This window comes from Hyunsoonleella flava, assembly GCF_004310325.1.
GTDB classification, from domain to species: Bacteria; Bacteroidota; Bacteroidia; order Flavobacteriales; family Flavobacteriaceae; genus Jejuia; species Jejuia flava.
In genome coordinates this window covers 57,672-115,342 of sequence record NZ_SIRT01000009.1, presented here as the reverse complement: position 1 = coordinate 115,342, position 57,671 = coordinate 57,672, and the positions used below count along the sequence as shown (strand labels likewise).

The window sequence follows — 57,671 nt, the reverse complement described above, 5'->3', positions numbered from 1 at the left end:
AATCGCATCAAAGCGTTTTGCTTCTTCCTCATTTAATTCAATATGTTTTTTATAGCTTTCGTAGTTCAAAGAAAACTCTGTTTCATCAATTTGGTTTTTTACCCATTTGGCATTCTCTTCTATAAGTTTTAACTGATTGTTATTACTCATACGTTCCTTACTTTTACTTATGGCATTGTCATAATCAAAATAGTTGTCCCATATTTTATAATTGGCCGGATCTATTTCATCATAAGGTAAAGGATTGTCTTTTTCTTTCTCGCCTACTTCGATAAAACTAAAACGTCCAGGAACTTGCACATCACTTTTCACACCCTCCAACTGTACCGAACCGCCATTAATTCTGTAATACTTTTGCGTTGTAAAGGCTAAAGCTCCTAAATCTCCACTGGTATTATTTCGAACGGCATTGTTTAAGTTGTAAACGTTTTGTACCGTTCCCTTTCCATAAGTCTGTTTACTACCGATAACAATAGCTCGTTTATAATCCTGCATTGCAGCTGCCATAATCTCTGAAGCAGATGCCGACAATTCATTCACTAAAATCACCAAAGGACCGTCCCATGCAATAGATTCATCTCTATCGCGAAGTACTTCTTTTGGAACTCCTGTAGATCGTACTTGCACAACCGGACCTTCTTTTATGAACAATCCTGCCATATCCACAACGGCTGGTAAAGAACCTCCACCGTTATTTCTTAAATCTAGAATTAAACCTTCCATTCCTTCAGCTTTTAAACGTTCAATTTCTTTTCGAACATCGATAGCTGCATTCAAGTTTTTGTAATCGTTAAAATCTACATAAAACTTTGGCAGGTTAATAATGCCATACTTTTTATCATCTTTCTCAACCAGTGAAGCTTTGGCATAAGTTTCTCCCAATTCCACCACATCTCTTACAATAGTTACGTCTTCTATAGTGCCATCTACTTTCTTAACGGTTAATGTTACCTTGGTCCCTTTCGGACCTTTAATATATTTTATCGCATCACTAATGCGCATACCAACGATATCAATGCCCACCTCTTCATCTTCCTGCTTCACTTTCAGTATCACATCCTCTACCTCAAGCAATTGACTTCTCCACGCTGGACCACCAGAAATAAGCTCTACAATCTTTATGTAATCCATACGCTTTGTTAATCGCGCACCAATACCTTCTAGTTTCCCAGACATTTGCGTATCAAAATCTTCCTTACCTTTTGGAGCAAGATAGTATGTGTGCGGATCAAACTCCTCTACAATAGCATTTACATATGTTGAAAACCAATCTTCACGAGTTAGATCGTCAATATTGTCATTAAAATAGATGTTGATTGATTTTAGAGTGGCTTCTCTTGCCTCTTTCTCGATTTCTGCATCTGTCTTCATGACGTAGGACGGATCTTTTTCCTTTGCCTGTTTCTCCTGCTGCATAATATCGTCGTAATTTGAAAGGGTTGAAAACTTCAATTGCTTTCTCCAACGCTCTTTCATTTCCTTTTTGTTTTTTACAAAATCTATATTGTCATAGTTGGTATCAAACGTCTCATCTATCGTATAATCAAAAGGTTGTGACAACACTGCTTTATAGATAGCCTTAGCTTCATCAATACGGTGCTTCATACGTGTATGAACCACATTAAAAAATGTAATATCAAAGGCCTTTAACTGATCGTCCAATTCAGTCTTGTACTTTTGAAAATCCTTGTAATCAGATTCGTAGAAATAACGCTTTACTGGGTCTATTTGCTCAATGTAGCCGTTAAATAATTCTTCCGAGAAATTGTCATTGAGTTTGATTGGGTCAAAATGCCCATTCTGCAGTATATAAGTGATTACTTGTAATAATAATTTATCTTTATCAGTGTCATCAAATGTTTTTGAAGTAAAACTGCACGAAGCGAATGCCAAAAGCAATACTAGCAACAGAACCTTATAATTCTTTTTCATCATTTTCATCATATCTTAAATAATAGCTATTTCTTTTAGTTATCAATTTACTAAATTACTGAAAAAACCGTGCCATTGAACGGATGAGCAGCTAATTTTTTGTTAAAGCAAACAAAACAAGCGTTTACATAAGAAATTATGTATTTTAGCACTACTTAAAAATTAAGCCTATTTTATATTGGAAAAGCCCTTGATTTTAGTCACAAATGACGATGGCATTACCGCCCCAGGTATTAGAACTTTAGTTGATGTTATGTTGCCTATTGGCGATGTGGTAGTTGTAGCACCAGATAGCCCACAAAGTGCCAAAGGACATGCCATCACAGTAGATTCTACCTTATATGTGGAACAGATTGAAGTTCCTGGAGAAACCCACTTAGAGTACACCTGTTCCGGAACGCCAGCTGATTGTGTAAAATTAGCAGTTAGGGAAATTCTGGATAGGCGTCCTGATATTTGTGTTTCTGGAATTAATCACGGCTCAAACTCTTCAATTAATGTTATTTATTCTGGTACCATGAGTGCTGCCATTGAAGCGGGAATTGAAGGTATACCAGCCGTTGGGTTTTCACTATTAAATTATAAATGGAGTGCGAAGTTTGATGCCTGTAAAACATTTGTGAAAACAATTACTGAAAACGTACTACAACATGGCTTACAGGAGGGCGTTGTGCTAAATGTGAATATTCCTGATATTCCAGAAGCCGACATAAAAGGCATTAAGGTTTGCCGACAAGCTAGAGCAAACTGGGTTGAAGAGTTTGATAAACGTAAGAATCCGCAGGGAAGAGATTATTATTGGCTTACAGGTAAATTTGTAAATTTAGATGGTGGCGAAGATACCGATGAATGGGCATTGGAGCACAATTATGTATCTGTTGTACCCGTACAGTTTGATATGACTGCACATCGGTTTATAAAAAATTTAAATAATTGGAATTTATAAAAACGGAATGAAGAAAGAACTTGGAATAGGCGTTTTAGTTGGTTTAATAGCTAATGCTATAGGTTTATTTATTACAGCACAGATTTTGGGAAATGGGGATGATTTTACCACTGTAATAAAGGCGGCATATACCGAAGGCTTCTTAGGAAAACTTATTAGTTTAGGAGCGGTTTTAAACCTGATAGCCTTTTTTGTTTTTATTAAAAAACGACAAGATTATAGAGCTAGGGGCGTTTTACTCATTACAGTGTTTATTGCTGTTTTTACGTTTGTAATTAAATTATTTTGATTCTCTTTTAAATGAAATATTACATTCTTGCAGGAGAAGCATCAGGAGATTTACACGGTTCCAACCTTATCAAGGCATTGCAAAACGTAGATAGTGATGCTGATATTAGATGTTGGGGCGGTGATTTAATGCAAGACGCTGGAGGCAAACTAGTAAAGCATTATAAGGAACGTGCCTTTATGGGATTTACTGAGGTATTGTTCAACCTTAGAAAAATCTTCAAACTTATCTCTTTCTGTAAAAATGATATCGATAATTTTAAACCTGATGTTATTGTTTTTATCGATAATTCTGGGTTTAATTTACGTATTGCAAAGTGGGCCAAAGCTCAAGGTTACAGAACCAACTATTATATTTCTCCACAAGTATGGGCATCAAGAGCAAGCAGGGTAAAAGTTATTAAGCGTGATATTGACAAAATGTTTGTTATTCTGCCATTTGTAAAATCATTCTATAAAAAATATGATTATGATGTTGAATTTGTAGGACATCCTTTAATTGATGCTATATCCAATAGAACTCCAATTAACGAACATGAATTTAGGGCAGAATACAAGCTCCAAAACAAACCGATAATTGCCTTACTCCCAGGGAGTAGAAAGCAAGAAATAACAAAAATGCTTGCAGTAATGCTAAGCTTAATTGATGATTTTCCAGATTATCAGTTTGTAATTGGTGGTGCGCCGAGTCAGGATTTTGAGTTCTACCAAACCTTTATAAAAAACAAGAATGTTCATTTTATTCCCAATAAAACTTATGATTTACTGAGCATGTCCTACGCTGCTTTAGTCACTTCTGGTACTGCAACCTTAGAAACCGCATTGTTTAAAGTCCCACAAGTGGTTTGTTATAAAGGTAGCGCTATTTCATATCATATCGCAAAACGCATTATTACTTTGAAATTTATTTCTCTGGTAAATTTAGTGATGGACAAAGAGGTGGTTACCGAATTGATTCAAAGTGATTTTAATAAAAAACGATTAAAAACTGAACTTTCTAAAATTCTTGATGCTGACGCACGACACGACATATATCTGAATTATTATGAATTGGAAAAAAAATTAGGCGGAAAAGGTGCTAGCGAGAAAACAGCTAAACTGATTTATAAAGATTTGATTTCCTGATTTTTATGAAAAAATATATCCTTTATATTTTCTTGTTGGTAGGATTAGCCAATTGCAAATCATCAAAACGCACCAAGGTAGTTACCAAAAAATCTCGTGTTGAAACACAAGACGCTAAAGTTGCTTCCAGAACTAAATCAAACACAACAGAGCTTACATCTACCTCGACCCAAATTGTAGATTATTCCAAGCAATTTTTAGGCACACGCTATAAATGGGGAGGCACTACAAAACGAGGAATGGATTGTTCTGGTTTGGTACATGAATCTTTTAAAGCCCATCAAATATATCTTCCAAGAATTTCTAGGGATATGGCAAAAAAAGGCAATAAGATAAAACTTAAGCAAACTTTAAAAGGAGATTTGCTCTTTTTTAAGACAGGTAAAAGCCGAAGAAATGCCATTAATCACGTAGGTTTGGTAGTAGAAATAAAGAACAATAATATCTATTTTATTCATGCCACAACTTCAAAGGGCGTAATTATCTCTTCCATTAACGATGCATATTGGAAATCTGCTTTCGTAGAAGTAAGGCGTGTTTTATAAGTTCTTTATTATCTTGTAACTCATGAAATTACTCAACTTCACCATAATAAAGCTTACCATTTTCTTTATAGTTGGTATTTTAATTGGGTATCATTTCTCTATTGAAACTTATACTGTAATCGTTTTAAATATTGTTTCCGTAATAGTTCTCGCTCTTCTTTATGTAGCCCAAAAACGTCTATTTACTAAAAACATCTGGTTTGGCTTGGTTGCATATTTATGTATGCTGAATGCAGGCATACTAACTGTAAACCTTCACAATCAAAAAAGCTTTTCCAATCATTATTCAAATTATATTGTTGAAGATACAGCATCGCTTCACACCATAAACTTCAGAATAAGAGAAGTTTTAAAACCTGGAAATTATTACGACAAATATGTGATTGATATTCTTCAGGTTGATGAAAATAAAGCTATTGGAAAATCGCTTTTGAATATTGAAAAAGACAGTACTTTAAATCCTTTAAAGGTTGATGATACTTATATCGTTAGAACGGACTTTAAAAACCTGATAAACCCTTTAAATCCAGGTCAATTCAATTATAAGGCATATCTTAAAAAGAAATACATTTATCATCAATTATTTATTGAAGCCAACAGTTTATTAAAGCTTGACAATAGCCAAACTACCATTTTTGGAATGGCGAATACCTTTAGGGCACATGTAAATTCCAAATTAAAACCTTTCAACTTTAAACCGGATGAATTAGCTATTATCAACGCCCTTTTACTTGGACAGCGCCAAGATATTAGCGAGGAAGTTTATACCAGTTATACCAACGCTGGGGCTATACATATTCTAGCCGTTTCTGGATTACATGTTGGCATCATACTTCTTATTCTAAGTTTTGTTTTAAAGCCTATTGAAAGGATTAAACACGGTAAACTAATTAAAATTATTTTACTGGTTTTAATGCTTTGGAGCTTCGTCATTATTGCAGGTTTATCAGCATCGGTTACAAGAGCTGTTACGATGTTTAGCATCGTTGCTATCGGTATGAACCTAAACCGTCCAACAAATATTTACAACACACTTACTATTTCCATACTTTTCATTTTACTTTTTAAACCTTTATTTTTATTCGATGTTGGGTTTCAACTAAGTTACATGGCTGTTTTTGCAATAGTTACAATCGATCCCCTTTTATATAAACTTTGGCAACCAAAAAATTGGGTTTTAGACAAATATTGGCATACGCTTACCATTACCATTGCAGCTCAGTTTGGCATCATTCCGATAAGCCTATATTATTTCCATCAGTTTCCCGCGTTGTTCTTCATTTCTAATTTGGTCATTATTCCATTTTTAGGTGTGGTTTTAGGGCTAGGACTCTTAGTTATTTTAATGGCCGTTTTAAATGTGCTACCTCAACTATTAGCATCAATCTTTGGCACCACCATAAGCCTTATGAACAGTTTTGTGGGTTGGGTATCACATCAGGAAGCATTTTTGTTTAAAAACATTCCTTTTAATTTCCTGTATGTTTTAGTGTTTTATGGACTTATAATTACAAGTTTTAGATGGTTTTTCAGGAACAATTATTCAAACTTAAAATATGCCTTAATTGCTATTGTTTTAGTGCAAAGTGCTTTTATTTATAACAAATACACAAAGCCCAATAACCAATTCATAGTATTTCATAAAAGCAGGAATAGCATTATAGGACAGGTGTTTAACAACCAAATTACCGTAACTCATGATGTTGATAGTATTGCTTCATCAAAATATAAAATTGTACGGGATTTTAAAGTTAAAAAACATATTGCCCATTCTGTTTTTGACACCATTCCCTCATTTTATATCCTGAATTCAAAAAAAGTTTTGGTTGTAGATAGTTTGGGTGCCTACAATACCATCAAGTTACAACCTGATTATGTGTTGTTGAGGCAATCGCCAAAATTAAACTTAGAACGCCTGATAAGTACCTTAAAACCTGAAATCGTAATTGCAGACGGCAGCAATTACAAATCATATGTTGAACGTTGGGAACGCATATGCCAAAAACAAAACATCCCTTTCCACCAAACTAGCAAAAAGGGAGCATTTGTTATTGATTACTAAGTTATTTATCCTTCGAATTCGGCTTTAAAAGCTTTGTAATATTCATTAAAATCTTCTTGAGATTTTATTTTTTTATAATCATCACTTTTAAACAACTTTAGATATAATTCCAGTTGCTTCGGTTGTTGATAACCGCGTATTGGCGCAATGACATCTGCTTTTTCATCAAAAAACACAATAGTAGGATACGCATTTACTTGCAAGTATCTGGCAAAGTCATGAGCACTATTTCTAGTTTTTGCCTTGGCTTCGTTGTAGTTGGGGTTAGAAAAGCTTTTATCTTTGTACTTTACTACTTCATTGCCTTCTCCATTGAATTTTACTGCATAGTAGTTTTCGTTTACATATTCTACGACATCGGCATTGTGAAACGTATTTTTATCCAACATTTTACATGGACCGCACCATACGGTGTACACATCCATCATGATTTTTTTCGGAGTCTTTTTCTGAAGTTTAATCGCCTCTTCTAGCGATACCCAGTTTATCTCCTGCGCTATTCCCGAAACGGAAGTAAGGAGCGCAACTGCTATTATTAAAACTAAATTTTTCATACTCGATTTGTTGCAAATGATGTGCCGAACTTACAAAAAAAGCACCTAAATGGGTGCTTTTTGAATATTTTTTAACGCTTTTTTCGATTAACGTACACCGTGCATTAGTTTTTTAAGAACAGGATTTAAAACAATTGATAAAAGTCCAACACCTATTGGAATTAAAGTAAATATCAAGAAAAATGTTCCTAAAGAATATTGTTCCGAAATCTTATCAATCATTCCTCCCATAGTACCCGCAGCTTTCTGACCAACCGCAATTGCCAAATACCAAACGCCAAACATAAACCCAATCATTCTGGGTGGCACTAGCTTACTTAAATAAGATAGACCAACTGGAGAGAGGCACAATTCTCCCATGGTATGAAACAAATAGGCTAGAATTAAAAATATAATACTCACGGAAGCCGTTTTTGCTCCTGATGGAATATCTGATGCTCCGTAGGAAAGAATAGCAAATCCTAATCCTAATAATATCAACCCAAGTCCATATTTCATAGCCGCACTTGGGTTATACTTGCTTTCCCACCATTTAGAAAATAATGGTGCTAAACTAATAATGAAAAATGAATTTAAGATTCCAAACCAAGTGGCATCGATCTCTAGAGTAGGATTGATAAACTTATCATACAATCTATACATTACCAAGCCCCAAATACCCACGAAAGCTAATGCTAAAATAATGTTAGATAAACCTATCCTTGTGTATGTTTTTTTGAATAATAAAAATAGTACCCAGGTTATAATTATTAAAGGTACTGTTGTTAAAAGTGCATCTACAATTTTAAAAATAGTTGCTGAAGAGCCAATTAATTCTCTATTTGTATAGTCTCTCGCAAATAATGTCATTGAACCTAATGATTGCTCAAAAAACGCAAAGAAAAACACAGTAAACAAACCAAAAATAGAAACAGCAATAATCCTATCCCTAACCACTGGCAAGTATCTCGCAATCCTTGTAACAAGCAATAATAAAAATAGCACTAGTGCAAGTAGTACAATAAAGTTAGTTCCGCTTAAGCCCGCAACTTCAAAAGGCAAAAGGTTTATATCTTTAATTTTTTCTAACGGATCGTTAAACAAATACAGCAAACCTCCTATAGTAGATAAGGCAATTAAGATTTTATCAAAAAGCGTAAAGGGATTTAGCTTGATATCCGTTGCTACTTCTTGTTCTTCAGGACTTTCTTCATTTATATTTTGAGGCAACTCCACCTCGTATACTTTAGACGGTTTGGCTCCAATACTTCCAAAAAGAGAACCAGCCAACCAAAATTGAAGCATTCCTAAAAACATAAAAATACCTGCTAAACCAAACCCCCAAGACCATCCAAAATTTTCAGCCAGATACCCACAAAGCATCATCCCAAAAAATGCACCTGCGTTAACACCCATATAAAATATAGTGTAAGCCCCATCTTTTTTAGATTCTTTTCCTTTATACATTTCAGAAATAACAGATGTGATATTGGGCTTAAAAAAACCAGTACCTATTACTAGTAATGCCAAACCTAAATAAAAGGAAAATGTGGTTTCTAACGCCATAGCTGCATGCCCTAGAGTCATTATTACACAACCAATAACCACTGCCATTCGGTAGCCAGTAATTTTGTCTGCTATCCAACCTCCAATAATTGGAGTTAAGTACAGTAAAGAAGCGTAAGTTCCTATAAGCGATAAAGCATGCTCACGTGGCCAGTCCCAACCTGGGTTATCACTTGCAAATGGTGCCGTTAAAAATAGTACTAGTAAAATACGCATTCCGTAAAACGAGAAACGCTCCCACATTTCGGTAAAGAACAGTACAAAGAGTCCAGCTGGATGGCCAATTACTTTGTCTTTAAAAAGATTTTCAATATCTGTACTCATTATTGGTATGTTTTTAATCGTTGATTTCTGGATCAGCTAGCTCAAAACCTTCTGTTTCGTCATTGTGCATCATGCGCTCATTATCTTCAGCACCATGCGTTAATCGCTTAAGTGGTTTTAAAAGAAGAATAAACAAGCCTCCAATAATTACAGTAAAGATCAGAATACCAAGAAATACAGCATACTCTCCATAATCTGAAGCCGACTCACCAACGATACCAGCCACTTTATTTCCTAAGCCTGTTGAAGCAAAATAAACACCCATCATTAGAGACGCATATTTTATTGGAGCGAGCTTAGTAATAAAAGACAGCGCAACTGGAGATATACATAGCTCACCGATGGTATGAAACAAATAGGCTAACACTAACCAAATCATGCTTGACGTTCCGGATTTCTGAAATTCCATGGCAGCAAATACCATAAACAAGAAACCAAAGCCCATAATAATAATACCTAAAGCCATTTTAAATAATGATGATGCCTCTTTTCCTTTTAACTTGCGTTTTGCCCAAATGCTGGCAACTAATGTTGCAAACATTATTATAAAACCTGCATTTAAACTTTGAAACATCACTGTCGGTATCTCAAACAATCCAAAAAAGTTTCTGTCAGTGTTACTTTCTGTATATAAATTCATCAAACCTCCAGCTTGTTCAAAAGCACCCCAAAAGATTATAACCATTATAAATGATAATAATAGTACTAGGAAACGATCTTTGTAGACTTGAGTCTCTAATTCTTTATAAATCATCATTAACAACGCTGCAATAGCAGTAAGAAAAACGAATAACAATCCATATCCCCAGTCCATAAAATACCATCCTACCAACGATGCTGCTAATAATACCCCAGCAATTGATAGTTGCTTTGGAGAGCTAAACAATTTTGAATACAATTTGCCATAGGAAACCTCGTCTGCGTCATCTGCTTTAGGTGGTTCATAATTACCAACTTGTGTTAGATATTTCTGTCCCGCGATATAATTTATCAAACCTAAAACCATTACAATTCCAGCAAGACCAAAACCAGCATGCCAACCCCATTCAGCAACAACTAAACCAACAATCATTGTCGCCAATAAAGACCCCAAGTTAATACCTATATAAAAGATACTAAACCCTTTATCTCGCCTGATATCTCCTTCTTTGTATAAACCTCCAACCATAGTAGAGATATTGGGTTTCAACAAGCCAACACCTAAAATAACGAGACCTAAACCTGTGTAAAACGCCCAAATATCAGTAAGTACTAGAACGCCGTGCCCTAAACACAACACTATAGCTCCCCATAGTACCGCTTTTTTCTGGCCAATGAGTTTATCTGCAATCATTCCTCCAGGAATAGACATTACATACACAAGCATGGTATACCAGCCGTAAAGCGCTAAAGCTTCCTTACTTGTCCAGCCTAAACCAGCTCCTCTAGCATCATCGCCAAGAGTAGATGTTGTCATATATAAAACTAAAAGCGCCCTCATGCCATAGTATGAAAAACGCTCCCACATTTCCGTTAGGAATAAAATATATAGCCCAATAGGTTGTCCAAATAGTTCTCTTTGGTGTGGCTTTAATGTTGATGTTGCCATAAATTATGTTGATTAGTTAGTATTATCCCTTTATATTCGATTCAACCTTTTCTTCTTCTTTAGGTTGCTTAATTTTATCTCCCAAGGTTTCGTTGATAAAGCTAGTCATTTTTTTATAGAGGTGTTTTCTCGTATTGCCACCGTAAATACCATGGTTTTTATCTGGGTACATTGCCCAATCAAATTGTTTATCGGCTTGCACCAATGCTTCTACCAATCGCATGGTATTTTGAGCATGTACATTGTCATCGGCAGTGCCATGAACCAAAAGAAAATCACCTTTTAGTTTATCCACATGGTTTATAGGCGAATTATCATCGTAACCATCAGGGTTGTTTTGTGGTGTGCTTAAATAGCGCTCTGTGTAAATGGTATCATAAAAACGCCAGCTTGTAACTGGTGCAACAGCAATTGCCATTTTAAATACATCGTTACCTTTAAATAGGCAGTTGCTACTCATAAATCCGCCGTAGCTCCAACCCCAAATACCTATTCTATTTGCATCAATATAGGGCAACTCTCCTAATTGTCTGGCTGCTTGAATTTGGTCTTCAACTTCATATTTACCAAGATCGTTCTGTGTAACTTTTTTAAAGGCGGCTCCTTTAAAACCTGTGCCCCTACCATCAATACACACCACAACGTAACCTTTTTGAGCTAACATTTGAAACCAATAATCATTTGTACTGTTCCAACTATTAGCAACCGATTGCGACCCCGGGCCAGAATACTGTGTCATAAACAATGGATATGTTTTAGAAGCATCAAAATTTACAGGTTTTAGCATCCACATATTCAGGTCATTTCCATTTACATGTATGGTACTGAACTCCTTTTTTGAGGTTGTAAACTCTGAAAGTTTTTGGGCCAACCTGTCGTTATCCTTTATGCTTTTGATGAGATTTCCTGATGAAGCACTATTTAAAGTGTACTCTGGTGGTGTGGTGGCACTTGAGAATGTATTTATGAAATAAGAGAAGCCTGCGCTAAAAGACGCACTATTTGTGCCATTTGTTTTGGTTAATCGCTCTTTACTTCTTCCATTTAACTTTATACTGTAAACATCCCGATTGATGGAACCATTTTCTGTAGATTGATAAAAAATAGTTTTACGATCTTCGTCATAGCCATAATAATTTGTGACTTCCCAGTTTCCTTTGGTTACTTGATTGATTAAATCTCCATCTTTATCGTAATGGTAAATATGATTGTACCCGTCCTTCTCACTTGTCCAAATAAAACTATTATCTTTTAAAAACGTGAGGTTATCGGTAATATCAATATAAGCGTTATCCTTTTCGGCAAGTACTATTTCTGAAGTATTGGTTTCTGCATTTATAAACCATAGGTCCAGTTCATTTTGTTGACGGTTCATAAATTGCGCACTCAACACATCGGCATCATTTGTCCATTCAATTCTTGGAATATAAAAGTCCATGTATGCTTTATCAACTTCTATATCAGAAAGTTTATCCTTCTCAACATCATATAAATGAAGTGATACCTCAGCGTTCTTTTCTCCTGCTTTTGGGTATTTAAACACCTGCTGTTTTTGGTATAATTCTGTGCCATATATATCCATGGAAAATTCAGGCACATCAGTTTCATCGTAACGAATGAACGCAATTTTATTACTGTTTACATTCCAATCAAAAGCCCGTACTATGGAAAACTCTTCTTCATAAACCCAATCTGCTATGCCGTTTATAATTTTATTCTTTTCGCCATCAAACGTAAACTGAGTAACCTTATTTGAACCTAAATCTTTCACATATAAATTGTTCTCAAAACCGAATGCTATTTTATTGCCATCAGGCGAAAATGTAGGCTCTTGTATTTTATCATCAGAAACCTTGGTAACTGTTTTATCGTCAATATCATACACGTAATAATACCCTAAAGACGAACGTCTGTAAATGGATTCCTCCTCAGTTACCAACAAGACCTTTTGCTCATCGTCACTAAAAGTATAATCAGTAAAATAATTTAACTCTGGAATATCTCTAGAAGACACCAAGGTTTTTACATTCTGAAGTGTTTTGTAATCGTAAATATCAATGGATGTTGATCGTGTTGCTCTATCAAAGTTTAAAACAGAATAGCGCTGTCCGTTTTTCATGGAATGCAATACATCCATTCTTTCAGTTCTAAAAGCACCACTCCAAATATCTTCTAGGGTAATTTCTTTAGTTTGCGCATTTAGTGATAGAGAAAGGAAAAGGCAAACACAAAGGGCTAATTTTAAAAAGTTCATACGTTCGTCATTATCTTATTTCGATAGTTTATCAACTTCCACTTCTAATTATTTCATTAAAATAAAATTACAAATCATAGACATTTAGCCGAAAAAACTACTTAATTCATAAACCGATTTCAAGTTTACTAAAAATTATGTAATTAACCGAAATTATTAACAGTTAAATCATGCGGTTTACTTAGTTGTTCAATTTTCTTGCCAAGAGTAGTATCTTTGCACTTTAAAACGCTATGATGAGCAAAACAATTTCTGGTTTTTCTAAACTCTCAAAATCTGACAAAATTGATTGGATAGTTGATACGTATTTCCCAAATAACAGGAATGCCAAGGGTGTTTTAATGCAATACTGGAATACTGATGTAAAATTACAGCAATTACATGATGAGTTTATTGAGAACACCATAAGCAACTATTATTTACCACTAGGTGTAGCGCCAAATTTTTTAATCAACGGTAAAACGTATACCATACCCATGGCTATCGAAGAAAGTTCTGTTGTGGCGGCCGCTAGTAAAGCCGCTAAATTTTGGTTAGATAGAGGTGGTTTTACAGCTGAAGTAATTTCTACAAAAAAAATAGGACAGGTTCATTTTAAATTCAATGGAAACCAGCAACACTTATCATCATATTTCGCATTTATAAAACCCCGATTAATTGAAGAAGCAAAACATATTACCGCAAATATGGAAAAACGCGGTGGTGGTATTTTAGATATTGAATTGCGGGATAAAACTGAAGCTATTAAAGACTATTACCAACTGCACGTTTCTTTTGAAACATTGGATGCCATGGGTGCTAATTTCATCAATTCATGTTTAGAACAATTTGCAAAAACGTTTAAAAGCGGTGCATTGGATTTTGACGGCTTTGCCGAGGATGAGAGGCATATTGATGTAGTAATGAGTATTTTATCCAATTATGTCCCTGATTGTATAGTGAGAGCCGAAGTTAGTTGTCCTGTTGAACAATTATCCGAAAACAACGGTGTCTCAGGTGACGCTTTTGCTAGTAAATTTGTTGAGGCTGTAAAGATAGCAGAAATAGAACCGTATCGTGCAGTTACGCATAATAAAGGCATTATGAATGGCATTGATGCTGTAGTTTTAGCAACGGGCAACGATTTTAGAGCTGTGGAAGCTGGTGTACATGCTTATGCTTCTCGAAATGGTTCATATAGTAGTTTATCGCATGCTGAAGTTAAGGATGGTATATTTACATTTTGGATGGAAATACCATTAGCTCTAGGTACCGTTGGCGGACTAACAGGCTTACATCCGTTGGTTAAGTTAGCTTTGGAATTATTAGATAAACCCTCGGCAAAAGAGTTAATGCAAATTGTAGCAGTTGCTGGTTTAGCCCAAAATTTTGCAGCGCTACGCTCTCTTACAACTACTGGTATTCAACAAGGACACATGAAAATGCATCTGATAAATATTTTAAATCAGTTTGGAGCTACCGATTCTGAAAAACAAAACTTAGTTGAGCATTTTAAAACGGAAACTGTAACTCATAATGCTGTAGTGCAAGCTCTGAAAAACTTACGCAATTAATCACGCTCTAATCCATCATATTGAAAACATTTAAAAGTAACGGTAAATTATTAATAACAGGAGAATACGTAGTTCTTGATGGCGCCGTTGCTTTAGCTATTCCTACCAAATATGGACAATCACTTCATGTTGAATCAGTTAAATCACAACATATGGATTGGCAGAGTTTTGATCACAAAAAAAATATTTGGTTCGAGGGTAAATTTGGCTTGAATAATTTCGAGATTCTGACTCAACTTCAGGATGACGATACATCAGAAAGACTACAGCAAATATTACAAGCAGCGCGGTCTTTAGATGAAAATTTCCTGTCATCTGAAAATGGTTTCAAGGTTGAAACACATTTAGACTTTCCAAAAAACTGGGGACTTGGCACCTCGTCCACCTTAATCAATAATATGGCGCAATGGGCACATGTTGATGCATTTCAATTATTAGAACACACCTTTGGAGGCAGTGGATATGATATTGCTTGCGCTCAACATGATACACCAATCACCTACCAATTGAACAATAAAGCACCTATTGTAACCCAAGTAGATTTTAATCCGCCATTTAAGGAGCACCTTTACTTTGTTTTTCTAAATAAAAAGCAAAACAGTAGAGAGGGTATTGCCCATTACAAGGCTTTAAAAGCTGATTTAACACCTATTATTGCCGATATAAATGCCATTACGAAAGCGATAACCTTGTGCAAAAACTTAAATCAATTTCAAGAGTTGATATTCGCTCATGAAAAGATAATAGCAGCAACAACTAAACAACACACAGTACAATCTCTCTATTTTAATGATTTTGACGGTGCAATAAAAAGTCTTGGTGCTTGGGGAGGCGACTTTGTTTTGGTGTGTTCTGAAACCAATCCCACAAATTACTTTCACGAAAAAGGTTTTGATACAGTAATACCTTATACCGATATGATTTTAAAATAAAAAAGTCTCATTTTAAAAATGAGACTTTTCAGTTTTAGTTAGTTTTAGTTGTGTTTTTATTGTATTTGAAGTTCAGCTCTATTATCTTCAATTTCAGCTGCATCCTTTAGTGCATTGTACAACTTCGAGTTTACAACACTAGACTTTTGGGTCTCTACTCTATTTGCAAACGATTGGTAATTCTCCAATTCCACCGCTGGTGTTTTTTTAGTAACCTGCACCATGTACACACCTCTTTCTCCTGAAATTAGTTTTGAAGTTTCGCCTTCTTCCAGGGCAAATGCAGCACCTACAACCATTGGCTCTCTACCTGCACCAGAAATGGTAGGGTTTTTCATATTCACCGCTAGAGCTGTTCTAACAGTTGTGTTTTCGGCAGTAGCAACATCCTCTAAAGTAGTTGCCGTAACGCGTTCTTTAATCATTTCAGCCTTACGCTCTTTTCTTATCTTAGGCAATACTGTTGCCGAAGCATCTTCTACAGCCATTAAACCTTCCTCGTGTTTTGCAACCAGTTGCGCCACTACATATCCTCCTGAAATTGTAAAACGCTTTATATCGCCTATCTCGGCCTCATCTTCAAACGTCCAACGCACTATAGGTCTTTGATTACCAATACCGGGAATGTTCTCATCAAGAGCTTTCACACCATTTACCGGACGAACCGCATAATTGTTTGCTTTTGCTACTTCTTCAAAATCACCTTCTTTTGCTTTAATCTCAAAATTTGAAGCATCTCTAAAAACAGCGTTTATGGTTTCTTCAGAAGGTTCTATCTTTCTAGCAATTGTACCTACCTTAACACCTTCTTTTTCATGTCTTTTGTCATCAATTCTTATAATATGATATCCGAATTGAGATTTCACAATATCCACTGAACCTTTTTTGTTGTCAAATAAAAATTTAGCAAATGCTGGATCAAAAGCCAATGGATTAAATGTAGAGTAACGTACCCAACCAATACTCCCATCATTTCCTTTTGATCCATCAGTATTTATCTCGTTGGCCACTTCATTAAATTTAGCTTTATTATTCTTCACCAACGGAAGCAAACTATCCACCTTCGCCTTTGCTTGTTCTTCAGTCAAAATAGTTTCGGCAGTAGCTGCTCTAGAACCCAAGAAAGGAACAATAATATGACTAGATTCGATTGAGTCTAAAATCTTTTTGAATCCAATTGCTTTGGTTAATTTGAAGTAACCATTATCCTTATAAGGTCCATAAACTTCATTTTTCTTTAGATTATAAATACTATCTACAACAATCCCAGAAAAACTTTCTCTAAAAACAAAGCGATCTTGAAACTTCACGTCCGACTCTGCAGTTAAATTGATATATTCTTCATGATTCTCTACAGCTGAAAACGCGTCTATAGGATCAGTTCTTCCATCTTTATCTTTTATTCTTCCTGTTTTAAAAACCTTAAGGTCATCCTTTATAGCATTTTCATCACCTACAGTTGCCGTTTCTTTAAATTCAACAAATTTAATATCCCTAGAAGCTTCAACTTCATACTCACTTTTGTGATCTTTAATATATGCTTGTATGTCTGATTTAGTAACCGAAATAGTACTATCGGCAATTTTAGTGTAAGGTATTTGCACAAATTTAATATCTACCTTATTTCCTTCTAGCTGATGCTCCAACTCCCCTTCAGCAAGAGTGCCCACTAAACCAGCCTTAACTAAATTAAAATAGTTTTGCTGTAATGCATTTGCAGCAACATTTTGTTCGTAGTTTATCCAGCTTTGGTATTGTTCTTCTGAAGTGTTTTTTAAGTTAGCAATGTACTCGTTCAATTTACCCTCATCAAATATCCCTGCTTCGTTTGAGAATTGCGGATTACCAGCCAAGGCAGTCTTTAATAAATCTCGCATTTGGTCTTTCTCAATTGAAATTCCTAATTTTTCATATTGAGCGGACAAGACAGCTTCTCTTACCTCTTGATCCCAAACACGGTTCATTACCTGTGTACTTGTAGCATTTGGCCCCATTTGACGCTGCATAATTTCCACTTTTTTCAAGAAGTCCTCACGATTGATGTCCTTACCATTAATGGTTGCCACGGTATTTTGTGACCTTGCTGAAAGTGCATCGCTATTTCTAAACAAATCTGCTAATACAAAGGAAAATAATGCCAATGCAATAATTAATATCAAAAATAATGAGCGTTGTCTAATTTTATTTAAAACTGCCATGTGCTTTGTAAATTTTAAGTCGTTGAGCTATTTTTTATCAATTCTTCAACTAATGCTTCAATATCAAATTTTAATATTGATGTTTGAAAAAATATCGTGCGCGAAAATACCATTTTATATCAAATAATAAAAGGAGAAACAGGCAATTATTGCTAGTTGAACCTTTGAAGGGTAAAACATCTAATCTTCGTTCATAAGTTTAACCTCTACTAAATCAATTTTAGTATTGGAAACTTCTAAAATTGTGAATTCGAAAGCATCTATCGCAATAACTTCATCCTTTTGGGGAATTTCTTCGGTATGATTTACGATTAACCCTCCCAAGGTTTCATAGTTTTCATCTTCTGGAAGATTAATTTTATAGGTTTCATTAATATAATCTACCTCCATTCTTGCTGAAAACTGGTAGGTTTCATCGTCTATTTGTTGTTCTTTGAACACAACAGTATCATGTTCATCCTCAATTTCACCAAATAGTTCTTCAACAATATCTTCCACTGTCATTATCCCAGAAGTTCCTCCATACTCATCTAAAACCACAGCAATACTTTTTCTTTTTTTTATTAGAATATTTAATACATCGCTCACCAAAACGGTTCCTGGCACAAACTCTACAGGTAGAAGAATAGATTTGATGGTCTTTGGTTTTTTAAACAGCTCAAAGGAATGTACATATCCTAAAATATCATCTATTGAGTCTTTATACACCAATATTTTGGAGCAGCCAGTTTCAGTAAACAAACTATTTAGAGATTTTACGGTGTCATTGATTTCAACAGCAATAATTTCAGTTCTGGGCACCATGACTTCCCTTGCTTTCACCTCTGAAAATTCCAATGCATTCTGAAAGATTTGAATCTCTGAATCTATCTCATCATGCGCTTCAACAGATTCCATTTGTTCGCTAATATAGTTCCCAAGTTCAACCTTAGAAAATGCCATTTGAATGTTGTCACCCTCGGTTTTAAAAAAATACTTTAAAACCAAATCTGATATCCAGATTACAAAATCTGATATCCAAGTAAATAGTACATAAAAGATGTAGGCCGGAATTGCCAAAACTTTTACAAGTGTGTTGGCGTAAATCTGAAAAAACACTTTTGGCAAAAATTCTGCCGTGATTAAAATAACAAACGTAGAAATAACGGTTTGTGTTAATAAGCTTAAGTCAGTCAATAAATAATTAACGAAGGTATTATTAGTGGGCAATAGCGTTTGAAACCAGTTTACCAAAACATCTCCCATAAAAAATCCATAAATCACTAGTGCAATATTGTTTCCAATAAGCATAGTGGTAATAAATTTTGATGGTTTTGCAGTTAATCGTCTTAAAACAGTAGCGAGAATGCCTTCTTGCTTCTTCTCAATTTCAATATGAATTTTGTTAGAGGACACATAAGCAATCTCCATCCCAGAAAAGAATGCAGAAAGAATTAAAGACAATACAATTATAACAACATAAAGTGTCATTTATTTGTCTCTATTTTCAAATTTTTTCATAAACTTTCTTCTGAAGAAGAACATGAAAATTGCCGTAATCCCCAATAATATTGAAGGATAAGCAATTTCCCCATTTGCAGAATATTTTGAAATTGCATCATAAATAAATAATGCTGCAAAGACTAAGTAAACAAATTGAAAAAACTTAGCGTATTTCATATACTTTTAATAATTATACCGCAAAGATACTTAAATTGAGGGTTTTAATGGTATAGATGAAGACTCAAATATTATTCATCAACAGTGATAAGGCCAGTAATTTCTAAAACCTCAGCATTTGTGAATTTAGAATTAGAATCGAAGCCATTACCGTTTATGATATCTTGTCCAGTTCTGAATGTTACTGGTTTATTTGTAAACAGCCAATTTTTTTCCTGGTCGTAGTACAATTGCTCTGCAAAAAGGGTATCATTACTATGGGTGGTAATTTTCACATTGCCTTGCAAATCAATAATATTGGTTTTATTGTAAATAATGGCGTAATCTGAAATTACTACGCTTTTTTTACCGTCCTCAAAAAGCTCTAAGTTAACACCATCTGTAAATTCGTTGTAAGCAAATTTCATATTGCTATAGTCATACATCTTCGGACTCTTTAATATGGCTTTAACCTTTCCTGAATCTGTATATTTTAAATTGATATTTTCAGCTACACCGATGGGTTCGTTATCTGAAATACCAATATTCTGAACATCCTTGAGATTGTTTGTGCATGAAGTGAGCATTATCAAAAAAAGCCCTATTGCAAATAGTTGCTGATATGAATTACATATAACCATTAAGAAGAAATAAAACTTATCCTATAAAAAAACATAGTCATAACTAACGCTATGACTATGTTTAATATATAATATTTTAATATGCTGTTCTGCATTAAATACTTGGCACTGTTACCGAACCTCCAATCCAGCAACCAATTTGAATTACTTGTCCGCTATTACCCTCGGTAAATATCTCAGCTTTTTGAGGTGCCTTAGCTTCATAATTTGCAGCACTCTGAGCTGCAGATTTCTTTAACGTTGGGTCTACACGCGATGCTTTTCTTGCTTCTTGTGCAGCATACCAATACACGGCTCTTTTATTAAAGTTAGTTGTACCACAATTTTTGGCACTTGCCGCATACATAGATGCTATTGATAAATGTGGACGTCCATTTGATGGATTAAGCTTTAAAGCATTTCTAAAATAACCTCTAGCTTGTCCGTATCTTCCTTTTTTCTTTAAAATCAATCCAATTCTATTAGCCAATTTAGCTTTTTTGAATGTATCTGACTCCAAATCGTAAGCTTCTTTCAAATAGCTTTCAGCTTCTGACGTTTTTCCATTTTTAAGCAAAATAGTAGCAACAAAATACTTTGTATCTGCAGAAGGCGCAGTAGCATCGTATGCTTTTACCAACTTCTCATATAGAGGATCATCAGTACATTCTTTGTTATACATTCTACTTACTGCACGTTTTAACCAAATTGCATCGTTAGTGTGAGCGTCAAAGTCTTTATTGTATAGTGGAATTAAGTTAGCGCAATTTGCACGGTCTCCTAATTGTGTATCCACACTTCCAGATATTTGATCAAAGGCATTTAAAACTTGACCATAATATTTTTGATATTTTTTATCTTTTGAAGTCAATGGTGTTCCAGCCTCTTCTTTTTGTACTAGTTTGTTCAGCTTTTCAGAAGCTATCTGTACTTCTTCTTCAATTTTTTCAACTACATCATCATACTTATTAAATAAGTCCTTTGCTGGTTTTTTACCAGCATCATACAGCTTCACCATCAAATAAAAGTAAGTGTATAAACTTTTAGGGTTATCAAATGATTTTTTATCTGTAGTATAGGCTGTATCAAAGCATTCGTATAGCTCCTCATCGGTTTTTCCTAGAACCGATTTGTTATCAAACATCAGCTGACATGCCTTTGCAGCATATTCTCCCTGCGGTGTTTTGGATGCAAAATGGGCTCTTCTATCTTCCCACAGCTTCATTAAATCATTTAAAAAACCTACTTTCTCATCACCTGAGGTCTTATCTATTTTATAATTTAAAATTTTCTCTCCGTAAACATATATTGCACGGTTAAACTTGGGATTGCTTGCCCATAGCTCGGTAAAAGGTTTATACGCCGCCTCATAGTTCTTTGCCTTGGCATATTCTGTCATAATTGACAATTTAGCCATATTCTCTTCTTGTGTTTGCGCATTTAAACCGCTTACACCTACTATTAAGAAAGCGAATAAAGAAGTTAATAATGTAATTTTTGTTTTCATGATAATCGTGTTACTCTGTTAATCATATTTCCGTTTTTGAAACCATCTATCGTTCAAAGATAAACTAATCTGAAAATTTATAAAGTTCTCTTCTATTAAATTGTTATTGGTGGTACCTCTTCTTCCAATCTCCAATCCTATATTTGCATTAGAACCAAAATCTCCAACTGGTACACCTACTCCAAAAGATATGCCAAACTCTTTAATTTGTTGTTTATTACCAGAATTAAAGATAACCAGACCAGTATCTTCTAACCTAAAACCAGCCCTGTACACCAATCGCTTAAAGTAACCTGAAAACGCATTATACTCTGGTATATAAAAACCACCAATAGAGTAACGATACCCATCGTCATAAATTGTTGCTCCAGAAGTATAGAACGGATTGTTAAAATTACTTAATTGTTGTGATTCATACTCAGCTCCTACAAACCATTTTCTTGGAGCGCCAATTCCGGCGCCAATTGAATACTTTGACGGCAAAACTAAATCGGTTTCCAATAACCCTTGCGCTACCAAATCTACCTCAATTTGACTTGTTATCACTTCTTGTCCTGAGTTTCCAACGTTAACTGTTGAGATTGCCCTTCTATTTTTAGAAGTAATACTACTTTCAGGTGTAAATGTAAATGCTGTTGTTAGCTCTAAAGATTCATTGAGATTTGTTTTATAATACATCCCAAAATCAACATTTAATCCACTTAAATCTGAACGGTTATTTTCTCTAGATTGGGCAAATAATGGCACGCCATCATTATCAAAACGAAACTGTATCGCACTATTTTGAATGTTTCCAAAATTATATTGTGCATTAACACCGATACTCAAATTATCCAAAATACTATAACCAAATCCTAAAAATGCCTTATTTAAACCACCTTCACCATCAAACCTACTTGTTGTTCGCCCATCTTCATTCTCTGTATCTAATCTATAGCCAACTGCAGTGTAAGGCATTAGGCCCAATCCTACACCAAATTTTCCAACAGGTAAGTTTAATGCAAAATAATCAAATGTTGTTGAGGATACATTTGCTGTACCAGAATCACTTTTTAAGCCTGTGCTAGAGTAACTTCCACCAATGGTATATTTTACTGGCCTACTTTCATTATTAAACATTAATAGATTGGGACCGGTAAATGTAGCTGGGTTTCGAAGGTTCATATGTATACTATCAGCATATATGCTAATACCTCCCATACTTCTGTTTTCAACAGTACCTTTAAACTTTAGGCTTCCTATTCCATAAAAGGAATAGGGAGAAGCTGTACCCTCTTGAGCATAAGACGAGAAAGTAAAAATAGCAACAAAAACTACTAAAAGTTTTTTTATCATTAGTTTGAATTGAATTCTAGTATATAATTTAAACCCTCCAACAGAAAATTCGAGGTGGCAAATATGCTACTTTTTAATTGTTCTGACAAGAAATTAGCATCTCCGCCTGTTAAAATAACTGTTAAATCTGAATATTTTTCTTGATAGTTACCAATAAAGCCATCTATTTCATTTACAACACCATTAACAACTCCTGAATGTATCGAATTACTAGTTGATGTACCTATTATCTTATCTGGAGTTTCAGTTTCTAATAACGGCAAATTTGCTGTTAAATTATGTAGCCCTTGATAGCGCATTCTTATTCCAGGTGAAATAGCACCTCCTAAGTATTCATTGTCATTAGTAATGAAATCATATGTAATACAAGTGCCTGCATCAATAATCAACACATTATTATCTGGATAGTGGTATACCGATGCGCTCACCAAAGCAATCCTATCAATGCCTAATGTTTCTGGGGTGTCATAACTATTTTTAAAAGGGACTTTTGTTTTATGATTAAGCTCTAAAAGATTAAAACCCTTATTAACAGCTTTTATCTGGGGTTTTTTTAGCCTCCCCACGGACGAAACAATACCTTGTTTAAGCCTTGGGTATGTTGACTTCAACTTATTTACCTCATCAACAACACCAGATAACTTTGTTGTTTTTTTAAAAACAAGTTCATGCCTTTCAAAACCAGCAAGTTTCACATAAGTATTCCCAACATCTATAATTAAATTCATTCTGTAAGAAAAACGTAAAACTACGAAACCACATTTACTTAAATCTTAAAAAATCTATAATTATTAGGATAAAGAATAGCTCACTTTTTATTATTTTTATTTTGGTGAATAATAAAAATGAATTTATATTTGCAACCGCTTTGGCGAGGTACCTTAGCTCAGTTGGTAGAGCAAAGGACTGAAAATCCTTGTGTCCCTGGTTCGATTCCTGGAGGTACCACAAAAAAAATCCCGAAACTTTATTGTTTACGGGATTTTTTGTTTTAGTCATTTATCTATTCTATTTTAGTATAAGAATAAATCCAAAAAACGCTTAGCACAACAATGCCAAAACGCATTACTTTAAAACATATTGCCAATACCTTTGGCGTATCCATCGCCACGGTATCCAAAGCGTTAAGCGACAGCTATGAAATTAGCACCAGTACAAAGGAGAAAATAATAGCCTATGCACGTGAGCACAATTACAAGTCTAAAAGTATCGATTTAAGCTTACTGCATAAAAAAACTAAAACCATAGGGGTTATTATCCCAAATATTATGAATAGTTTTTTTGCTAAGGTTTTTGTGGGGATAGAGGCTAAAGCCAATGAAAAAGGTTATCATTTAATTTCTTGTATCTCCAACGAATCTTTTGAAAAAGAGGTGAAGACGATGGAATTATTGAAGAGCGATACGCTTGACGGCATTATTATCTCCCTAGCAGAAGAAACCCAAGTAAACCAACAATTTGCACATTTAAAGAATGCTATAAATGAAGGTGTACCTATCGTGATGTTTGATAGAGTTTCAGAAGAAATTGCATGCGACAAAGTAATAGTGAACGATACGGAAGGGGCTTTTGAAGCCACAGAACATCTAATTAAAACAGGTTGCAAACGTATTGCATTAATTTCAGTAATTGATAATTTAAGTGTTGGTAAACTTAGGGTTGAAGGTTATAAGAAAGCATTGCTGCAACACAATATTCCTGTTAATGAAAAGCTTATAGTACGTATCGGAAAGTTTGAGGATTTTGATACTGCTTTAAAAATTATATTGGCCGACAAAACAATTGATGGTTTATTATGCTTAGAAGAAAGTGCTGCTGTAAACGCATTGCGTATAGTAAAACATATGGGTTACAATATCCCGGAGGAAATGTCTATCGCCTGTTTTACTAACGGAAAAATGCTACAACATTTAACGCCCTCAATCTCTGCAATTAGTCAACACGGAAAATACATTGGCGAAACAGCTGCAAGTATTTTGATAGACCGCATAGAAAATGAAGATCAAAATAAACCCTTTACCACCAGAGTTGTAAAGACGAGTTGGATTGAACGGGAAAGCACAAGGCAGTTATAGTGTGTTTTCCTGTAAAAAAGTAGAAAAGGATTAGAGAGAAAAGCCCCCGATTGGGAGCTTTCTTTGACTAACTCAAATAACACTTAATCCATATCAAATCGTACACCTAATGATATGTTATTTTGATCTACAATTTGGTCTTTAAAAATAGGTGACAAATCGTATTTAAGATATAATGCTGTATTACCAAAGGCCACGTAGGCACTTAGTCCGTAAACTAAATCGGTAGTATTTAAGCCTCGTTTTTGCTTGTCTTTTATTCGTTCTCCATCCAAATCATATTTTAGTTTCTGGCGTGTCCCAATATTGAAACCAGCATATCCGCCAACCCCAATCTTAAACTTCCTTTTTGTTGAATATCTAAAATAGGTGTCTCTTTCAATTTTCTTAGATGGGCCAAACTCAAAATGTACAGGGAATACCAAATTCGTCACTGTTAGCTTTGATTTTCTTAGGTTTTCAGGGAATTCCTCGAGCATAGTTTGGTTGCCATTCTTTACAAAATACTGGTTATCATTAGGTTTTAAGCCATTAATATGTAAAGACACACCGTATTTAAAACGTGCAAAGTTTGAGTTTTTAAACAGACGATATTTCCATGCCCAACCCATCTCAAAAAAGCGGGAGCCACCAATTTTATATGGCGTATCGTCAAAACTCTGTCCGTCTATGATAGCGTTGTTCAGTCCAAAGGCTAAAACAAAATCACTTTTGGTACGTCGGTCATATTTTCTGTACTTTGGTTTATCGTTTTTCTTTTTACCGATATAAATCCAACTAAGATCTTCATCGTCCGATCCAATTCTTATATAATCCACGTCATCATCCTCTTCTTCTCCATATCCTTTTTCATTGCGTTCCAATAAGGCAATTTTATTTGTTAGGATTGCGGTACGATTTTCAATATTCAACGCGCGTTTTTTTGCCATTTCCATTTTTAGGTCTTGGGCTTCCTTTTGGGTTATTTCTCCATTTTTTAAACGTGCATCGATGGCCTCTACTTCGGCTTTTAAAAGCGCTTTCTCTTCAGCTTCAACCTTTTTTATGGTTTCTTTTAGCTTTTGTATTTCAGCCTGATTTACTGTTTTTGGAATAGTGTCTTGTGCAGTGATGAGTTGCACACATAAGCTTAGAATAATTAATACGAAATACTTTGTAATTGTTTGCATAACTGTTCGTTTTTTGGTGCTGAATTAGCTTCAACACGTGTTGATGATTTATTAAATTAATTGATTGATGATGTTAATCGTTACGTTGGGCAACTGCCGTTTTTATAGAACCGTAGCTACTTTTAAATGCCTTGAAAACTTTGTCTCGGAAGGATTCATCCAACTCAAACTCCACTTCTTGGAGCAATAAAGCCGCATCAATTGCAACTTGATCCTCATTCTGCATTCTACTTAAAAGAATATCGCGTTGTGCAGCTTTTAAAAGTGAATCGATGGATGCATCAGAAACCCCAGATTTTTTTTCGCTCAATGCATGAATAGCATCTGCTACCTCTTGTGCCTTTCTATTCTCAAAAGATATGATCTCAACAGCTTCGGATTGCTCTAAATCTTTTTCTTTCTTTATATTTTGAATTATCGGTTCTTCTGCAATACGTTTTGAAGGTTCATCTTGATAGTTCTTTGCTTTGTTTATAATCAGGCTTAGGCCTTCCTTATTACTTTGGTTATCAGCATCCTCTTTGGCTATAGTTGTCTCTACTCTGGTAACTATAACATCTTTTTTTACTGAGGTATCCATTGGGGTTTCAACTGCCTCCTCGGTATTTACAACTTCAGGAATATGAGTGTCTTTATCATTGCTAAAAAACTGAGTTGCTATAAATAGAATTCCTATAGCGCTTGCAGCAATGCCTATCCACCAAAATCCTTTGTTGCTTGATGCTTTTTCCTCGGCATCCAGTCGTTCAGTTAACGTCTCCCAAGCCCTTTCAGACGGGGCAATGGTGCGCTTTTCTAACTTCTCTTTAAAGTCGTTTTCATATTTAATTGGTGCCATAGCTTGTTTTATTTAATGTCTTAATTTGTTCTTGAAGCATTTTTCGTGCTTTAAATAATTGCGATTTTGAGGTGCCCTCACTAATATTCAAAAGTTCGGCTATCTCATAATGCTTATATCCTTCAATAGCATACATTACAAATACCATTCGGTAACCTTCTGGTAAAGCATCTATTAGTTTTTGTATGTCGTTAACTTCTAAATCTGTTTGTATACTGTTACTATGCTGATTGGTACTTACATCTTCATCTGAAATAAATTCAACGCTTTTTTTTTGCCTTAAATATGAAATAGATTCCCGAATCATGATACGGCGTATCCACCCTTCAAAACTACCTTCGCCCTTGTAGGATTTTAAATTTTTGAATACTTTAAAAAACCCATTAAGCATAGCTTCCTCTGCTTGATGAATATCTTTTATGTAGTATCTGCACACACTTAGCATTTTTGGAGCATGCATCTCAAAAAGCACATGTTGCGCCTCACGATTGTTCTTTATCGCCTTTTTTATCAATGCGCCTTCGTTTTTATGCAGTTGTATTACTTTCAAGAGAGATTTCATTGTTGCTTTCTATTTATAAAGACGCAAAAGGTTTTAAAATGGTTGCCTGATGATAAAAATAAATTTTTAAAGCTATATCATTTGATTTTACCTATAATAATACAAATTCGATATAGTATTAAGATGAAAGGCCTTAACATTAGAATAATAATGCACTTATTTACAACGTATCATTGAAATAAAAAAAGTTAAAAGATCGAAAACAACTTATAGAAATTTATTCTGGAGAAGACTGTAGACTTACTTCTTCCTATCTATAACATAATTCACCATAAGCTCCAGTGAATCTCTGTACTCAGAATCTGGGTAATTTCGCAACAGTTGTAGCGCTTCTTCCTGAAAGGCTTTCATTTTGGAAATTGCATAGTCCAATCCACCATTATCTTTTACAAAATCAATCACTTCCTTAACCCGTTTTGTATTTTTATTGTGGTTTTTAATGGAATTGATCAACCATTTCTTGTCTTTCTTATTGGCGTTGTTGAGAGCGTAAATTAAAGGTAAGGTCATTTTTTGCTCCTTAATATCTATACCTGTGGGTTTGCCAATTTGCGTTTCTCCATAATCAAATAAATCATCCTTTATTTGAAATGCCATACCTATGAGTTCTCCAAACTTTCGCATTACGTCTACATGTTGAGAATCTGGTTTTACAGAAGCAGCACCCAAACTACAACAAGCAGCTATTAGTGTTGCCGTTTTTTGACGGATAATTTCATAATACACTTCTTCAGTAATATCCAGTTTTCGTGCTTTTTCAATTTGAAGTAATTCGCCCTCACTCATTTCGCGAACAGCAATAGAAATGATTTTTAGCAAATCGAAATCATTATTATCTATTGAAAGCAATAAACCTTTGGAAAGTAAATAATCTCCAATCAAAACCGCAATTTTGTTTTTCCAAAGTGCATTTACCGAGAAAAAACCTCTACGACGATTACTGTCATCCACCACATCATCATGCACCAATGTGGCAGTATGAATCAACTCTATAACCGAAGCACCACGATATGTGCGTTCGCTCACCTCACCATCAGAAACCATTTTGGCCACTAAAAACACAAACATAGGGCGCATTTGCTTCCCTTTTCGGTTTACAATGTAATGCGTAATTCTATTTAATAAAGCCACCTTGCTAGACATGGACAACTGAAACTTTTGTTCGAAAAGTTCCATTTCAAATGCTATTGGTGCTTTTATTTGTTCTACTACTTTCAATTGATTGGTTTAAGGAAATGCAAAGATAAGTGTTAGGATAGAATTTTTTAGGATTTGTTAGCCAATTGTCCACAAGCAGCATCAATATCTTTCCCTCTACTTCTTCGAATAGTTACCGTTATGTTGTTGGCTTCCAATACATTTTGATACATATCTATTGCTCTTGAATCTGCTTGCTGAAATTCACCATCGTCAATAGGGTTGTATTCAATAAGATTGACTTTACTAGGTGCAAATTTGCAAAACTGCACCAAGGCGTCTACGTCTTTTCTTTGGTCGTTTATACCTTTCCAAATTACATATTCGTAGGTAATTCTGTTCTTGGTTTTTGCATACCAATACTTTAAGGCCTCTCTTAAATCTGCCAACGGAAAGGTTTCGTTAAACGGCATAATGGATGTTCTTACCGCATCAATTGCAGAATGTAAAGACACAGCCAGTTTAAATTTCACATCATCATCTGCCATTTTTTTAATCATCTTTGGCACGCCAGATGTGGATACTACAATACGCTTTGGAGACATTCCCAAGCCTTCATCAGATGTGATTTTATCAATCGCCTTTAAAACATTGTTGTAATTCATTAAAGGTTCGCCCATGCCCATAAATACAATGTTACTCAATGGACGATTATGGTACAATCTGCTTTCGTTGTCGATAGCGACTACTTGGTCGTAAATTTCGTCTGGATTGAGATTTCGCATACGTTTTAATCTTGCCGTTGCACAAAAACGACAATCTAAACTACAACCTACTTGACTTGACACACAAGCTGTTGTTCTTGTACTGGTTGGAATAAGGACAGATTCTACAACCAATCCGTCATGTAATTTTACAGCATTTTTTATGGTGCCATCACTACTGCGCTGTATGGTATCTACCCGAATGTGATTAATGACAAAATTATCTTCTAGCATTTGTCTGGTTTCTTTGGAAATGTTGGTCATTTCCTCAAAACTATGCGCTGATTTTTGCCATAGCCATTCATACACCTGATTTCCTCGAAACGCTTTATCGCCCTGGCTGATGAAAAAATCTCTGAGTTGATCTTTTGTTAATGCACGTATGTCCTTCTTGGTAGTTTTCATTTGCGATTGCAAAAATAGTGAATGTTATGCCTATTTACGAATTATAAAGACTAGACCCGCGATTGGGATTGAACGGCATGTTTCGAATGCGCTCAGCACAGATGTTTGAAACCCCCGACGCAGAGGGGATTGAATAGTGAAAGCCTGCCTATCGGCAGGCAGGCCCGACCCTTATGGAACGCCCAAAAACAAAAAAGTCTCGCTTCAAACGAGACTTTATATTTATATAATTAGCATGGCATCGCCGTAGCTGTAAAACTTGTACTTCTCTTTGATGGCTTCTTGGTAAGCATGCATTACAAAGTCGTGACCTGCGAAAGCCGAAATCATCATTAAGAGCGTAGATTTAGGCGTATGAAAATTAGTTACCATGCAATTGGCAATACTAAAATCGTAGGGCGGAAATATAAATTTATTGGTCCAACCTTCCATCTCATTAAGCATTCCGCTTGAGGACACGGCACTTTCTATGGTACGCATTGCCGTAGTACCAACCGCGCATACACGTTTTCTGTTTTTAATACCAGTATTGATAATATCTACAGCTTCCGGACCTATTTTAATCTCTTCACTATCCATTTTATGCTTAGATAAATCTTCTACCTCAACAGGATTAAAAGTACCTAAACCTACGTGCAACGTTACCTCTGCAAAGTTAATACCTTTAATTTCCAGTCTCTTTAGCAAGTGCTTTGAGAAATGTAAGCCTGCTGTTGGAGCTGCAACGGCACCTTCGTTTTTTGCAAAAATGGTTTGGTAGCGCTCTTCGTCTTCTGGCTCTACCTCTCTTTTAATGTATTTGGGCAATGGTGTTTGCCCCAATTCATTAAGCTTAATTCTAAATTCTTTATAAGAACCATCGTAAAGAAAGCGTAATGTACGCCCTCTAGATGTTGTATTATCAATCACTTCGGCAACTAAACTCTCGTCATCCCCAAAATACAATTTATTACCTATTCTTATTTTTCTAGCCGGATCTACCAACACATCCCAAAGGCGTTGCTCTTCATTTAGTTCTCTCAACAAAAACACCTCAATTCTTGCGCCTGTTTTTTCCTTGTTTCCGTATAAACGTGCTGGAAACACCTTGGTGTTATTCAAAATCATTACATCATCTTCATCAAAATAGTCAATAAGATCCTTGAACTGCTTATGTTCTATAGTCTCATCTTTTCTATTTAATACCATCAAACGAGATTCATCTCTATTCTCTGAGGGATATTCTGCTAATAATTCTGCTGGCAAATCAAAACCGAAGTTCGATAATTTCATGGATTATGTGTTTAAGTAATTTTTACAAAGTTGCAAATATACAATCTGGAGGCAGGGGTTGTCAAGTAAATGACTGATTATTATTTGGTAATTTTAAATCCGATAGATTCTAAATCATCCCAAAACGTAGGGTAGCTTTTAGAAACCACACCTGCATCCTCAATAATTACATCATGCTTCATCGCCACTGGCGCAAATGCCATGGCCATTCTATGGTCGTTGTAAGTAGCTATTGAAACCATGGGTTTAATCTCTTTTGAAACTTTTAGATGCAAAGATTTATCTGTAATTTCTACTGATCCCCCTAACTTTTCAAGTTCTGTTTTTAAAGCCACAAGTCTGTCTGTTTCCTTTATTTTTAACGTATGTAGCCCCGTTAAATCACAAGGTACCCCTAGAATAAAACAGGTTACCACGATGGTTTGCGCAATATCTGGGGCGTTTTTCAAATCCAAGACCAAAGGTTTTATTTCTGATGATTCCTTTTTTAGTAAAATGCTGTTTTCTGCAGACACAGTCCGAACCCCAAAGTGCTTATAAATATCAACTAGACATGAATCACCTTGTAAAGAATTCTCTTTGTAGGATGACAATGTAATTTCAGTACCTACATCACTAATGGCCACGATACTAAAAAAATAGGATGCTGAAGACCAATCAGACTCAACGGTTAATGGCTTAGGTTGAGCTTTTGAAGGGTGAACCTTTATAACGTTATTTTTAAACGAGGTTTCTATACCTATTTCATTTAATAGACTTAAGGTCATTTTAATATAAGGTACTGAGGTAATCTCACCAACTAAAGTAAGCTCAATACCATTTTCTAATTTTGAAGCTATTAATAACAATGCTGATATGTATTGACTGCTTACATTGGCATGTAACGACACTTTGTTTTTAGAAAGCCGTTTACCGTGTATTGTTATAGGCGGAAAGCCCTCATTTTCAACATAATCTATTTCAGCGCCCAACGCTCTTAATGCGTCAACCAAAATTTTTATAGGACGCTCTTTCATACGTTTAGAACCTGTTAGAATGGTTTCTCTCCCTTCTTGGACAGCGAAATAAGCGGTTAAAAAACGCATTGCAGTACCCGCATGATGAATATCAACTACCCTATCTTTTGAAGACAAAGCTTTGGTCATCAAATTACTATCATCAGAATTTGAGACGTTTTTTAGTTCAATTTCTGGGAAAAGTGCCTGCAACAAAAGCAATCGGTTCGATTCACTTTTAGAGCCAGTAATTTCAATAGATGACTGTTTTTTTATTGTTGACTGTTGTAGAGTGATATCCATTAAAAAACGCTTCTAAAATTAGAAGCGTCAAATATAATTATAAATTATCGCAATTTCTGGTTATTATGGTGCCTATCGTGGTCTCGTTTTGCTTTTTTATCCATCCCTTTATCAAACGCTTTTTGCAAATCAACTCCTGTTTGGTTAGCGAGACAAAGCACTACAAAAAGTACGTCGGCCAATTCTTCGCCTAGGTCCTTATCTTTATCTGTTTCTTTTTCGCTTTGTTCTCCATAGCGACGCGCAATAATTCTTGCTACTTCCCCTACCTCTTCAGTCAATTGTGCCATATTGGTAAGTTCATTGAAGTAACGCACACCATGTTCATTGATCCAGTCGTCAACTATTTTTTGGGCATTCTTTATGTCCATTATGCTTTTGTTAGTACTATTTGTTCGTTTTCAGCTTCTATTAAGCCACTAAAATACGACTTTAAAGCATCATAATAGATAGGCGAAACAATGGGCACATTTATTTTTGAATCTATAACAAGTTGTATCATGCCACCATTCACCTTAACTTGGTATACAAAAGAGCCTAGGTTATCAGGTAATTGTAGCTTTTTGGATTTAGGAGCAGAAACCACTGTATAGCCTTCTGGCAGGATAATGTTAAAACGATAAATATCATCAGAAGGATATCCAAAATCTATAGGGAACTCACGTTTTTCCAACTTAAAAGGGTTCTCATTCATTTTAAAGAAGAACAGCGGTGAGAAATATATTTTATCATCAATTATATCGGCTTGACTTTCAATACTGAATTCACAACTCTCCACAACAGGTTTTCCTAAATCTTTACTATTTGAAACTGCAAACTCTTCGATTTCCATACCGTCAAATTTGTTTTCTAAATCCGCAATAAATTGTTCTTCATCGGTACCATTATATTTGTTGCGATAGTTTCTTGCTTTATGCCCTGTTTTAGTAGATCTCATTTTACCTTCAAGAGATCCTGCATCATCCAGTTTTAAAAATAAAGATATAGTGTTTTTAGAAATCTGTTTTGGATACAAATCAATTAAAGCAGAACTCCCTGTTTTTCTAATAATTCTTCCTTGCCAATTTAAAGTCCTAAAAGGTAAAACATTAGGAGCGCTATATTTACTTGTGGCATCTAAAAGAATAATGTCATTTGGAGCTTCTATACCACATATTACATAATCATACCCCTCTCGCGTAGGAAATAATGGTACACCATTTTTTCTTGTACTTACTAGTACCGGGTTAGCATCTAACCCTACATAACGCAACATAGCAGTGAGCATTAAATTAATATCGGCTACATTTCCCGTGTGTTCCCTGTAAGCTTTTCTTAATCCACTACTCGAGTACTTGCTGTAATAACCATTCCATTTCACGTTAGATTTCACATAATTAAAAATGCGTGCAGCTTTTTCCATGGGATCTGATACTCCTGAAAGCAATGCATCAATATCAGATTCAAAATAGCCAGATTTATCAAGTTCGTTCCCAAAGCTTGGGTTCTCGTATATAGTTTTCACAACATCTTCCCATGTTGTTGCATAATGCTTTATTGGTGAATTTGGAAAACTTGTATAAGATAGCTCATACTTCATAGCAGAACGATAATTTCTTATATTATTTACATGCGGTTCTTCCTTTAAGGCTGGAACATCAGATAAATCAAAAGTAGATATGTTATTATAGAACGATACTTCATCGGTTGAATATGTTGTTGATGTTGTATATCGCCCATTGTTTCTGGTTTTATTATTGAATATTATTTTGTCATTTTCTTTATCCTCTTTCGGAATTACGCTAAGAAAACCTCTACTTGAGGCCTGAAAAACAAAGTATTCTGGTGCAGAAAATTTAGCCTCTAATTTTTTAATAGGAATATCATGTTGAAATTCAAAAACATCAACATTGGTATAAAACGGAGATTGTATCTCATATTTATATTCTATAACACTACCCTCTTTGATGTTGGGTAAAGTAAACTTAGTTTGATTATAAAATTTAGACATTTCTGTTTTGAAAATACCATCTTTCTTGAGCTTAGACTCTTCTACTTTGCCTTCAACAAGATTATAAGTATAGCCTTTTAGGCCCTGTACAACTTCACGATCCCTAGAGGTTTTATATAATGGTATACTTTTATTGGCATACGTAAATCCTTCCTTATTATAAACCTTTATTCTCTCATGTATTTTTGTGACTAACACAAAACCATCGTTTTGTTGATATGTAAAATATGTGCTTCTGTTCTTATATAAATAAGCAGCACTTGCTGATGAATCCGTTGGATAGAATTTTTCTTCCAGTTCTGCTCTTGAAACCTTACCAAAATCATAATTCTGTGCAGATAACATAAATCCTGCTAAAACAAATACAATAAAACTATTAATTCTCATGGTTGCTTATTTTTACTAATGCCACTTTTGCATTATCTAATTTTGAAACTTCTTTATAAAAGGCCCTAAAGGCACTATAATCTTCTTTAGGGTATGAGCCGTCTTTTACGATAAACTCTCTTTTGTATACCAAAACAGTATCACTTTCAGCAATGATATCGGTTTTATAACTACCAAATTTATTCTCTACAACTGTACTTTTCGGTAAAGATTCCACCTTGTAACCACTAGGCAATTTCACTCTAATCTCGTCCGCATCAATAAAGCCTCGTTTTATCTTTACTGGCAGAGTTCTATTTCTGTAACGATCTGGAATATACCTGCTCCTGTTTAGAGCATTTATCGTAAATAAAATTCTGCTTCCTGCTTTCTTAGAATAATTATTTGCTCTAAATTTTATTATTTCTTTAAACTGAATACTGTCCTTATCATTTATAGTTTTAATATCATCAAAAGCAATGCTGTTTATATAGCTCCATCGCTTTTTATAAGCCATGTCTTTATCTCTTTCTTCATAATTTCCAATTCTATATTTATCATCGTATTGTATACCTTTAGAACACATCTCTAGCTCTCCTGTTATATTTCCATCTTTGGAAAGTGAATAACTTCCTTTTAAAACCTGCGTATTCTCTTCTGTTTTATACTTCTTGGTATGCTTAATTTTACCGCCTTCGGGGGTTATCACTAAAACATCTCGGTCGTCGGTAAAATCACCTATAAAGCCAAAAGGCATATCTTGACTTGTACATTCCAACCAGACATCTTCTGAGTTTTCTTGAGGGATATTGAGTATTACATGATTAGTTTGTCCACCGAAAGACACAAAATCCTTATCTACGCTTAGTTGCTGAGAAGGAGAAGCGTACAATCTTGTATAATAGGATTTTACCCCAACCAAATCTAGTAAGGCTTTCGTGTAATTGGTTAACCCCTTACAGTCGCCATATTTTACTTTGTCCACCTCCATTGCAGAAATAGGGCGCATACCGCCAATACCTACTTGCACACTTATGTATCGGGTATTGTCCTGAACAAACTGGTATATTTTCTTTGCCTTTTCTAGATCGTCGGTTTCATTTGCCACCAAAGATTTCACATGGTTTATCGTTTCGGGAGAAACACTGGCCCTACCATTCAAGAGATTGTTGTTAAACCATTCCCCCATACTGTTCCAATCATCAACTTCTGCCTGAACTCCTTCATAATTGAATTCGTTGGTAGCAAACATTACTTTTGGTATAACATTTCTGAAAGACGGACTATGATCTTCTGGTTTAAAGGGTTTAATGTTCTTTATATTATAAACCTGTTTCCAATTTTCATAATTAGTTGACTCAAAATCAACATCTTCCAGATTCTTTTCGTTCTTTCGTAAGGTTATATCATCTGGATAATTTATTTTATATCTGCTGTTTTCAACACTTACAAAATAACTCCACACAGGTATAAAAGATGGAATAAAAGCTGTATTACTTGTAGTGGTCTCTGATATAAACTCAACAGTATATGGATAAGAAATAGGCGTATAATCAAGATATAATATCCTTGAATCTGAATATAATGTACCTCCGTCTACGGCACTTACATCTTTAAAATCATTTTTTCTTATTTTTTTTATTTCATTTCCAAAGGCATCAAATATTATAGCTTGAACGGATCTCACCTTCACATCGTCATCATAATAAACTCTTGCGCCTACAGCGTTTTGACCCTTACTATTTAAAACTGTAACAATTCTACGTTCTTGCTCTACCATATGGTCTATAGTCTTTATTTCTACAGAAACCTCACTTAAACGCACTACCGCATTAGCATGCTCTGTCAATGCTTCTGGTAGAGTTAAACTAGAATAATATTGGTCTTGGGAAACGCCTAAAAAAGAGATAAGCAACGCTATAAGAATACAAAAGTTCTTTAAACTCATTGAGTAAATTTAAATTTTGGGCTATAAAATTATAGGAAATAGACTTATAATTTTATGAGAAATATCATGTTATTTCAATTTGGTTTTTCACAAATTAAATAAAAGTCGTACAAAGAGAATAATTAAATACTGAATATTAGATAAACGCTATGTTTTATTCTTTGAATCGATTATAATGGTTACAGGACCATCATTTACAAGTTCTACTTGCATATTAGCTCCAAATTCTCCTGTCTGAATAGGTTTACCCAAGCTACTTTCTAACTGCTTTATAAATGATTCGTACAGTGGGATAGCAATATCTGGTTTAGCTGCTTGTGTATAGCTTGGTCTATTACCTTTTTTGGTTGATGCATGCAAGGTAAACTGACTTACCACAATAATATCGCCATCAATATCTCTAACAGATGTATTCATCACTCCATTTTCATCTCCAAAAATTCTCAAATTCACAATTTTGTTACACAACCATTCAATATCTTGTGGGGTGTCTTCAATTACAATACCCAGAAGCACCAATAAACCATTACCTATAGAGGCTACTTTTGTGTTTTCGATGGTTACACTTGCTTGAGATACTCTTTGGATGACAACTTTCATTCGTTATCCCAATTATCGGTTCTATAATTTTCGTCCTCTCCCTCTAAAATTTGTACATAGCTACGGTACCGAGAATACGCTATTTCATCATCGTCTAATGCTTTTTTAACTGCACATTTAGGTTCTTGTAAATGTAAACAGTTATTGAATTTACAATCTTGCTTCAACTCGAAAATCTCTGGGAAATAATCGCCCACCTCTTCTTTATCCATATCTACCACCCCAAAGCCTTTAATCCCTGGGGTATCGATTATTCTTGCCCCAAAACTGGTGTCAAACATTTCTGCAAAAGTCGTAGTGTGCTGCCCTTGCATGTGCTGGTTAGATATTTCCTTGGTCTTCAAATTTAATGAAGGTTCAATGGCATTTACCAAAGTAGATTTGCCCACACCTGAATGCCCCGAAAACATGCTCACTTTATCTTTCATCAAGGATTTTACTTTGTCGACGTTCTTTCCTGTTTTGGCCGAAATACCGATACATTCATAACCAATTTTTCGATAGACGTGCGCTAAATATTTTACTTCAAGCAAGGTTTCCTCATTGTAAGTATCAATTTTATTAAACAACAAAATAGTTTTAATGGAATACGCTTCTGCAGTAACCAAAAACCGATCAATAAAACTGGTAAATGTTGGAGGGTTATCAATGGTAATCATTAAAAACACCTGATCGATATTAGCTGAAATGATATGTGTTTGCTTGGATAGGTTTACCGACTTTCTAACAATAAAGTTCTTTCTGTCGTGGATATTATAAATTACTCCAGACACTTCATCATTGGAGGTTTCCAATTCAAAATCCACTACATCTCCAACAGCTATAGGATTGGTACTTTTAATGCCTTTAATGCGAAACTTCCCCTTGATACGGCATTGATAGAACTCTCCCAATTGGGTTTTTACCGTATACCAGCTTCCTGTAGATTTATAAACCTGTCCTGTCATGCATTAAATTGTACAACAAAATAACAATATTTAATTTGAATTTATCAATCTATAATTGCTTTTTTAACTCCAATTTGTTGCCCATTTACGTAAATACCTACAATGTACATTCCAGAGGAAAAATGACTTAAATCTAAATTTAAAGATTTATGCATTGGTTTAGCCTTAATTGTCATTATTAATTGACCAGACATATTAAACACCTGTAATTGAACATTTTTATAATCTTCAATAAGATGCAATTGAAAACGACCTGTTTTTGAAGGATTTGGATAGAGTTTTTCTGTTAACAAATCTGATTTAAACACTTTACAGTACCCAGTTTGTATTACTCCTATCTCGCAGCAAATGGTTTCACACTTATAACTGCCATAAGCAACTATCTTTACCTGATCCAAAGCAATACTCCCTTTTAAAACAACATTCATTTCTTTTTTGTTTCCAACAGCTATTTCTTTCGAATCATATCCCAAATAAGATATGATTAAGGTGTCGCTAGCCTTAGCATTTATTTCAAAATTGCCATCAAAATCAGATATTGTTCCTTTATCTGAATGTTTTATGATGATATTTGTCCCTACAAGTGGTGCTTCTTTATCAAAAACGCTTCCCTTAATTTTTGTTTGTGAAATTAATGTGCAGAAAGAGAACACGCAGCATAACGTAATTATTAGTTTCATAATTTAAAATTTTGGTTTATACTTCAAACCTAGATGAAACTATTTTTCTGAGAAAGAATGAATGAGTGTATGCAACCTTTTAATTCGTAAACTGTCCTTAATAGAAAATACTTTTAAATGAAAAACGATTTATGTAAGAGTATTTTTATATTAGCATTTTAACCTTTTAATTTTAACAACATGAAAAAATTAGTATTAGTAGTAGCATTTTTCGCTTTTGGCCTTATTGATGCTGAAGCGCAAGTAGAATACAAGGTAATTACAAGTGTAGAGTCTATCGTACCAAGTGGTATTGGTCGTTCTAGAATCGTGAGTGCAAATGAGAAGAAAGATTATAAAGAGTACACCTCAACTCAAACTGAAGAGGATAATACGAGAAACAAATCTAAACGTGGTGAAATTAGAGTTAAGGATTTTGATGAAACTAAACTTTTGAACTTCTTTAATCTGGGAGGTATTCGTTTTCAAAATATTGCGGCGAATGATGCTTTGATTACGTCTAAAATAAATACAATGATCGAAGAAGGATGGGATTTAGCATTTGTAACTAGTGCCGTAGAAAGTGCTGGCTATAAAGATGGACAAGGGATTTTCATCACAAGGTATATTTTTAAAAGAAACAAATAAAAACCTTAAATGCTGAAATAAATTCAAAATAGCATACAAGACAAAAAAGCCTGTTCTATCAAATAAGAACAGGCTTTTTATATTTATCAGATATTAAAAATTAACCATTGATAATCTTTTCCTGATGGTTAATAGATTCTTGGTGAATCGCCTTAAACATCTTCAATATAAATTCTTCACTCAAACCATGATCTTGACCTTCAAGTACCATACGTCCTAAAATTTCATTCCAACGTTTGCTCTGTAAAACAGCAACATTCTTTTGCTTTTTAAGGGCACCTATCCCATCTGAAGCCTTCATTCTGGTTCCAAGCAATTCAATAATTTGATTGTCTACAACATCAATTTGAGCTCTTAAGTTATCCAAAGCACTGTTATACTCTGCTTCAGCATCCGTTTCCTTTCTAATTTTTAAATCTTCCATAATCTGAACTAATGTTGATGGCGTTACCTGTTGCGCCGCATCACTCCAAGCATTATCAGGATCAATGTGCGTTTCAATCATCAAACCATCAAAGTTTAAATCCAAGGCCGTTTGAGACACATCAAAAATCATATCCCTTTTACCTGTAATGTGCGAAGGATCATTAATTATCGGTAAATCCGGAAATCTTCTTTGTAACTCAATAGCCAATTGCCATTTTGGTTTGTTTCTATACTTTGTTTTTTCATAAGTAGAAAACCCTCTGTGTATTACCCCCAATTTTTTGATGTTAGAAGAATACAAACGCTCAATAGCGCCTAACCATAGCGGTAAATCTGGGTTTACAGGGTTTTTCACCAAAACTATTTTATCTGTTCCCTCTAACGCATCAGCAATTTCCTGAACAATAAACGGACTCACCGTAGAGCGTGCCCCAATCCACAATAAATCAATATCATGCTCCAAGGCTAACTTCACATGTGCCGCATTAGCAACCTCAGTGGCTGTTTTCATCCCAGTTTCTTCCTTCACTTTTTGTAGCCATTTTAGGCCCAAATGCCCCACGCCTTCAAAGTTCCCTGGGCGAGTTCTTGGTTTCCAAATACCGGCTCTATAGTAATTTACGTCAGTATCTTTTAACTCATGTGCAATTTTTAAAACCTGCTCTTCTGTCTCGGCACTACACGGGCCTGCAATTACTAACGGATGATCTAATCCTAAATCATCCAACCAAGTTCTCATTTCTTTTTTGTTTTCCATTTTTACTTAATATTTAGCCGTTATGGCTATGTCATTTACTATTTAATTCTTGTTGTCTAATCACATTTATTTGGGCGTTACGCCTCCTATCCTCGGCGTCGGGCTTTCACTACTCAATCCCTCCTTCGTCGGGGATATCAAACATGCCGTTCAATCCCTAACGCGGGCAAGTCTACAAACATCATTCCTTCACCCTTATTTGTCTCCTGTCTCCTGTCTCCTGTCTCCTGTCTCCTGTCTCCTGTCTCCTGTCTCCTGTCTCCTGTCTCCTAAACCTTTAAATTATCCCATTCAAAATATCCTTAATATGATTGGTGTTTTTCATCTCCTCATAAATTGCTTCAAAATTATCATCCTTCATTAATTCCTTAAAATGTGTAAGGTTATTAATATACTCGTCCAATGTTTCAATTACATTAGTCTTATTCTGCTTAAAAATAGGCGTCCACATCTCTGGCGAACTTTTTGCCAAACGTACTGTTGATGCAAATCCACTGCCAGCCATATCAAAAATATCACGTTCGTTTTTTTCTTTTTCAATTACCGTTTTCCCTAACATAAACGAGCTGATATGTGACAGATGTGATACATAAGCAATGTGCCTATCGTGCTCCACAGGATTCATATATCGAATACGCATACCTATATCTGTAAACAACTTCAAAGCCTTTTCCTGCAACTTAAACGTTGTTTTTTCAACCTCACAAACAATATTAGTTTTCCCGACAAACAAACCCTCAATCGCAGCCGTTGGTCCAGAATGTTCAGTACCTGCTATGGGGTGCATCGCTAAAAAATTTCTGCGTTTTGGGTGGTTTTCAACAACTTTGCAGATATCTTCTTTCGTTGAACCTGCATCCACTACCAAACCTGTATCAGATATCTTATCTAAAATAGTTGGTAACAATTTTACTGTAGCATCCACAGGAATAGAAACAATTACCAAATCAGCATTTTCAATATCATCCAAAGTGGCTTTTTCATCAATTAAGCCCAACTCCAGCGCTTTGTTGAGGGTGGCATCTTTTCTACTAATACCATGAATTACAGTATCTGGACGATGCTTCTTGATATCGATAGCAAGACTGCCTCCTATTAAACCAACTCCTATGGCGTATATATTCTTCATATCTATTTTACTCGGGCTATAGCTTCCTCTAAAATCTCAGTTGATGCACAAAGCGAAAACCGAATATATCCTTCACCCTGACTGCCAAAAATAGTTCCTGGCGTAATGAATATATGGTTGTTCTTTAATACGAGGTCAATAAATTCTTCAGATTTTAGATATGGTGGTAATTTTGCCCACACAAACATGCCTGTAGCGTTCTTATCATAAGTACAGTTCAACGCTTCGGCCAATTTCCATACCAAATCACGGCGCCTTTTATAAACGCTATTAAGCGTTACAAACCACATTTTAGAACATTTTAAAGCCTCAATAGCTCCCTTTTGAATGCCATAAAACATCCCAGAGTCCATGTTGCTTTTCACTTTTAAAATATTGCTGATGTGCTCACTATTGCCTAAAACCATCCCCACACGCCATCCAGCCATATTAAACGTTTTACTCAACGAGTTTAACTCCAAACACACATCTTTCGCGCCTTCAACACTTAAAATACTCCTCGGGTTATCGTTTAAGACAAAGCTATACGGATTATCATTAACGATTAAAATATTATTACGTTTTGCAAACGCCACCACATCCTCAAAAACCGTTTCTGTAGGCGTTGCACCTGTTGGCATATGCGGATAATTTACCCACATCAACTTCACTTTGCTTAAATCTGTTTGTTCTAAAGCTTCAATATTTGGCATCCAATTATTACTCGCATCCAAATCATAAGTTACAATCTTAGCACCTACCAATTTGGTAACAGCTTGATACGTTGGGTATCCAGGATTTGGGATCAACACCTCATCTCCTTCATTTAAATATGCCATAGAAATGTGCATAATACCTTCCTTACTGCCCATGAGTGGTAGTATTTCATTTGTAGCATTTACGTTTACCGAAAAATGCTCCTTGTAAAACGCTGCCATGGCCTCTCTCAATTCGGGCAACCCTTGATATCCTTGGTATTTATGTGCTGTAGGATCAGCAAGACTTCCAGAAATAGCATCAATTACTTTTTGAGGTGGCTGCAAATCTGGACTTCCAATTCCTAAATTAATAATTGGTTTTCCACTAGCCATAAGCAATCCCACCTCTCGTAGTTTTTTTGAGAAGTAATACTCTTCAACTGTATGTAATCGCTTTGCTACCTCAATCATAACTTAGCATTTTTGTATTCACCTAGTAATTTAAAATTCTGTCCCATTATTTCAATAACCGACTTTGCTTTTAAAAAATCTGCATACGCATCAAAAGTTACATCCACAAAAAAGGCATATTTCCAAGGTGTTTCAATGATGGGCAAAGATTGAATCTTCGTTAAATTCAATTTACAATCACTCATCACATTTAAAATAGTTGCCAAACTACCACGCTTATGATCTGCTTCAAACTTAATGGATGCCTTGTTTATCTCGTGCTCTGGCACTTCAGAATTTGTACGTTTCACCACTGCAAAACGAGTTTCATTATGCTTAATAGTCTGTATGCTGTGCGCTAGCACATCCAATTCAAAAATATCTGCAGCCAAAGTACTTGCAATGGCTCCAATACTTTTCAAACCTCCTTTTTTAATTCGCTCCGCAACCTCAGCTGTATCCTTATCTTCAACAAGTTTTATGTGCGGGTGCTCCTTAAAAAACTCCTTACATTGTAATAACGCCATTGGGTGCGAATACACCTCTTCAATATCATTAATACTTTGGTTGGGCAAAGCCATCAAATTATGCTGAATATCCAAATAATGTTCACCAACAATATGCAATTGATAATCGTCAATTAAGGCGTAATTTGGTATAATAGACCCCGCAATGGAATTTTCCAAAGCCATAATTGCGGCATCACACTCTCCATCAATCAGTGCGTCCACCACTCTACCAAAGGTCATGCACTCAATAATATCCACAGGTTTATTAAAATACTCCTGAGATACAATATGGTGAAAACTCCCTCTAATTCCTTGTATGGCTACGGTATTAATCATAAAAAAAGTCTCGATTTTCATCGAGACTTGTATTTAAATATATTGTTACTTAATTATACACACAACGTCTCGATTTCTCTACTGAAAAAGAAATAAAAAAAGTTAAAATATGTATAATACGTTGTTGTTCTCATAATTACGACGGCTAAAGTAAATAATATTTTAAGAAATCAAAATACAATAAAACCTTTTTTCCTGTTTTAGTAAAAGATTTAAAGATTTTACAGTAAAATTCAAATTACATTACATAATCACTATTTTTGACAAACATTTTCGGAATATGTCTATTGAAGTAAGCAACATATCAAAACTTTACGGAAACCAAAAAGCATTAAACACCATTTCTTTTAGTGTTGATCGCCCTGAAATAGTTGGGTTTCTTGGACCAAACGGTGCTGGAAAATCTACGATGATGAAGATTTTAACCACCTATATCCAACCATCCTCAGGAGAAACAAAAGTAAATGGGTATGGAACCGATACAACTCAAAACATTCAAAAAAGTGTAGGGTATTTACCAGAACACAACCCGCTATACCTTGATATGTATATCAGGGAATATTTGGCCTTCAACGCCAGTATCTATAAAGTTGAGAAATCTAGAATTACCGAAGTTATTGAAATGACGGGGCTCACTCCGGAAATTCACAAAAAAATAGGACAATTATCAAAGGGCTATCGCCAGCGCGTGGGTTTAGCTACCGCCTTACTGCATGATCCAGAAGTTTTAATTTTGGACGAACCTACAACGGGCTTGGACCCCAACCAATTGATTGATATTCGCAATCTCATTAAAACCATTGGCAAAACAAAAACTGTGTTTCTTTCCACTCATATCATGCAAGAAGTGGAAGCTATGTGCGACCGCGTTATCATCATTAACAAAGGCGAAATTGTAGCCGATAAAAAACTTAAAGATTTAAGGGACGAAAAAGAACAAACCGTTATTGTAGAGTTTGATTATCGTGTAGAAGACGCCTTCTTATTAAAACTCCCAAAAGTTGAAAAGGTGGTAAATACTTATGATTTTGTATATGAAATAACCTTTAAAACTTCAGAGGATATGCGATCTTACGTGTTTGATTTTGCCCATGACAATCAATTAAAGATTTTACAATTAAACCAAAAGAATGCGAGTTTGGAATCGCTCTTTAGAGAATTGACCAATTAAAGTTTTAAGACATCACTCATTAGCACTTTATTTCTAGCCTTAGGAAATACCTTTTCAATTCTAAAAAAACAAGCACGTTAATGGTTCCTATATTTTCTTATATTTTGATATGTAGGTAAAAAATTTATGCTACTAGAGTTTATTTCGGGAAAAACCAATAAATTTGAATCAGATGAAAACAACTGTGTATTTCATATCAAAAAACACTAATAAACTTAACGTATAAAATAAAAAACAATACTAAAAACATCCCATTAATGTATGCTTACCCTTATTAGTGTTGGCAAACAAAAGGCTTAAAATCGTTAATAGATTTTACGTTACAAACTAAAATAATCTTAATTAAAACTTAAAACATGAGTATCTTAAACACATTTAGTTTAGAAGGAAAAACAGCTTTGGTTACTGGCTGTAAGAGAGGCATAGGAAAAGCCATGGCCATTGGTTTAGCTGAAGCTGGTGCAAATATTATTGGTGTGTCTACATCGCTGGAATTGTCTGGAAGTGATGTTGAAAAAGAAGTACAAGCTGTGGGCAAAAATTTTAGTGCATATCAATGTGATTTTTCAGATAGAAAATCGTTATATAAATTCATTGAAGCCGTAAAGGCGGATCATCCACAAATAGATATTTTGGTTAATAACGCTGGTACAATTTTAAGAACACCTGCCGCTGAACATCCCGATGAAATGTGGGATAAAGTTATTGAGGTAAACCAAAACGCACAATTCATCCTTACAAGGGAAATAGGGAAAGAAATGATAAAAAGAGGCTCTGGTAAAATTATTTTTACAGCTTCATTACTTACTTTCCAAGGAGGTATTACCGTTCCTGGATATGCAGCAAGTAAAGGAGCTATAGGGCAGTTAACCATGGCTTTTGCTAACGAATGGGCTGGCAAAGGTGTGAATGTAAATGCCATTGCTCCTGGCTATATTGCCACAGATAATACTGAAGCCTTAAGAAAAGACCCTGTACGTGCTGAATCTATTTTATCTAGAATCCCTGCTGGGAGATGGGGCAAACCAACAGATTTTGCTGGACCAACAGTATTTCTTGCCTCAGAAGCTGCGTCGTATATGAATGGTACGATCGTAGTAGTTGATGGCGGCTGGATGGGGCGCTAAACCATTAAGTAAAAGTTTGTCTACTTGTCTCGATAAGTAGACAAACTTTTAACATACAAACTCACAAAACATAGGCATAACTTCTCCTTTTTTTTGAGGTTACAAATTGTCAAAACAAAAAGCCTCTCACGGTTTTATTCCCATAGTCTATTCATAATGTAATGATCTTTTTTTCTTATCATCTATTATAGAATGTGTTGTAACATAAATTCCCCATACATTATATGGTAAAGGTGTTGAATTAAATTTGCTAAAAAAATCTATTGCATTAAAGAGAATGCATGACAAATATCATATTCACAACAGATATATCGCATTAATTTTGCCCAAAATATAAAATGATAACTCCAATATTAATAATTGTGATAAGTTATCTTTGTAAGACTTCAAAACTTGAAAAATGAGTAAAGGAATTTACGTAGCCACTATAGAGCCAAATAGTGGAAAATCCGTTGTAGTTCTTGGTTTAATGCGTATGCTTTTAGGTAAAACTGCAAAAGTCGGCTATTTCAGACCTATTATAGAAGATACTAAGAATGGAGATCCGGACAACCACATTAATACCGTTGTATCCTATTTTGAACTTGACATAAACTATAAAAAGGCTTTTGCCTACAAAAGAAGTGAAGTTTTAGAGCTTTATAACAAGGGGAAGTCTGGCGATGTTATAGATCATATTATCAAAAAATATAAATACTTAGAAGAGCGATTTGATATTGTATTAGTTGAAGGAACCGATTTTTCACACGAAAATTCCAGTTTAGAACTAGATATCAATATGTTAATTTCTAAAAACCTCGGACTTCCAGTTATTATTGTGTCCAAAGGTGATGGCATTGAACTATCTGAAATTGTGGATAATGTTCAGCTAGCACATGACACTTTTAAAGAGGAAGTTGATGTGCTATCAATAATGACTAATAAGGTAAATATTGACGAGGTACAACAACTAAAAACATTATTACAATCTCGAATAAAATCAGGAACCGATATTACTGTTATTCCTAAGATTAAAAGTTTATCCAGTCCTACGCTAAAAGAAATTATAAAAAAACTTGATGGTAGAGTACTCTTTGGGCAGAATATGCTGAATAACCAAGTTGATAATTTTAATGTAGCCACAATGCAATTACGAAATTATCTTAATCGTCTCACCGATGATTGCTTGGTAATTACAGCAGGTGATAGAGCTGATATTATCTTAGGTGCTCTACAAGCACATGTCTCAAAAAATTATCCAAAAATCTCAGGTATTATCTTAACTGGTGGGTTAACTCCAGAAGACACTATTTTAAAACTAATAGAAGGTGTATCAACCGTTGTACCAGTAATAAGCGTAGACAAAGGAACCTTTATTGTAGCCAATGAAATTGGAAAAATTCGATCTAGGATATATGCAGAGAACATCGAAAAAATAGAAACATCTATTGCTACCTTCGAAAAATACGTGAATACAGATAAATTGGCAAATGATTTAATCACGTTTAAGTCGGACATCTTCACACCAAGAATGTTCCAGTACACGTTGTTGCAACGCGCTTTAAAAAACAAAAAGCATATTGTACTTCCTGAAGGATCAGACGACCGTGTTTTGAGAGCCGCTTCTAGATTATTAGATGCTCACGTTGTGGACTTAACATTAATCGGTGACGAAACTATCATCAAAGAAAAAATTGAGAAATTAGACATCCCACTTGATCTATCAGAAATCAATATAACATCACCTTTAATGTCGCCTCACTTTGAAGATTATGCGAATACGTTTTACGAACTTAGAAAGCACAAAAATGTGAATATGGACATGGCTCGTGACGCAATGGCAGATGTGTCCTATTTCGCCACTATGATGATTTACAAGGGGCATGCAGATGGCATGGTTTCCGGAGCTGCACATACCACAGCGCATACATTGCGCCCTGCGCTGCAATTCATAAAAACAAAACCAGGCGTAAACATTGTATCGTCCGTATTCTTTATGTGTTTAGAAGACAGGGTTTCAATTTTTGGAGATTGTGCTATCAACCCAAACCCAAATGCTGAACAATTGGCTGAAATAGCCATTTCTTCCGCAAAAACGGCAAGAGATTTTGGCATTGAGCCTAAAGTAGCTATGCTATCCTACTCCTCTGGAGCATCGGGTAAAGGCGAAGATGTGGATAAGGTGAGAAAAGCAACTGAAATTGCTAAAGCTCAAGAGCCAGAGCTAAAAATAGAGGGTCCAATTCAATATGACGCTGCTGTAGATTTAAGAATAGGTAAAAGCAAATTACCCGACTCTGAAGTTGCTGGACAAGCCAGTGTTTTAATATTCCCTGATCTAAACACAGGAAACAATACCTATAAAGCAGTACAAAGAGAAACTGGGGCTTTAGCCATTGGTCCAATGTTACAAGGACTAAACAAACCCGTTAACGATTTAAGTAGAGGCTGTACTGCTGACGATATTTACAGCACAGTAATTATAACTGCTATTCAAGCACAAGATTTGTAATATGCAAGTACTAGTATTAAACTCAGGAAGTTCTTCACTAAAATTTCAACTATTCTCAATGCCAGAAGAAACTATTTTGTGTTCTGGCATCGTTGAACGAATTGGTTTTAAGGATGCAAAATTCAAATTCAATACTGAAAAAGATTCTATTGAGGTTGTTCAGGCTATTCCAAATCACAAAGTAGGTTTAGAGCTTTTGTCCAAGCAGTTATTAAACAAGGACACAGGCATTATAAAATCTGCTGATGATATTGATATTGTTGGGCATCGTGTGGTTCATGGTGGTAAGCATTTTAGTAATACAACAGAAATTACAGAGACTGTTAAGTCAAAAATAAAAGCTTTATCTTCCTTAGCTCCTTTACACAATCCTCCAAATTTAGAAGGGATTGAAGTTGCCGAAGCGATTTTCCCCAATGCCAAACAAGTTGCAGTTTTTGATACCGCGTTTCATCAATCCATTCCTGAACATGCCTATAAATATGCCATTCCAAACGAATATTTAGAAGAGCATAGCATTCGTTTATATGGATTTCACGGTACAAGCCACAAATATGTTTCAGAAAAAACAATTGAGTATTTAGGAAAACAAAACTCTAAAATTATTACTATTCATCTTGGAAATGGATGCAGTATGACCGCCGTAAAGAACGGACAAAGTATTGACCATACCCTTGGGTTTTCTCCTGTTAACGGATTAATTATGGGAACACGCTCTGGAGACATTGACCCATCTATCATTTTCCATATGGCCGAACGTTTTAAACTGAGTTTGTCCGAAATCAATACAATTCTTCAAAAGAAAAGTGGGATGCTAGGCTTAACAGGACATAGTGATTTGCGCGAAATTGAAACTAAGGCGGAAACTGGCGATAAAAACTCTCAGTTGGCACTTTTTATGAATGCCTATCGTATTAAAAAATATATAGGAAGTTATGCTGCTATAATGAACGGACTGGATGCGATTGTATTTACGGCTGGTATTGGTGAAAATTCAATCAAAACCAGAGAACGTGTTTGTGCAGAATTAGATTATTTAGGTATTGTTTTGGACAAAGAAAAAAACAATATAAGACCAAATAAATTAGCTGATGTTAGCGCCGCGTCTTCAAAAGTTAAAGTATTGATTATCCCAACTAATGAAGAATTGGAAATCGCAAAGCAATCCATAGCATTATTCAAAGATTAGGCGTCCTTTATACAATTCCTCAACATCTATAGTAGCTGGGGTATTTACTGAAATAACGTTTCCAGTACTGAAGATTTTACCTTTAATTTCCTGTTGCGGATTTACAATGATGTCATTTGAACTACGTTGAAAAATAGTGACATTTTGGGCCACTAAATCTCTGGCTTCAAATCTTGAATCACCACCAGCCAAATTCACATTCAAACTGTTAGTAGCACCAGAAATATAGGCAATAGACAACCCATTAAATACAGTACTGAAGCTGTTACTATCTATCTGAAGAACAAAATCGCCAACCGTAAATGTATCTGGAACATTGAAATCTTCAGAAAGAATATTAATTGTTGGATAGGTTAAAACACCGTCAGATCTTATATCATACTGTGTAGAACTTCGTATTTCAGTAATGTTTGGTGAAGTGACATATACTTTTGTAATACCATAATCACGCACATAATTGCAGGTATTGTTATCGGTTAAAATAAGTCTTGCAGATTCAACCTTAGCTTCCACATCATTTAATAGATTCTTTCCGGTTTCTATGACCACTTTTTGTTCAGGACCATCTTTCAAAATCAACGCTATATCCCTGTTCACCAAAATTTTGTTAAACGCATTCAAAACCACTTCCTCCTGAACGATATTTCCAGTTTTCTGAAAACAATCGTTTGCGTTCTCACTGTCACAGGCAAAAACTAAAACTATTAGTATGATATATTTTATGCTTTTCATTCCTTACGATTCTTTCACAGCACTCCCTTTTTCGTCCATTTGTAAAAATGGATTAAACGCTATTTCCCATAAATTTTTGTCTAAATCAGACACATAACCACTATAGCCTCCCCAAAAAACATCTTCAGGTGCTTTTAAAATGGTGACGCCTTTTCGTTCCAGTTCCGAAAACAACTTATCAACCTCTTCTTTAGACCTTGTATTATAGGCCAAAGTAACCCCTTTAAAACCATTTCCTTCATGGGGTACCTGAGCGTCTTCTGCTAGTTTTTCTCTGGGATAAAAAGACAATAATATCCCATTTAGCTGAAAGAACGAAATGTCATTATTACTAGACGGCATCTTTTCCCAACCAAAACTATCTTCATAAAATAAAGTAGCCTTTTTCAAATCTTTCACACCTAATGTTACTATAGTTAATCGCTGATCCATAATTTCAAATTATAATCTTATGCCGACACCAAATTCTACAGCTTCCGCCCTAAATCCATGCGATTTTAAGGTTAAAGCTCCAAACCATTTCTTACCAAAATAGCGTTTTAAACCTGCCCTAATATATACTCTGCCTTCAAACTCAAAAGGATAATATACATAATACCCCAGTTGTGACAATAAACTGGTTTTATTTACAAACAACTCGTGACCAACAAATACCCCAACACGCTTAAAATCTTCCTCACCCGAAAGATTTTCATCAGGAAACGCCACACTTCTATATCGAATTAATTCTTTTAAAAAGTTTGAGAAGAATACATCAGCACCTACTTGTAACGCACTTTTTCTATTTAAACGTTTATCCGCATACCCAGAAAAAACATAAAATGGAAATTGCCCACTCCCTATTAAATCGCTCTCGTTTAATCCACTTCTAAATACTACATTATACTTAATGGGTTCTGTAAACTTTTTATCGGCGACTCTATCTAAAGTGTCTTGATACTCCAGTTCCTTTTCGTCTAAATTATAGGTCATCCCTATATTAAACGCTATAGTATTTGTACCATTATTTGGAGCTCTAAAATTTGCATTAGAATAGTGCATCAAAGAAAATCCAGCTTGTAACCCAAACCTATCAAAAATACGTTCCCTTTTATAATTTATCATCGCATAGGTACTACTCATAAGCGTAGACCCAAACGCCACATTTTTAAAGTTAGTTTCCCTATCGTAGGGATTAGAATTATGAGCCAATCCTTGCCCAATACGAAACATCAAATTTCGATTTAAAAAGTAGAAATTATAATGCACATAAACAGAAACATTATTCCCTAGAACGTCATTATTGAAATTTTGATATGCAAACGAAAACCCGTAATCTGGATAATTAAAACGTTGTTCCCAATCCTCGAAACCGTAAGTTTTTTTATTCCAACTAAGAATAAAACCCTGAGGGTGCTCTTGAATTAAATGTAGAATCTCATTGTTATGCAGCGCGATATACCCTTTAAAATTATTTAAATCAATATATGAAGTATGTTTTTTGTTTTGTGCAAAACCGCTAAAACAAAATAATACTAAAACGCAGGTGTAAATTAATTTCATATCGGGCTTAAAGCACCACAAATGTAATATTTAAAACAATGCTTTGGCAATCGCATGTATATTATCACTTTTTCCCATGGAATAATAATGCAATACAGGAACACCAAAGTCCAATAGTTCCTTTGATTGTTGAATGGCAAACTCAATACCTACTTGCCTTACCGCTTTATTATCCTTACAATGTTCTACGGCGTCAATTAAATCTTGTGGTAAGTCTATTTTAAAAACTTGTGGTAACAGTTGCAAATGCCGTTTCACAGCTATCGGCTTTATTCCTGGAATTATTGGTACATCAATTCCAATTTCTCGAGCTTTTTCTACAAACTCAAAATACTTCTGATTATCAAAAAACATCTGTGTTACCACGTAATCCGCACCAGCATCTACTTTTTCCTTTAAACGCTTTAAATCGGTTGCCAAAGACGGCGCTTCCATATGCTTCTCGGGATAGCCCGCTACACCAATACAAAAATCAGAGTAATGCTCCGCTTCAACCTCATCATGCAAATATTTACCCCGGTTTAACGTTGCTATTTGCTCAACTAACTGGCTAGCAAAAGCATGTCCACCTTCACAAGGCTTAAAATACGCCTCCTCTTTCATCGAGTCTCCACGCAACGCCATCACATTATCCAAGCCTAAATAATGACAATCCACCAACACATATTCAGTTTCTTCTTTCGTAAAACCACCACATAATAAATGCGGAATCGCATCCACCTGATACTTATGCATTATGGAAGCACAAATTCCCACTGTACCTGGGCGCATACGCGTAATACGCTTATCCAAGAGTCCGTTTCCCTTATCAATATACACATACTCCTCACGCGAAGTTGTCACATCAATAAAAGGCGGTTTAAACTCCATTAACGGATCAATATTATTATACAAATCCTGAATATTCTTCCCCTTCTTAGGCGGAATCACCTCAAAGGAAAACAACGTTGTTCCGTTAGCGTTCTTAATATGGTCTGTTACTTTCATTTATCTTTTCTTGTCATTCCCATGGTGGCGGGAATCTCTTCATTATTATTTTTATTTTTTGGGCGTTCCCCTGTCGGGTCGGGCTTTCACTACTCAATCCCTCCTGCGTCGGGGATTTCAAACATGCCGTTCAATCCCTAACGCGGGTTACTCCGCCAAATTCGGGTGCAGCCACTTTCTAGCTTTCTCTTTGGTAATGCCTTTTCTTTCAGCATAATCAGTTACTTGGTCATCGGTAATTTTACCCAAACCAAAATATTTCGACTCTTTATTTGCAAAATAATACCCCGAAACGGCAGCTGCTGGCCACATGGCTAAACTTTCGGTTAAGGTTACTCCAATTAATTTTTCAACCTCTAATAACTCCCAAATGGTTTCCTTTTCCAAATGGTCAGGGCACGCAGGATACCCTGGTGCAGGACGAACCCCTTTATAACTCTCTTTTATCAATTCGGCATTGCTTAAATCTTCATCAGCAGCATAGCCCCAATGTTTGGTTCGTACTTGCTTATGTAAATACTCAGCAAACGCCTCAGCAAAACGGTCTGCTATAGCTTGCACCATAATCGCATTGTAATCGTCGTCTTTTGCTTTATAACTTTCGGCCAATTCTTGAGCACCAAAAATACCAACACAAAACGCACCTATATAATCTGTTTTACCAGAAGTTTTTGGTGCAACAAAATCAGCTAAAGCATGGTTAGGAACTCCTTCTCGCTTTTTCAATTGCTGACGTAAGGTTCTAAACACAGCAATTTCTTCACCTTTTTTCTGAACTGAAATATCATCTTCATTAATGGAATTCGCTTCAAATAATCCAAAAACAGCCTTTGGTTTTAACGACTGTTTCGCAATAATTTGCTGAATCATTTCTTGTGCATCATCATATAATTGTGTGGCTTGCTCACCAACTACATCATCGTTTAAAATATCAGGGTATTTACCATGTAAATCCCAACTTCTAAAAAACGGACTCCAATCAATAAATGGCAATAATTCTTTTAAACTTAATTGTTTCAAAATTTGCACACCCATTTCTTTGGGCTTTACAATTTCAGAAGTTTCCCAATCAATTTTATATTTTTTGTTTCTAGCGGCTTCAATCGAAATATATGATTTCTCTTTACCACGTTTTAAAAACTTAGTACGGAATTCATCATAATCTGCCTTCATCTTCGCTACATAAGCGTTTGATGTTTTCTTATTTAGCAAATCACCAACAACGGTTACAGCTCTTGATGCATCGTTTACATGTACTACAGCATTTTCGTATTGCGTATCAATCTTAACTGCAGTATGCGCTTTTGATGTGGTAGCACCACCAATTAAAAGCGGTACTTCAAAATTTTTGTTTTGCATTTCTTTTGCCAAATACACCATTTCATCTAAAGAAGGTGTAATCAATCCAGACAATCCAATAGCATCTACGCGCTCTTCAATAGCCGTTTGTATTATTTTTTCTGGTGGCACCATCACGCCTAAATCAACTATTTCGTAGTTATTGCAGGCCAATACCACACTTACAATATTTTTACCGATATCATGTACATCACCTTTAACGGTCGCCATCAATATTTTCCCAACTGGCTCTGATTTATCAGATTTCTCAGCTTCAATAAACGGATTTAAATACGCTACCGCCTTTTTCATCACACGTGCTGATTTTACCACCTGAGGCAAAAACATTTTCCCTGCACCAAACAAATCACCCACTACATTCATGCCAATCATTAAGTGGCCCTCAATCACCTCAATAGGTTTAGCAGCCTCTTGTCGCGCTTGCTCTACGTCTTCAATAATAAATGCATCAATACCTTTCACTAAGGCATGTGTAATTCTATCTTGTAAAGCACCTTCACGCCAAGATAAATCCACCGTTTTTTCTTTTTTTGAACCTTTTACGGTTTCGGCAAAGTCTAATAAACGTTCGGTAGCATCATCGCGCCTGTCTAGAATTACATCTTCAACATGCTCCAACAAATCCTTAGGGATATCATCATATACCTCTAACATCGCGGGATTTACAATACCCATATTCATTCCATTCTGGATGGCATAATATAAAAAAACAGAGTGCATCGCTTCGCGCACCACATTATTTCCTCTAAATGAGAACGATACGTTACTCACACCACCACTTACGCTTACATTTTCCAGATTTTCACGAACCCATTTTGTAGCTTCAATAAAATCAATCGCATTTCTGCGATGCTCTTCCATCCCAGTAGCTACGGGGAATATGTTTAAATCGAAAATAATATCTTCAGCAGGAAAGCCAACTTTGTTCACCAGAATATCATAAGAGCGTTTTGCTATTTCAATTCTGCGCTCGTAATTATCCGCTTGTCCTACCTCATCAAAAGCCATTACAATAACAGCAGCACCATAACGTTTAATTTGAGTAGCTTCCCAAATAAATTTTTCTTCACCTTCTTTAAGTGAAATAGAATTCACCACACATTTTCCTTGCACTAATTGCAAACCTGCCTCGATAATTTCCCATTTTGAGGAATCTATCATGATGGGCACTCGGCAAATATCAGGTTCGGCAGCTATCAAGTTCAAGAAACGTACCATCGCTTCTTTACCATCAATCAAACCATCATCCATATTAATGTCGATAATTTGAGCTCCGCCATCCACTTGATGACGTGCAATATCTAAGGCTTCATCAAATTTCTCCTCCTTAATTAAGCGCAAAAATTTTCTTGAACCAGCGACATTGGTGCGTTCTCCTACATTTATGAAATTGCTGTTCTCGTTCAAAACCAATGGTTCTAAACCAGACAGCTTCATATATTTAGTTTGCTTTACTTTCATCCTTATTTAATGAGACCCTTCTATTGCACTAAGGGCGACAGCTTTCCGTGGTTGATATTTCGCTGCAATATCAGCAATTACCTTTATATGCTCTGGACTCGTACCACAGCATCCTCCTATAATATTTATTAAGTTCTTTTTGAGATACTCTTCAATTTGCGCTCCCATTTCCTCTGGCGATTCATCATATTCTCCAAAGGCATTTGGCAAACCAGCGTTAGGATGTGCTGAAATAGCAAAGTCCGTTTTGTTGGAAATCGCCTCTAAATGCGGCTGTAATAGATTAGCACCCAAAGCGCAATTGAAACCAACAGACAATAGAGGCACGTGAGATACCGAAATTAAAAATGCCTCAGCAGTTTGACCAGACAAAGTTCTTCCAGAAGCATCGGTAATTGTGCCGCTCAGCATAATTGGTATATCAATATGTCGTTCAGCTTTTACTTCTTCAATAGCAAATAATGCAGCTTTAGCATTTAAGGTATCAAATACCGTTTCAACTAATAATAAATCTACGCCACCATCAACCAACGCTTCTACTTGTTGTTTATATGCAATACGCAATTCATCAAATGTCACGGCACGATATCCAGGGTCATTTACATCTGGCGACATGCTAGCAGTTCTATTTGTTGGCCCGATAGAACCCGCTACAAAACGAGGTTTATGAGGTTCTCTTGCGGTAAACTCATCAGCTACTTCTTTGGCTATTCTAGCTGACTCATAATTGAGTTCATACACCAAATCTTCCATTTGGTAATCGGCCATGGCAATGGTAGTACCAGAAAATGTATTGGTTTCTACTATATCAGCCCCAACCTCAAAATACTTTCCGTGAATTGTTTTTATGGCTTCTGGCTGTGTAATAGACAACAAATCGTTATTACCCTGTAATGGTGTTGGGTAATCCTTAAAACGCTCGCCCCTAAAGTCTTCTTCTGTAAATTTATAGGCTTGTAGCATAGTACCCATAGCACCATCTAAAACCAAAATTCGCTCTTTTAAAGCTTCTTGAATGTTTGCCATTTTTACTTTTTCTTATTCAAACAATGTTGATGATAAATACCTATCGCCTCTATCGCAAATAATTGCTACAATTACACCTTCTTCTATACTTTCGGCAGTCTTTAACGCGCAATAAACTGAACCTCCACTACTCATACCGGCAAATACGCCTTCTTCTTTTGCAAGGTTTTTTGTTGTTCTTTTAGCATCTTCCTCGGTCACATCAATAACCACATCCACTCTAGAGGGATCAAAAAACTTTGGCACATATTCTGGAGACCATTTTCTAATACCAGGGATTCTTGCACCATCGGCAGGTTGCGCTCCCACTATGGTGATATCCTTATTTTTTTCTTTTAAATATTTAGAAGTACCTGTAATCGTACCCGTAGTTCCCATGGTGGCTACAAAATGTGTAATCTTTCCGTTAGTCGCTTCCCATATTTCTGGACCAGTAGTTTTATAGTGAGCCTTCCAGTTGTCGTCATTCTCAAACTGATTCAGTAATGTATAGCCCTTTTCATCCCTTAGTTTAAACGCTAAATCACGCGACCCTTCAATCCCAATATCAGCAGGTGTTAAAACCACCTCGGCACCATACGCTCGCATAGTTTTTACACGTTCTTCGGTGGAGTTTTCAGGCATAATCAACACCATATTCATACCTAAAAGCTTTGCTATAAATGCCAAAGCTATCCC

49 protein-coding genes and 1 tRNA gene (2 of these 50 cut by a window edge) are annotated in these 57,671 nt (G+C 35.4%); 14 read left to right on the top strand and 36 right to left on the bottom strand.

Annotation, left to right across the window (positions count from 1 at the left end):
* Positions 1-1,932, bottom strand: partial view of a carboxy terminal-processing peptidase gene (locus EYD45_RS11290; RefSeq protein WP_130964717.1) — the 5' portion only. It extends 204 nt beyond the left edge of the window; the window shows 1,932 of its 2,136 coding nt (coding positions 1-1,932); its start codon is at positions 1,930-1,932; the stop codon falls past the left edge of the window.
* 175 nt (positions 1,933-2,107) lie between these two features.
* Here EYD45_RS11290 and surE point away from each other — a divergent pair, with 175 nt between their 5' ends.
* From surE to EYD45_RS11265, 5 genes are read left to right on the top strand one after another with little or no spacing between them, the layout of a single operon-like run.
* Positions 2,108-2,878: a 5'/3'-nucleotidase SurE gene (gene surE, locus EYD45_RS11285; protein ID WP_130964656.1), complete on the top strand. Its 771-nt coding sequence runs from the start codon at positions 2,108-2,110 to the stop codon at positions 2,876-2,878.
* A 7-nt stretch (positions 2,879-2,885) separates the two neighbouring features.
* Complete coding sequence (locus tag EYD45_RS11280) at positions 2,886-3,167, top strand: hypothetical protein (RefSeq protein ID WP_130964655.1); 282 nt, start codon at positions 2,886-2,888, stop codon at positions 3,165-3,167.
* An 11-nt stretch (positions 3,168-3,178) separates the two neighbouring features.
* Positions 3,179-4,291, top strand: coding sequence for a lipid-A-disaccharide synthase (lpxB, locus tag EYD45_RS11275; protein WP_130964654.1), 1,113 nt, complete (start codon positions 3,179-3,181; stop codon positions 4,289-4,291).
* A gap of 5 nt (positions 4,292-4,296) precedes the next feature.
* The gene (locus tag EYD45_RS11270) at positions 4,297-4,836 is read left to right on the top strand and encodes a C40 family peptidase (RefSeq protein WP_130964653.1); all 540 of its coding nucleotides are present in this window, start codon (positions 4,297-4,299) and stop codon (positions 4,834-4,836) included.
* A 22-nt stretch (positions 4,837-4,858) separates the two neighbouring features.
* Positions 4,859-6,898, top strand: a complete 2,040-nt coding sequence (locus EYD45_RS11265) for a ComEC/Rec2 family competence protein (RefSeq protein ID WP_130964652.1) — start codon at positions 4,859-4,861, stop codon at positions 6,896-6,898.
* A 5-nt stretch (positions 6,899-6,903) separates the two neighbouring features.
* Here EYD45_RS11265 and EYD45_RS11260 read toward each other — a convergent pair whose 3' ends face one another.
* From EYD45_RS11260 to EYD45_RS11245, 4 genes are all read right to left on the bottom strand, one after another.
* Positions 6,904-7,452 carry a thioredoxin family protein gene (locus EYD45_RS11260; protein WP_130964651.1) on the bottom strand — a complete coding sequence of 183 codons (549 nt, stop codon included), beginning with the start codon at positions 7,450-7,452 and terminating at the stop codon, positions 6,904-6,906.
* 87 nt (positions 7,453-7,539) lie between these two features.
* Positions 7,540-9,321 (bottom strand): peptide MFS transporter, encoded by a 1,782-nt coding sequence (locus EYD45_RS11255; protein WP_130964650.1) that lies wholly within the window; start codon positions 9,319-9,321, stop codon positions 7,540-7,542.
* 13 nt (positions 9,322-9,334) lie between these two features.
* Positions 9,335-10,909, bottom strand: a complete 1,575-nt coding sequence (locus tag EYD45_RS11250) for a peptide MFS transporter (protein WP_130964649.1) — start codon at positions 10,907-10,909, stop codon at positions 9,335-9,337.
* Between the two features lie 22 nt (positions 10,910-10,931).
* Positions 10,932-13,163, bottom strand: coding sequence for a S9 family peptidase (locus EYD45_RS11245; RefSeq protein ID WP_130964648.1), 2,232 nt, complete (start codon positions 13,161-13,163; stop codon positions 10,932-10,934).
* Positions 13,164-13,399: 236 nt separating this feature from the next.
* Between EYD45_RS11245 and EYD45_RS11240 the strand changes: the two genes are divergently transcribed.
* Positions 13,400-14,716 (top strand): hydroxymethylglutaryl-CoA reductase, degradative, encoded by a 1,317-nt coding sequence (locus EYD45_RS11240; protein WP_130964716.1) that lies wholly within the window; start codon positions 13,400-13,402, stop codon positions 14,714-14,716.
* A 20-nt stretch (positions 14,717-14,736) separates the two neighbouring features.
* Positions 14,737-15,648, top strand: coding sequence for a GYDIA family GHMP kinase (locus tag EYD45_RS11235; protein WP_130964647.1), 912 nt, complete (start codon positions 14,737-14,739; stop codon positions 15,646-15,648).
* A gap of 56 nt (positions 15,649-15,704) precedes the next feature.
* Here EYD45_RS11235 and EYD45_RS11230 read toward each other — a convergent pair whose 3' ends face one another.
* The 7 genes from EYD45_RS11230 to EYD45_RS11200 all read right to left on the bottom strand — a co-directional run bounded on the left by EYD45_RS11230 (position 15,705) and on the right by EYD45_RS11200 (position 23,674).
* Complete coding sequence (locus EYD45_RS11230) at positions 15,705-17,846, bottom strand: peptidylprolyl isomerase (RefSeq protein WP_130964646.1); 2,142 nt, start codon at positions 17,844-17,846, stop codon at positions 15,705-15,707.
* Positions 17,847-18,026: 180 nt separating this feature from the next.
* Entirely contained in the window at positions 18,027-19,316 is a 1,290-nt protein-coding gene (locus tag EYD45_RS11225) for a hemolysin family protein (protein WP_130964645.1), read from the bottom strand.
* Positions 19,317-19,505, bottom strand: a complete 189-nt coding sequence (locus EYD45_RS11220; RefSeq protein WP_130964644.1) for a hypothetical protein — start codon at positions 19,503-19,505, stop codon at positions 19,317-19,319. It abuts the gene before it with no gap.
* A 71-nt stretch (positions 19,506-19,576) separates the two neighbouring features.
* The gene (gene lptC, locus EYD45_RS11215; protein ID WP_130964643.1) at positions 19,577-20,125 is read right to left on the bottom strand and encodes an LPS export ABC transporter periplasmic protein LptC; all 549 of its coding nucleotides are present in this window, start codon (positions 20,123-20,125) and stop codon (positions 19,577-19,579) included.
* Between the two features lie 94 nt (positions 20,126-20,219).
* Positions 20,220-21,611 (bottom strand): tetratricopeptide repeat protein, encoded by a 1,392-nt coding sequence (locus EYD45_RS11210; protein ID WP_130964642.1) that lies wholly within the window; start codon positions 21,609-21,611, stop codon positions 20,220-20,222.
* 18 nt (positions 21,612-21,629) lie between these two features.
* Entirely contained in the window at positions 21,630-22,946 is a 1,317-nt protein-coding gene (locus EYD45_RS11205; protein ID WP_130964641.1) for a hypothetical protein, read from the bottom strand.
* Entirely contained in the window at positions 22,946-23,674 is a 729-nt protein-coding gene (locus EYD45_RS11200) for a type III pantothenate kinase (RefSeq protein ID WP_130964640.1), read from the bottom strand. Before EYD45_RS11200 ends, EYD45_RS11205 begins: the two co-directional genes overlap by 1 nt.
* A 147-nt stretch (positions 23,675-23,821) precedes the next feature.
* On the opposite strand from EYD45_RS11200, the gene EYD45_RS11195 reads away from it, so the two are divergent.
* Positions 23,822-23,894, top strand: a tRNA-Phe gene (locus EYD45_RS11195).
* Between the two features lie 104 nt (positions 23,895-23,998).
* The gene (locus tag EYD45_RS11190) at positions 23,999-25,021 is read left to right on the top strand and encodes a LacI family DNA-binding transcriptional regulator (RefSeq protein ID WP_130964639.1); all 1,023 of its coding nucleotides are present in this window, start codon (positions 23,999-24,001) and stop codon (positions 25,019-25,021) included.
* A gap of 83 nt (positions 25,022-25,104) precedes the next feature.
* Here EYD45_RS11190 and EYD45_RS11185 read toward each other — a convergent pair whose 3' ends face one another.
* From EYD45_RS11185 to EYD45_RS11125, 13 genes are all read right to left on the bottom strand, one after another.
* Positions 25,105-26,190, bottom strand: a complete 1,086-nt coding sequence (locus EYD45_RS11185; RefSeq protein ID WP_130964638.1) for a hypothetical protein — start codon at positions 26,188-26,190, stop codon at positions 25,105-25,107.
* A 73-nt stretch (positions 26,191-26,263) separates the two neighbouring features.
* Positions 26,264-27,028, bottom strand: a complete 765-nt coding sequence (locus EYD45_RS11180) for a hypothetical protein (protein WP_130964637.1) — start codon at positions 27,026-27,028, stop codon at positions 26,264-26,266.
* A complete protein-coding gene (locus EYD45_RS11175; protein ID WP_233702631.1) occupies positions 27,015-27,590 on the bottom strand; it encodes an RNA polymerase sigma factor in 576 nt (191 codons plus the stop codon). The genes EYD45_RS11180 and EYD45_RS11175 overlap by 14 nt, the downstream gene beginning before the upstream one ends.
* 240 nt (positions 27,591-27,830) lie before the next feature.
* Positions 27,831-28,808 (bottom strand): polyprenyl synthetase family protein, encoded by a 978-nt coding sequence (locus EYD45_RS11170; RefSeq protein WP_130964636.1) that lies wholly within the window; start codon positions 28,806-28,808, stop codon positions 27,831-27,833.
* A gap of 47 nt (positions 28,809-28,855) precedes the next feature.
* On the bottom strand, positions 28,856-29,896 hold the full coding sequence (gene rlmN, locus EYD45_RS11165; protein WP_130964635.1) for a 23S rRNA (adenine(2503)-C(2))-methyltransferase RlmN: 1,041 nt from the start codon (positions 29,894-29,896) through the stop codon (positions 28,856-28,858).
* A 222-nt stretch (positions 29,897-30,118) separates the two neighbouring features.
* A complete protein-coding gene (gene queA / locus EYD45_RS11160; protein ID WP_130964634.1) occupies positions 30,119-31,168 on the bottom strand; it encodes a tRNA preQ1(34) S-adenosylmethionine ribosyltransferase-isomerase QueA in 1,050 nt (349 codons plus the stop codon).
* Positions 31,169-31,248: 80 nt separating this feature from the next.
* Positions 31,249-32,466, bottom strand: coding sequence for a 3-phosphoshikimate 1-carboxyvinyltransferase (locus EYD45_RS11155; RefSeq protein ID WP_130964633.1), 1,218 nt, complete (start codon positions 32,464-32,466; stop codon positions 31,249-31,251).
* Between the two features lie 44 nt (positions 32,467-32,510).
* Positions 32,511-32,837, bottom strand: a complete 327-nt coding sequence (locus EYD45_RS11150) for a nucleotide pyrophosphohydrolase (RefSeq protein WP_130964632.1) — start codon at positions 32,835-32,837, stop codon at positions 32,511-32,513.
* Complete coding sequence (locus tag EYD45_RS11145; RefSeq protein ID WP_130964631.1) at positions 32,837-34,843, bottom strand: DUF3857 domain-containing protein; 2,007 nt, start codon at positions 34,841-34,843, stop codon at positions 32,837-32,839. Before EYD45_RS11145 ends, EYD45_RS11150 begins: the two co-directional genes overlap by 1 nt.
* Entirely contained in the window at positions 34,833-36,770 is a 1,938-nt protein-coding gene (locus tag EYD45_RS11140; protein ID WP_130964630.1) for a DUF3857 domain-containing protein, read from the bottom strand. The genes EYD45_RS11145 and EYD45_RS11140 overlap by 11 nt, the downstream gene beginning before the upstream one ends.
* A gap of 147 nt (positions 36,771-36,917) precedes the next feature.
* A complete protein-coding gene (gene dtd / locus EYD45_RS11135; protein WP_130964629.1) occupies positions 36,918-37,370 on the bottom strand; it encodes a D-aminoacyl-tRNA deacylase in 453 nt (150 codons plus the stop codon).
* Entirely contained in the window at positions 37,367-38,317 is a 951-nt protein-coding gene (rsgA, locus tag EYD45_RS11130; RefSeq protein WP_130964628.1) for a ribosome small subunit-dependent GTPase A, read from the bottom strand. The genes dtd and rsgA overlap by 4 nt, the downstream gene beginning before the upstream one ends.
* Before the next feature lie 44 nt (positions 38,318-38,361).
* Positions 38,362-38,997 (bottom strand): carboxypeptidase-like regulatory domain-containing protein, encoded by a 636-nt coding sequence (locus tag EYD45_RS11125; RefSeq protein ID WP_130964627.1) that lies wholly within the window; start codon positions 38,995-38,997, stop codon positions 38,362-38,364.
* A 180-nt stretch (positions 38,998-39,177) separates the two neighbouring features.
* Here EYD45_RS11125 and EYD45_RS11120 point away from each other — a divergent pair, with 180 nt between their 5' ends.
* Positions 39,178-39,624 (top strand): hypothetical protein, encoded by a 447-nt coding sequence (locus tag EYD45_RS11120; protein ID WP_130964626.1) that lies wholly within the window; start codon positions 39,178-39,180, stop codon positions 39,622-39,624.
* Between the two features lie 100 nt (positions 39,625-39,724).
* On the opposite strand, the gene EYD45_RS11115 is transcribed toward EYD45_RS11120, so the two are convergent.
* The 4 genes from EYD45_RS11115 to EYD45_RS11100 form a co-directional block, all read right to left on the bottom strand.
* Positions 39,725-40,807: a bifunctional 3-deoxy-7-phosphoheptulonate synthase/chorismate mutase type II gene (locus EYD45_RS11115; RefSeq protein WP_130964625.1), complete on the bottom strand. Its 1,083-nt coding sequence runs from the start codon at positions 40,805-40,807 to the stop codon at positions 39,725-39,727.
* Between the two features lie 277 nt (positions 40,808-41,084).
* Positions 41,085-41,936, bottom strand: a complete 852-nt coding sequence (locus EYD45_RS11110) for a prephenate dehydrogenase (protein WP_130964624.1) — start codon at positions 41,934-41,936, stop codon at positions 41,085-41,087.
* A gap of 2 nt (positions 41,937-41,938) precedes the next feature.
* The gene (locus EYD45_RS11105; RefSeq protein ID WP_130964623.1) at positions 41,939-43,084 is read right to left on the bottom strand and encodes a pyridoxal phosphate-dependent aminotransferase; all 1,146 of its coding nucleotides are present in this window, start codon (positions 43,082-43,084) and stop codon (positions 41,939-41,941) included.
* On the bottom strand, positions 43,081-43,908 hold the full coding sequence (locus EYD45_RS11100) for a prephenate dehydratase (RefSeq protein ID WP_130964714.1): 828 nt from the start codon (positions 43,906-43,908) through the stop codon (positions 43,081-43,083). Before EYD45_RS11100 ends, EYD45_RS11105 begins: the two co-directional genes overlap by 4 nt.
* A 280-nt stretch (positions 43,909-44,188) precedes the next feature.
* Here EYD45_RS11100 and gldA point away from each other — a divergent pair, with 280 nt between their 5' ends.
* The 4 genes from gldA (at position 44,189) to EYD45_RS11080 (ending at position 49,886) form a co-directional block, all read left to right on the top strand.
* Entirely contained in the window at positions 44,189-45,079 is an 891-nt protein-coding gene (gene gldA / locus EYD45_RS11095; protein WP_130964622.1) for a gliding motility-associated ABC transporter ATP-binding subunit GldA, read from the top strand.
* Between the two features lie 362 nt (positions 45,080-45,441).
* On the top strand, positions 45,442-46,206 hold the full coding sequence (locus tag EYD45_RS11090; protein ID WP_207303311.1) for an SDR family NAD(P)-dependent oxidoreductase: 765 nt from the start codon (positions 45,442-45,444) through the stop codon (positions 46,204-46,206).
* Between the two features lie 400 nt (positions 46,207-46,606).
* Positions 46,607-48,697 (top strand): phosphate acetyltransferase, encoded by a 2,091-nt coding sequence (gene pta / locus EYD45_RS11085; RefSeq protein WP_130964620.1) that lies wholly within the window; start codon positions 46,607-46,609, stop codon positions 48,695-48,697.
* Position 48,698: 1 nt separating this feature from the next.
* The gene (locus EYD45_RS11080; RefSeq protein WP_130964619.1) at positions 48,699-49,886 is read left to right on the top strand and encodes an acetate/propionate family kinase; all 1,188 of its coding nucleotides are present in this window, start codon (positions 48,699-48,701) and stop codon (positions 49,884-49,886) included.
* Here EYD45_RS11080 and EYD45_RS11075 read toward each other — a convergent pair.
* The 7 genes from EYD45_RS11075 to cysM form a co-directional block, all read right to left on the bottom strand.
* Entirely contained in the window at positions 49,872-50,618 is a 747-nt protein-coding gene (locus tag EYD45_RS11075) for a head GIN domain-containing protein (RefSeq protein WP_130964618.1), read from the bottom strand. The two genes, EYD45_RS11080 and EYD45_RS11075, sit on opposite strands and share 15 nt — an antisense overlap.
* 3 nt (positions 50,619-50,621) lie before the next feature.
* Positions 50,622-51,050 (bottom strand): VOC family protein, encoded by a 429-nt coding sequence (locus tag EYD45_RS11070; protein ID WP_130964617.1) that lies wholly within the window; start codon positions 51,048-51,050, stop codon positions 50,622-50,624.
* A gap of 9 nt (positions 51,051-51,059) precedes the next feature.
* Positions 51,060-52,160 (bottom strand): acyloxyacyl hydrolase, encoded by a 1,101-nt coding sequence (locus EYD45_RS11065; RefSeq protein ID WP_130964616.1) that lies wholly within the window; start codon positions 52,158-52,160, stop codon positions 51,060-51,062.
* A gap of 30 nt (positions 52,161-52,190) precedes the next feature.
* Complete coding sequence (metF, locus tag EYD45_RS11060; RefSeq protein ID WP_130964615.1) at positions 52,191-53,147, bottom strand: methylenetetrahydrofolate reductase [NAD(P)H]; 957 nt, start codon at positions 53,145-53,147, stop codon at positions 52,191-52,193.
* 147 nt (positions 53,148-53,294) lie between these two features.
* Entirely contained in the window at positions 53,295-55,967 is a 2,673-nt protein-coding gene (gene metH, locus EYD45_RS11055) for a methionine synthase (protein WP_130964614.1), read from the bottom strand.
* A gap of 6 nt (positions 55,968-55,973) precedes the next feature.
* Positions 55,974-56,993 (bottom strand): homocysteine S-methyltransferase family protein, encoded by a 1,020-nt coding sequence (locus EYD45_RS11050; protein WP_130964613.1) that lies wholly within the window; start codon positions 56,991-56,993, stop codon positions 55,974-55,976.
* A gap of 12 nt (positions 56,994-57,005) precedes the next feature.
* On the bottom strand, positions 57,006-57,671 hold the 3' portion of the coding sequence (cysM, locus tag EYD45_RS11045; protein ID WP_130964612.1) for a cysteine synthase CysM. Its footprint extends 225 nt past the window's final position; the window shows 666 of its 891 coding nt (coding positions 226-891); the start codon falls outside the window, past its right edge; it ends in the stop codon at positions 57,006-57,008.

What these genes read in the sequence shown, in the direction of transcription:
- lptC (WP_130964643.1), bottom strand. Translation starts at nt 20,125, where the DNA reads ATGGTTATATGTAATTCATATCAGCAACTATTTGCAATAGGGCTTTTT.
- EYD45_RS11120 (WP_130964626.1), top strand. Translation starts at nt 39,178, where the DNA reads ATGAAAAAATTAGTATTAGTAGTAGCATTTTTCGCTTTTGGCCTTATT.
- EYD45_RS11065 (WP_130964616.1), bottom strand. Translation starts at nt 52,160, where the DNA reads ATGAAATTAATTTACACCTGCGTTTTAGTATTATTTTGTTTTAGCGGT.
- EYD45_RS11110 (WP_130964624.1), bottom strand. Translation starts at nt 41,936, where the DNA reads ATGAAGAATATATACGCCATAGGAGTTGGTTTAATAGGAGGCAGTCTT.
- queA (WP_130964634.1), bottom strand. Translation starts at nt 31,168, where the DNA reads ATGAAATTATCGAACTTCGGTTTTGATTTGCCAGCAGAATTATTAGCA.
- lpxB (WP_130964654.1), top strand. Translation starts at nt 3,179, where the DNA reads ATGAAATATTACATTCTTGCAGGAGAAGCATCAGGAGATTTACACGGT.
- gldA (WP_130964622.1), top strand. Translation starts at nt 44,189, where the DNA reads ATGTCTATTGAAGTAAGCAACATATCAAAACTTTACGGAAACCAAAAA.
- EYD45_RS11250 (WP_130964649.1), bottom strand. Translation starts at nt 10,909, where the DNA reads ATGGCAACATCAACATTAAAGCCACACCAAAGAGAACTATTTGGACAA.
- EYD45_RS11105 (WP_130964623.1), bottom strand. Translation starts at nt 43,084, where the DNA reads ATGATTGAGGTAGCAAAGCGATTACATACAGTTGAAGAGTATTACTTC.
- EYD45_RS11140 (WP_130964630.1), bottom strand. Translation starts at nt 36,770, where the DNA reads ATGAGTTTAAAGAACTTTTGTATTCTTATAGCGTTGCTTATCTCTTTT.
- EYD45_RS11185 (WP_130964638.1), bottom strand. Translation starts at nt 26,190, where the DNA reads ATGCAAACAATTACAAAGTATTTCGTATTAATTATTCTAAGCTTATGT.
- EYD45_RS11220 (WP_130964644.1), bottom strand. Translation starts at nt 19,505, where the DNA reads ATGAAATACGCTAAGTTTTTTCAATTTGTTTACTTAGTCTTTGCAGCA.
- EYD45_RS11270 (WP_130964653.1), top strand. Translation starts at nt 4,297, where the DNA reads ATGAAAAAATATATCCTTTATATTTTCTTGTTGGTAGGATTAGCCAAT.
- EYD45_RS11175 (WP_233702631.1), bottom strand. Translation starts at nt 27,590, where the DNA reads ATGAAATCTCTCTTGAAAGTAATACAACTGCATAAAAACGAAGGCGCA.
- EYD45_RS11150 (WP_130964632.1), bottom strand. Translation starts at nt 32,837, where the DNA reads ATGGACATAAAGAATGCCCAAAAAATAGTTGACGACTGGATCAATGAA.
- metF (WP_130964615.1), bottom strand. Translation starts at nt 53,147, where the DNA reads ATGAAAGTAACAGACCATATTAAGAACGCTAACGGAACAACGTTGTTT.
- EYD45_RS11155 (WP_130964633.1), bottom strand. Translation starts at nt 32,466, where the DNA reads ATGGATATCACTCTACAACAGTCAACAATAAAAAAACAGTCATCTATT.
- EYD45_RS11115 (WP_130964625.1), bottom strand. Translation starts at nt 40,807, where the DNA reads ATGGAAAACAAAAAAGAAATGAGAACTTGGTTGGATGATTTAGGATTA.
- EYD45_RS11240 (WP_130964716.1), top strand. Translation starts at nt 13,400, where the DNA reads ATGAGCAAAACAATTTCTGGTTTTTCTAAACTCTCAAAATCTGACAAA.
- EYD45_RS11075 (WP_130964618.1), bottom strand. Translation starts at nt 50,618, where the DNA reads ATGAAAAGCATAAAATATATCATACTAATAGTTTTAGTTTTTGCCTGT.
- rsgA (WP_130964628.1), bottom strand. Translation starts at nt 38,317, where the DNA reads ATGACAGGACAGGTTTATAAATCTACAGGAAGCTGGTATACGGTAAAA.
- EYD45_RS11070 (WP_130964617.1), bottom strand. Translation starts at nt 51,050, where the DNA reads ATGGATCAGCGATTAACTATAGTAACATTAGGTGTGAAAGATTTGAAA.
- EYD45_RS11050 (WP_130964613.1), bottom strand. Translation starts at nt 56,993, where the DNA reads ATGGCAAACATTCAAGAAGCTTTAAAAGAGCGAATTTTGGTTTTAGAT.
- rlmN (WP_130964635.1), bottom strand. Translation starts at nt 29,896, where the DNA reads ATGAAAACTACCAAGAAGGACATACGTGCATTAACAAAAGATCAACTC.
- EYD45_RS11180 (WP_130964637.1), bottom strand. Translation starts at nt 27,028, where the DNA reads ATGGCACCAATTAAATATGAAAACGACTTTAAAGAGAAGTTAGAAAAG.
- EYD45_RS11245 (WP_130964648.1), bottom strand. Translation starts at nt 13,163, where the DNA reads ATGAACTTTTTAAAATTAGCCCTTTGTGTTTGCCTTTTCCTTTCTCTA.
- EYD45_RS11145 (WP_130964631.1), bottom strand. Translation starts at nt 34,843, where the DNA reads ATGAGAATTAATAGTTTTATTGTATTTGTTTTAGCAGGATTTATGTTA.
- EYD45_RS11255 (WP_130964650.1), bottom strand. Translation starts at nt 9,321, where the DNA reads ATGAGTACAGATATTGAAAATCTTTTTAAAGACAAAGTAATTGGCCAT.
- EYD45_RS11265 (WP_130964652.1), top strand. Translation starts at nt 4,859, where the DNA reads ATGAAATTACTCAACTTCACCATAATAAAGCTTACCATTTTCTTTATA.
- EYD45_RS11230 (WP_130964646.1), bottom strand. Translation starts at nt 17,846, where the DNA reads ATGGCAGTTTTAAATAAAATTAGACAACGCTCATTATTTTTGATATTA.
- EYD45_RS11100 (WP_130964714.1), bottom strand. Translation starts at nt 43,908, where the DNA reads ATGATTAATACCGTAGCCATACAAGGAATTAGAGGGAGTTTTCACCAT.
- EYD45_RS11190 (WP_130964639.1), top strand. Translation starts at nt 23,999, where the DNA reads ATGCCAAAACGCATTACTTTAAAACATATTGCCAATACCTTTGGCGTA.
- EYD45_RS11210 (WP_130964642.1), bottom strand. Translation starts at nt 21,611, where the DNA reads ATGAAAACAAAAATTACATTATTAACTTCTTTATTCGCTTTCTTAATA.
- EYD45_RS11205 (WP_130964641.1), bottom strand. Translation starts at nt 22,946, where the DNA reads ATGATAAAAAAACTTTTAGTAGTTTTTGTTGCTATTTTTACTTTCTCG.
- dtd (WP_130964629.1), bottom strand. Translation starts at nt 37,370, where the DNA reads ATGAAAGTTGTCATCCAAAGAGTATCTCAAGCAAGTGTAACCATCGAA.
- EYD45_RS11200 (WP_130964640.1), bottom strand. Translation starts at nt 23,674, where the DNA reads ATGAATTTAATTATAGATGTTGGGAATACTTATGTGAAACTTGCTGGT.
- EYD45_RS11080 (WP_130964619.1), top strand. Translation starts at nt 48,699, where the DNA reads ATGCAAGTACTAGTATTAAACTCAGGAAGTTCTTCACTAAAATTTCAA.
- metH (WP_130964614.1), bottom strand. Translation starts at nt 55,967, where the DNA reads ATGAAAGTAAAGCAAACTAAATATATGAAGCTGTCTGGTTTAGAACCA.
- EYD45_RS11280 (WP_130964655.1), top strand. Translation starts at nt 2,886, where the DNA reads ATGAAGAAAGAACTTGGAATAGGCGTTTTAGTTGGTTTAATAGCTAAT.
- pta (WP_130964620.1), top strand. Translation starts at nt 46,607, where the DNA reads ATGAGTAAAGGAATTTACGTAGCCACTATAGAGCCAAATAGTGGAAAA.
- EYD45_RS11125 (WP_130964627.1), bottom strand. Translation starts at nt 38,997, where the DNA reads ATGAAACTAATAATTACGTTATGCTGCGTGTTCTCTTTCTGCACATTA.
- EYD45_RS11225 (WP_130964645.1), bottom strand. Translation starts at nt 19,316, where the DNA reads ATGACACTTTATGTTGTTATAATTGTATTGTCTTTAATTCTTTCTGCA.
- EYD45_RS11260 (WP_130964651.1), bottom strand. Translation starts at nt 7,452, where the DNA reads ATGAAAAATTTAGTTTTAATAATAGCAGTTGCGCTCCTTACTTCCGTT.